A 53,921-nucleotide genomic window follows, 5' to 3' on the forward strand; every position below is an offset into this window, starting at 1 on the left:
CGGGGCCAAAGCCCAGGCGCTCCATCACGCCGGGCCTGAAGCCTTCAATCAGCGCATCCGCAGACTCCAGAAGCTTCCATGCGGCTTCGCGGCCAGCTTCGGATTTGAGGTCCAGCGCGATGGACTTTTTGCCTCGGTTCTGTGCCATGCGCGGGTAGTGCGAGGCCACAGCGTGATCGGCGCTGCGCTCAATCAGGATGACCTCGGCTCCCATGTCGGCCAGCATCATTCCCGCAAACGGGGCGGGGCCAATGCCTGCGAATTCAATGACGCGCATGCCTGTCAGGGGGCCTTGAGGTTTTTCGGGGTTCATTTCGTCTCCTTTTGAGGTGTGAGCATTTGATCTTGCTGTGCGCGCTGCTTTTGACCCCGTCCATTTGAAGTATGTCCAGCTGCGCCGGGGTCAGAACACTGTGAGCTTTACAACAAAGTGGAGACAAAAATCATGTTCAGGCTGGATGGAAAAGTGGCGCTGGTCAGCGGTGCCGGTCGCGGTATGGGCTTTGGGATTGCACAGGCGCTGGCCACACAGGGCGCACATGTGGTGGTCAACGATTTTCATCAGGACCGCGCAGAGAATGCCGCCGCGCAGCTGCGTGATGCAGGCTTCAAGGCTTCGGCTCAGGCCGCTGATCTGACGGATCGTGCCGCCATCTTTGCCATGGTCGAGCGCATCAAGGCCGAGGTCGGCGTGGTCGATATCTTTGTGCACAACGCCGGCATTCCGGCGCAGGGATGGGGCTACACACCGTTTCTGCAGTCGCCCGAGTCGGAGTGGAATGCCTGGTTATCACTCAATCTGCACGGGCTGATGCATGCCTGCCAGGCCCTGCTGCCGGCCATGCAAGACCAGGGCTGGGGCCGCATTGTGGCCATCAACTCCGACGCGGCCCGCACGGCGACTGGCATGGGCCTGTGCGCCTACGGTGCAGCCAAGGCGGCGGCCATTGGCTTTATCCGCAATCTGTCGGGTGAAGTCGGCCCACATGGCGTGACGGCTAATGCGCTGTCGCTGGGCACTATGAACAACTGGGAAGGCTCCGAAAAAATTGCGAAAAAGGGGACTTCCGTGGGCCGCGCCGGGTCGCCCCAGGATGTGGGCGGGGCGGTGACCTATCTGGCATCTATCGAGGCGGAGTGGGTCAACGGCCAGGTGTTGCCCGTGAACGGTGGCGGTCTGGTGGCCTGAGCATCAAAGCTGCTCCATCAACAGCCTTGCAGGTCTTGAGGCCTGCAAGGCTTTTTTGTTTCTGCAGATGGTGAAAACAGTCACGCAGGCGACAAATTCAGGGCTGATATTGCGGTGAGCAGCTGCTTCGCGTGCAGATCAGGCGGGTTTTTGGGCTCGATGGCCGCTAGCCATGCATCCGAGCCGGTTTTGGGTCGTTTTTCTCATAGTCTGCCCCTAGTCTGAATCAAGTAGGTTTGGCGGGAATGCGTATGGCAATCTGAATAAGGATTCGACAACAACTTGGTGATGTGAGGTAGTCAATGGAGGCTTTGATCTTTGACCATGTCCGTACCCCCCGGGGCAAGGGCAAACCGGATGGTGCGCTGCATGAGGTGACGCCGGTCTGGCTGGCGGCCCAGCCGCTGCTGGCACTGCGCGAGCGCAACCAGCTCGACACCAGCGTGGTGGACGACGTGGTCATGGGCTGCGTGGTGCCCGTGGGCGAGCAGGGCGGCAACGTGGGCCGCATGGCCGTGCTGCAGGCCGACTATGCGCAAAGCGTGGCGGGCGTTCAGCTCAATCGCTACTGTGGCTCGGGTCTGGAGGCGGTGAGCTTTGCGGCCGCCAAGGTGATGGCGGGGCAGGCCGATATGACGATTGGTGCAGGTGTGGAGATGATGTCCCGCGTGCCAATGGGCTCGGACGGCGGTGCCTGGGCGCAAGACCCGCAACTGGCCAACAAGACTTATTTCGTCATGCAGGGCATCTCTGCCGATCTGCTGGCATCGCTGCGCGGCCACAGCCGCCGCGATCTGGATGCGTATTCGGCCGAAAGCCACCGCCGTGCGGCCAAGGCCTGGGCAGAAGGGCGCTTTGACAAGTCTGTCGTGCCGGTCAAGGACTTCCTGGGCATGACGCTGTTGGAGAAGGACGAAACCATTCGCCCCGAAACAACGGTGGAGTCGCTGGGCACACTCAAGCCCGCATTCACCGAAATGGGCCAGAAATACGGCTATGACAGCGTGGCGCTGCAGCGCTATCCGCAGGTCGAGCAGATTCAGCACCACCATCACGCGGGCAACAGCTCGGGCATTGTCGATGGCGCGGCGGCGGTACTGATCGGCACGGCTGAGGCCGGTGCCAAGCAGGGCATGAAGCCCCGCGCCCGCATTCGCGGCTTTGCCAGCATTGGATCCGAACCCACGTTGATGCTGGACGGCCCCAGCTACGCCGCCCGCAAAGCGCTGGAGCGTGCACGCATGCAGCCCTCAGACATTGATCTGTGGGAGCTTAACGAGGCCTTTGCCACCGTGGTGCTGACCATGATGGAAGAGCTGAACATTCCCCATGACCGCATGAATGTCAACGGCGGCGCGATCGCCATGGGCCATCCGCTGGGGGCCACAGGCGCCATGATTTTGGGGACGGTGCTCGACGAGCTGGAGCGCACAGGCAAGCGCACGGCGCTGATCAGCCTGTGCGTGGCTGCGGGCATGGGCTCGGCCATGATCATCGAACGCGTGTGAGAGAGGGAAGAGTCATCATGACAACAGACATCATTCGCTATGCGGTGGACGCCGACGGCATCGCCACGCTGACGCTGGATTACCCCGGCAAGACCATGAATGTGATCGATCAGGCTTTTATGGACAGCCTGGACGCCTGCATTGAACGCATGAAGGCCGACGCCACGGTGCGCGGCGGCATCATCACCTCGGGCAAGGACAGTTTTGTGGCCGGTGCCGACCTGATGGGCATGGAGGCCAATATCGATGCCATGGCTGATATGCCCATCGAGCAGCTGTTTGAATCCTGCGCCTCACTGTCCAAGCTTCTGCGCAAGCTCGAAACTCTGGGCAAGCCGCTGGTAGCCGCCATCAATGGCATGGCGCTGGGCGGCGGCTATGAAATCTGTCTGGCCTGCCATCACCGCATTGCCGCAGATGCGCCGACTGTGATGGTGGGCCTGCCTGAAGCGCAAGTGGGTCTGCTGCCTGGTGCGGGTGGCACGCAGCGCCTGCCACGCATGATCGGTATTCTGGCGGCCCTGCCTTATCTGATGGAGGGCAAGCAGCTGCAGGCCGTCAAGGCCAAGGAAGCTGGTTTGGTCGATGATGTGGTTGCGCCTGAGCAATTGCTGGTTGCGGCGCGCCAGTGGCTGCTGGCGCATGACTCGGCCACTCAGCCTTGGGATGTCAAAGGCTTTCGCATTCCCGGCGGCGGCCCGCTGGATCCGCGTGTGGCCCCGGCCTTTGTGGTGGGCAACACCATGCTGCAGGCCAAGACCTTTCACAACATGCCAGCGCCGCTGTGCATTCAGAGCTGTATCTACGAAGGCTGCCAGCTGCCCATTGACAAAGGCCTGCGCATCGAGAGCAAGTACATGGCCACGCTGTCGCGCAGCCCTGTGGCGCGCGGCATGATTCGCACGCTGTTCGTCAACAAGACCAAGGCAGAAAAGGGCATGCACCGGCCCGCAGGTTTTGAGCCTTTTACATGCCGCAAGCTGGGCATGATTGGCGCGGGCATGATGGGTGCAGGCATTGCGCTGGTGGCGGCGCAACGCGGCATCAATGTGGTGCTGATAGACCGCGAGCAGGCAGCAGCCGCCAAGGGCAAGCAGTACGCTGAAAAGGCGCTGGCCAAGCTGGTAGATAAGGGCCGCCAGACCCGCGAGAAGGCCGATGCCATTCTGGCGCGCATCACGCCCAGCGCCGATTACGAACTGCTACGCGACGCCGACATGGTGGTCGAAGCCGTGTTTGAAGACCGAGCCATCAAGACCGAAGTCACGAAGAAACTGGACGCCGTTCTGTCGCCGACTTGCGTGCTGGCCAGCAACACCTCGGCCCTGCCTATCAGCCTGCTGGCGCAGGCCAGCGAGCGTCCTGATCGCTTTATCGGTCTGCATTTTTTCTCGCCCGCGGACAAGATGCCGCTGGTGGAAGTCATTCGCGGCAAGCAGACATCAGATGCCACGCTGGCACAGGCGCTGGACTTTATTGCCCAGCTCAAGAAGACGCCCATCGTCGTCAACGACAAGCGCGGTTTCTTCACCAGCCGCTTCATCGGCGCGTTTGTAGACGACGCCATTGGCATGGTGGCCGAAGGCATTGCGCCTGCGCTGATCGAGAACTGCGCCAAGCATGCGGGCATGCCCGTGGGGCCGCTGGGCATTACCGATGAGCTGTCCATAGACCTTGCCAAGCACGCAGGTGAGTCGCAGGCCAAAGAGTTCCCTGAGGACTACAAGCAGGGCCGCTCGGTGCCCGTGATCAACAAGCTGTTTGATCTGGGGCGTCTGGGCCGCAAGGTGGGCAAAGGCTTTTATGACTACGACGAAAGCGGTAGTAAGCGCATCTGGCCTGGTCTGGCCGAGCATTACCCGCTGAAAAGCCTGCAGCCTAGCGCACATGACCTCAAGCAGCGCATTCTGTATGTGCAGGCCGTAGAGGGCGCTCGTGCCATGGAAGAGGGTGTGCTGCTGGCACCGGCCGATGGTGATATCGGCTCGATTCTGGGTGTGGGTTTTCCGGCCTATACCGGCGGCCCTTTCTGCTTCATTGACGGCGTGGGCCTGCCCCAGTTCGTCGCGGAAGCCGATCGACTGGCCGAGCTGTTTGGCGAGCAACTGCGCCCGCCACAACTGCTGCGTGATATGGCCACCAAGGGTCAGACCTTCTACGGCAAGACCGCAAGAGCCTGATGCAGGCTGAAGGGGCGAGCAGCGCTCGCCCCTGGTTCAGATATTCATCCGATAAATAAATCAATGGAGACAAGCCATGGATGAAATTTTTGATTACATCGTCATCGGTGCGGGCTCGGCGGGCGGCACCTTGGCGGCAAGGCTCAGCGAGAGCGGTCAGCACAAGGTTTTGCTGCTGGAAGGCGGCGCCAGTCACAAGGATTTGCTGGTCAGCATGCCTTCGGGCTGGGGGCAGATGATCAACAACCCCCGCTATTCCTGGGGGCACGAGACAGAGCCCGAGCTGCACGCGGCCAGCCGCCGCATCAGCCTTCCGCGCGGCAAGCGTCTGGGCGGATCGTCCTCCATCAACGGCATGATTTATATCCGTGGCGACCGGGTCGATTACGACAGCTGGGCCGAGCAGGGGGCAACGGGCTGGAGCTATGAGGAGCTGCTGCCGTACTTTGTGCGTACCCAAGACCAGCAAAGTGATGAGGAAGCATTTACCAAGCCCTGGCATGGCCGGGGTGGGCCGCTGACGGCCAGTAATTTGAAGAACCCGCACCCGGTATCGCTGGCCATGGTGAAGGCCGCTGTTCAGGCCGGCATGCCGGCATGCACAGACTTCAACAACGGTCACCCGGATGGTGCGGGGCTGTTTCAGGTCAACCTCAAAAATGGCCAGCGTTCATCGGTGGCAAAGAACGCCATTGAGCCCGCCATGCAGCGGCGCAATCTGGATGTACGCATGCAAGTGCTGGTCACGCGCATCGGTCTGGATGGGCAGCGTGCTACGACCGTGCACTGGAAGGACAAGGCGGGCGGCAGCCACAGTGCGCGTGCGAACCAGGAAATTTTGCTATGCGCCGGCGCGCTGCAGTCGCCGCAGTTGCTCATGCTCTCGGGCATTGGTCCGGCAGAGCATCTGCGCGAGATGGAGATTGAGGTCAAGGTCGATCTGCCCGGCGTGGGTGCGAACCTGCAGGACCATGCCATCGCGCCCATGTCCTGGCGCATGAAGGCGGGTACGCCCAGCCTCAACCAGTCGTTTCGCGGCATGGGTATTGGCGCTTCGCTCATCAAGTACTTGCTGACCAAGCAGGGGGCCATGGCCATGCCTGCATCTGAATTTGCAGCCTGGTTCAGCAGCGATCCCAGCCTGCCTTACAACGATATTCAGCTGCATGGCCTGCCCGTGACGGGCGATATCGAAGGCTATATGCAAAGCGGCAAGAACTACCGCACTGAAGCCTTTCCGGGCATGACGCTGGCGCCGTATCAGGTGCGCCCGTATTCGCGCGGTGTGCTCAAGCTCAAGAGCAGCAAGCCTGAAGAGCTGGCCAGTGTCCGCATGAACTTCTTGCACGACGAGCGCGACCGCAAGGCCTTGCTCTACGGCGTGCGTATGGCTAGCAAGATTGCCCAGCAACCCGCTCTGGCGGGGCTGATCGAGACGCCAACCCGCCCCACGCCGAACCTGCAAAGTGATGAAGAACTGCTGGACTGGATTGGTATGTATCTGGGCTCGGGTCATCACGCCAGCGGCAGCTGCCGCATGGGGCAGCCCGACGATCCCATGACTGTGGTGACGCCGGACCTCAAGGTCAAAGGCGTGCAGGGCCTGCGCGTGATTGATGCCTCGGTCATGCCGCATCTGGTGTCGGGCAACACCAATGCCGCATCGGTGGTGATTGGTGACAAGGGGGCAGATCTGGTGCTGGGCTTGCTGCCGCCAGCACCCAAGCAGTGGGATGTGTCGGGCCTGATGGCTGCGACAGTGCTGAGTTCGATGGGCGCGGCTGAAGTGGTGTGAGCCTTAGGGCAATCTGTGGAGACAAGAAAAAATGAACTTTGATTTCAGTGATGACCAGAATACTTTGCGTACCGAGATTCGCAAATTTCTGACCAAGGAATCACCACTGACGCAGGCACGCGCACTGCTCGAAGGTGAAGGCAGTTATGCCCAAGGCGTGTGGAGCGGCATGGCGCAGCTGGGTGTGACCAGCCTGATGCTGCCCGAAGACTGCGGCGGCATTGGTCTGGGAGCCATGGAGATGTGCGTGGTGGCCGAAGAAGTGGGCCGTCAGCTCAGCCCCGTGCCACTGGCCTCCACCATGTATCTGGCCGTGCAGGCCTTTCTGCTATCAACGCAAGAGCAGTCACCGCAACGTCAGAAATGGCTGCAGCCTGTTTCTGGTGGAAGCATTGGTTGTCTGGCCGCACCCACCGATGGTCAGAAGCCTCTGGCCGATCTGCCCGTGTTTGATGGCAAGACCTTGAAGGGCGAATGCCTGCTGGTGGCCGACGGCATGGCGGCGCAATGGGGCGTGGCACTGGCGCGTAATGCGGCTGGCGCTGATGTGCTGGTGGCCTTCCAATTCGATACCTCGGTGCAGCGCAAGGCGCTCAAGACACTCGACCCTTCCAAGCCCTATGCATCTCTGAGCTTTGGCGGCACGGCTGCCGAGTTGCTGGATAGCGCGGCCAGCGCCGCTCAGGTGCTGGCCCGTGTGCGCAATCGCGCCGCCGTGATGCTGGCGTTTGAGCAACTGGGCGCGGCCGATGCGGCGCTGGAGATGGCCGCCGCCTATGCCAAGGAGCGCAAGGCTTTTGGCCGTGCCATTGGCTCCTACCAGGGCATCAAACACAAGCTGGCCAACCTCTACACCAACAACCAGCTGGCGCGTGCCCACTGCTACTACGGCGCATGGGCGCTGACGGCAGACATGGCTCAGGCCGCTGGTGCGCCCGAGCTTGCGGGCGCCGCTGCGGCTGCGCGCGTGAGCACGACACAGGCACAGTCCGATGCGGCGCAGGAAAACCTGCACACCCACGGCGGCATGGGCTACACATGGGAGCTGGACTGCCATCTTTTCTACCGCCGTGCGCGCCAGCAGGCCGTGGAGCTGGGCAATATTCACGCTTGGCGTGAGCAGGTGGCTGCTGAGCTGCAAAAGCGCATGGATGAACCTGCGCAAGAGAAGGTGGCTCAAAGCATGGCAGAGGGTGACAGCCAGTCCATGGACTTTGAAGACACGCCCGAAGAAGCCGCCTTTCGCGCCGAATGCCGCGCCTGGCTGCAGCTCAATGCCGAACCCAAGGCCAGCGCAGATGACTACTTTGGCCGCGACATGACGGCTGAGCAGCGCATGGAGGCTGCGCGCATCTGGCAGGGCAAGAAGGCAGCAGGCGGCTTTGGTGCCATCACCTGGCCCAAGGTGTTGGGTGGCCGTGGCGGCACGCCCATGCAGGAGCTGATCTGGCGCCAGGAAGAGGGCAAGGTCAAGGTGCCTACTGGCATGTTCAACGTCAGTCTGGGCATGGTGCTGCCTTCGGTCATGGCCCATGCCAGCCCCGAAGTGCTGGGTAAGCATGTGGCGCCAGCGCTGGGCGGTAAAAACCTCTGGTGCCAGCTGCTGAGCGAGCCCGGTGCAGGCTCTGATCTGGGCATGGTGCGCACCCGCGCCGAACGCGCCACGGATGGTCGCGAAGGCTGGCTCATCAACGGGCAGAAGGTCTGGACTTCTCTGGCGCAGTTTGCCCAGTTCGGTCTGGTGCTGACGCGTACCAACCCGCAGGCGTCCAAGTTTGAAGGTATGAGCACCTTCTTCCTCGACATGAAGTCGCCCGGCATCACCGTGCGCCCCATCCGTCAGGCCGGCGGCGAGTCTGAATTCAACGAAGTCTTCTTTGAGAACGTGTTTGTGCCCGACAGCCAGTTGGTGGGAAAGCTGGGCGGTGGCTGGAAGGTCACACTGACCGGCTTGATGGCCGAGCGCCTTGCCATTGGCGGCGTAATGCCCGCCGAGCTGTGGCGCACCACGGCGGGTCTTCTGGCGGACTACGAATTTGAAGGCCAACCCGCGCTGCAGGATGGCCGTATGCGTGAACGCTGGGCCGATCTGTACCTGAAGGAGCAGGCGCTGTGGCTGCTGCAATGCCGTGCGCTGACGGCGCTGAGCAAGGGGCGCCAGCCCGGGCCAGAGATGAGCGGAGCCAAGAACGTGGCCGCTGCGGCGCTGCAGGCTTTCAGCTACTTCGCCATCGATTTGCTGGGTGAGCGCGGCGTGCTGGCTGCCAGCGAACTGGGCGAGCGCTTTGCCATGGTCGAGCGTCTGTGGTTCGGCTCTGCCGGCATGCGCATTGCGGGTGGTACTGACGAAGTGGTGCTCAACAGCATTGGCGAGCGCGTGCTGGGTCTGGCCCCCGAGACCCGCACGGACAAGGATGTGCCTTTTTGCGAACTGGTTGCCTAAAGACGGCTGCTTTGTAACGCGTACGAATTTTCATCGATGAACCGCAACGGAGATTGCGGGTTTTCAGGAGACAGGAAATGAGTGCATCTGCTGCGGCCATCGTGCCGCCAAACGTGGCGATCAAGGCTGCCCCAGTCAGCAATGTGACGGGCTGGCGTCGCCATTACCTGTTGTTTGTGCTGCTGCTCGTCTATGGCATGAGCATGATTGACCGCCAGATCATGGGTGTGCTGATTGAGCCCATCAAGAAAGAGATGGGCGTCTCGGACAGTGCCATGGGCCTGCTCACCGGTCTGGCCTTTGCGCTCTTCTACAGCATTCTGGCCGTGCCCTTTGGCCGCTTTGCCGACCGCACCAACCGTCGAAACTTGATTGCGTGGTGCTGCGGCGGTTGGAGCATTGCTACGGCTTTGTGCGGCATGGCGGTTGGCTTCTGGAGTCTGACCGCCGCACGTGTGGGCGTAGCCGTAGGTGAGGCCGGTAGCACGGCAGCATCAACCACCATGATTGCTGATGTGTACCCGCCAGAGCAACGCAGCCGCGCCATGAGCGTGTTCAGCCTGGGTCCGCATCTGGGCTCGCTGGTCGGGCTGGGTGTGGGGGCGTGGATTGCCCAGCACTATGGCTGGCGCGCCGCATTTTTGTGGCTGGCCGTGCCCGGTGTGCTGATTGCATTGGTGCTGCGCCTGACTTGCCGTGAGCCCCTGCGCGGTGCGCAAGAGGCATTGGAAAAGCGGGCTGCAGCACAGGCGGTGGCCGAGAAATTCTCGGATGTGATGAGCGCTTTGCGCCGCAACAAGGCCTTTGTGGGCCTGGGCCTTGCGGGCATGGTGATGGCGTTTTCAGGCTATGCGATTGGCATGTGGAACACCGCATTTCTGGTGCGCTCTCACGGCCTGCAGCTCAAGGATGCCGGGGCCATCATGGGTTTTATTGGCGGACCGGGTGCGATTTTTGGTGCCTTGCTCAGCGGCTGGATTACCGATGTGATGGCCAAGCGTGATGTGCGCTGGCAGATCGGCATTCCGATGCTGGCAACGCTGATCTCGATTCCGCTGGGGCTGGCGTTCTACCTAGACGACTCGCCCGAGAAGTGGGTGGTTGCGGGTCTGCAGATTCCGCATGCGATTGTCTGGTATGGCCTGTTTGCGGTGTTCTCCAGCTTTTGGGCGGCGCCTGCTTTTGCGGCGCTGGCCAATGTGATTGCATCGTCGAGTCTGGCCACGTCGCTGTCTATCTATAACCTGCTTCTGACAGCGGTGGGCGGTGGTCTGGGCCCGCTGACGGTTGGTCTGCTCAGCGATGCCTTTATCGCTCGCGCTGGCAATGAATCATTGCGCTGGGCACTTGCATCAATGCTGGCTTTTTATGTGCTTGGGGTGCTGGCCTATGCCTGGAGCATCAAACCTTATGCGCGGCAGATGGCTGCAAAAAAGATAGCTTGAAGCGCTTATTCATAAGGCGCTTGAGTATGGTTTAGCGCATGAGGGCGTGGCTTGCAACTGAGGAAAACTGCTGTAGGACAACACCCGGTTATCGGCGAATATCAGCGCCCGGAAACTTGGGTGTTTGCTCTCAGGGTCTGCCCTCAGTTCAAGTGGACGATGAATGCAGCGGTTGCGCACTTGACGATGACGCCGTCGTCGAGCATGCCGCAGCGCATCGGATTTGAATCAATTAGAAAGACGGAGACAAAGACATGAAACGGACTTTCAATCTGGCAGATATTTTCGAGCTGGTGGTGCAGGCCGTGCCGGAGCGCATCGCCTTTGGCTGTGGCGAGCAAAAGCTCACATTCAGCCAGCTCGACGAGCGCGCCAACAAGCTGGGCAATGCGCTGCGTGCGCGCGGTATTGGTCGTGGCGACAACGTCGGCATTCAGCTCTATAACTGCGCGGAATATCTGGAGGCATTTTTCGCCTGCAGCAAGATTGGTGCGATTCCCGTCAATGTGAATTACCGCTATGTGGCCGATGAGCTGCTGGGGTTGTTCAATAGCCTTGACCTGCGTGGTCTGGTCTATGGCGCAGACTTTGATGGCGCAGTATTGGAAGTCATCCCTCAAGTGCCAACGCTGCGCCTGGCGCTGCGTGTGGGAGAGGCGCGTGAAGGCTTGCCCCAGGTGGTGAAAAACTACGAGCAAGTGCTGGCCGAAGGCGGCTCTGTGCTGAGCGACCCGGACCGTAGCGATGACGATATTTTCATGCTCTGCACGGGCGGAACGACGGGCCTGCCCAAGGGAGTAATGTGGCCGCACAAAGCGCTGTTTATGGGCGCATTAGGCGGTGGTGGCTACTACTTCCGTCGCCCCCCGATTGAGGTGCCTGAAGAGCTGCTGCAACTGGTTCCCAATGGCCCGGCGCTGGCCTATCTTGCGGCGGCTCCGCTCATGCATGGCGCGGCCATGTGGGCCACGTTGATCAGCCTTTTCTCGGGTCACCCGGTCTATGTGAATGACCGCAAGAATTTTGACCCGGTGCATATGCTGGATCTGATCGAGCGTCACAGCATCAACGTGATGGCCGTTGTGGGCGATGCGATGGCGCTGCCCATCATCCAGGCGCTGGAGAGTCATCCAGGTCGCTGGCCGCTCAAGTCGCTGATGGTTTTTGGCAATGGTGGAGCAGTGTTCTCACGCCATCTGCAGGAACGGCTGCTGGTGCAGGTGCCGCATCTGATGCTCAACAACAGCATGGCCAGCTCTGAATCTGGCGTGGTGGGCGGCGGCGACAAGACGCCCGAGAGTGCCGGGCTGATGAGGATTGCGCCGCGCGCGGATTTGAGCGTGATCTCTGAAGACCTGCGCATTCTGAGCCAAGCCGGAGAGGAAGGCATTCTGGCGCGCAGCGGTCACACTCCTCTGGGCTATTACGGCGATCCCAAGAAGACTGCGGAGACCTTTGTGGTGATTGATGGCCGCAGCTGGGTGCTGACCGGTGACCGCGCCCGCATCGAGGCGACGGGCGAATACATGGTGCTGGGCCGCGGCTCTCAATGCATCAACACCGGCGGTGAAAAAGTCTATCCTGAGGAAGTGGAAGAGGCGGCGCGTCGCTACCCGTCTGTGCAGGACGTAGTGGTGATCGGTCTGCCCGACGAGCGCTGGGGCAGCAAGGTGGCAGCCGTGGTGCAGGTGCAGCAGGGTCAGACGTTTGACTTGCAGGAGTTCGAGAAGGTGTGCCGCACCAATCTGTCGGGCTACAAGGTGCCGCGTGCCGTGTTTGTCGCGTCCGAAGTCAAGCGCAGCCCCGCAGGCAAGGCCGACTATCGCTGGGCCAAAGCCTTCGCGCAAGACAACCCGCCACTGACGGCTGCTGCGCTGGCCTGATCACGGAGCGCGCAGCCAGAAGATTCATTGAGCAATACCCCTGTTCGTCGCGCCTGACGACGGGACTTTACAAGGAGGCTTCGGCCTCCTTTTTTTTATTCTCAGCGCGGTGCACTGCAAATGCTGCGCGCCGTCTTCTCGGACTTCAGCGCTACAAAGGCTTTGCCCTGTGCGTCATAGCTGTGTGCAATCACATGCTGCTTGCAGCGATCTGAATATCTTGCACAGGTCTGCAGCGCAATGCACAGATGAGGCCCTGCGCCCCAGACTTTGGCGGGCGGCTTGTCGTAGATGCCTTCGTACAGCGTTTGCGTTTGTGCGCCGTTGTCATTCCACTTGACCACGATTTCAGAATCAAAGTGATCAAAGCCTGCGCTGCTGTAGCCCACTTCATATTGAACCGTTCCCAGTTTGGAGATGGACGTGCGGCCCGAGGCTTTATTTTCCCAAGCTGCAGACTCTTGCGCGCTGCATGGAATGGCGCAAAAGCTCAGCAGCATAAGCCATGCGTGAAGCGGTTTACAAAGCTTGCGCAAGTACATGGGGTGAAGGTCTGGACGATGACGGCTCAACTATATAGGCGGCATCTGAATTTCATGAAAAACGGCCCGCTCGGGCCGTTGATCAACGTCTACGCAGTGTGTTCGCTGCGCCTCACCAGCTTGCCGGGCAATGCACTGGTTGCCACACCATCCTGGTAAGTAATCTGGCCGGACTTGATGGTGTAGCGATAGCCTTCGGCTCCCTGCAAAAAACGCTTGCCGCCTGCGGGCAGGTCTCTGACGATTTGAGGGGGCAGGATCTTCAGTGCTTGCAGGTCGATGAGGTTGATATCGGCCAGCTTGCCCGTCTGCAGCGTACCCCTGTCATGGAAGCCATAGAGTGCAGCGGGGCGCTGCGTCAACAGTTGCACCGCCGATTCGATGCTGAAGAGGCCGCGCTCGCGCACCCATTCGGTCAGCAAAAAAGTGGTGGCGCTGCCGTCGCAGATGGTTCCGACATGCGCGCCGCCATCTCCCAGCGCGGGTACGGTGTGCGCGTGGCTGAGCAGTTCATGCAATGCGCTGCAGTCATGATTGAGATAGTTGGCCATGGGCAGATAGACCAGAGCCTGGCCGTTGTTGCCGAGCATGAAGTCATAAAGCCATTCCAGTGGCGGGACGCCCGCTGCATCCGCTTGCGCCTGCACGCAATCCTCGGGCTGCGGCAGGTAGACCGGCGCATCGCCTTGCCAGGGGTACATGCCTGCGTAGTTGTGCCCAAAGTACGCCATGAACAGATGGGGCTGTCTATCCTGTTCGCCGAGGATGCGGCGGCGTGTGGCGGGATCGCCCAGCGCACGGATGCGCTCTGCAGGTGGGAGATGCGCCAGCGCCTCATAGCTGGGTTTGCAGGAAAACGGATTGAGGCTGCATTCAAAGCCCATGAGCACACCCACGGGGCGGTTGAGCACCTGGCCGGTGATGCGCTGGCCGTCTGCATTGGCCTGGGTTATGAGTTGCAGCAGTTCGCGGTGCAGCTGTGGCTTGTGAGGGTACTGAACCACCGTCAGAGTGCTTGCACGGCCAGAGTCTTGGCTGACGCGGCTCAGAATACTGAATTCTTGCTCCGTGTCATCAAAGTCAGAAATCATCTGAAACACGCTGTTCGGATAGTTTTTCAGACACAGGCCCAGCTGCAGCAGCTCGTGGCTCACCGCCTGGTACATGGGCGTGAAATCGCCGGATTTGGAGCGGTGGGCCATGGTGCGGGAAGTGGACAGCCCGACTGCCCCTGCAGCCAGCCCCTGCTGCACCAGTTGCTGCATGGTTTGCAGATCCTGCTCGCTGGCAGGTTCGCGCCGAACGGCGCGCTCACCCATGGCGTAGACCCGTAGCGGACCATGGGGCAGCAATGCGGCAATGTCGATGTCGTAGCGGCGCGCGCCGAGTGCGTTCAGGTACTCGGGAAAGCTCTCCCAGGTCCAGGGCAGGCCTTCGTGCAAAGCCGTATCGGGGATGTCCTCAACCCCTTCCATCAGCGCGATCAGTGTGTCGCGGTCTTCGGGGCGGCAAGGGGCAAAGCCCACGCCGCAGTTGCCCATTACAGCCGTAGTCACGCCTTGCTGTGATGTGGGCCAGAGCAGCTCGTCCCAGGTGGCCTGGCCATCAAAGTGGGTGTGCACATCAACAAAGCCGGGGGTGACCAGAAGTCCTGTGGCATCAATGGTTTGCGCGGCGCTGCCGAGCTGATGCCCGATGGCGGCAATGCGTCCGTCCAGCACGGCTATATCGGCGGCAAACGGTGGGGCACCCGTGCCGTCGACCACGCAGCCATTGCAAATCAACATATCAAAGTGCGGCACCTTGTTTCTCCTTTGGGAATGCTTGTGAAGGGCCGCTTTGGGCAGCCAACACACATTAGGAGTTCAGTGGCGCCGAGGGCCTACAGGGTATTGGAATCGTCCGTTGGGACGATGTGAGTACAGGGGCTCAACTTCACGATAGGGAAGCTGCCGGGTAGAGATTGCCTGCGCGCCGATCCTCGCGAAATACAACTCCAAGAGCAATGACAGAGACCCATTCTTCCAACCGTTCCCGGCTTTACGTTCTGGCGCTGCTGACAGCCCTGTCTGCCATGACCTTTATGGACCGACAAATTCTGGCGGTGCTGCTGCAGCCGATCAAACAGGAATTTGGTTTTTCTGATCTGCAGATTGGCCTGATTACAGGCCTTGGCTTTGCGCTGACCTTTGGGCTGCTGGGAATTCCGCTGGGGCGCTTGGCCGACCGACACGAGCGCCGTGGTCTGATTGCCTGGTGCCGTGGTATTGGCGGCTGTATTGCTGCGTTGGGGGCGCTGGCGACTGGGGCGGGGGGCTTGGCGGCTTCCCGTGCGGGCGCTGCGCTGGGTGATGCGGGGGGCGGTGCCGCTTCCATGTCTATCCTGGCCGATCTGTATGCGCCGTCTGAGCGCTCACGCGCCATGAGCGTTTTCGGCGTGGGGGCTGCCTTTGGGGCCTTGCTGGCGCTGCTGCTGGGGCCGCTGTTTGCGCAGTGGTGGGGCTGGCGGGTGACCCTGGTCATCATCGGTGCGTGCGTTGTGCTGCTCTCACTGGTGCTGCGCTTTACGGTGCATGAGCCTGTACGGGCACTGACACAGGTCGCTGCGAGCAATGCGGATGCCGCTGTAAAACCGACGCAATCTGCAGTGAAATTAATATGGAATGAGCCTGTAACGCGCTTCCTGATTGTGGGGGCTGCTTGCGCTTTGATAGCGGGTTTGTCGATTGGCTCATGGAATGTGGCGCTGCTGGCACGGCGTTTTGACTTGAGTCTCAAGCAGGCGGGCGGTATCTCGGCTGTGGCCGCACTTTTGTCGGTAGCGGGCAGTCTTTTCTCAGGCTGGCTGACGGACAGACTGGCCCGCAGCGATGTGCGCTGGCAGATCCGCATTCCTGTCATCGGCGTGGGCCTGGCTGCGCTTTTCGGACTGGCTTATCTGCTGGTGAGTGATGAGCTGTTTGCGCTCTCGCTGGCCTGCATGCTCATCTATTCTTTTTTTACGGCCTGGTGGGCGCCTGCGACCTATGCGGCGCTGAGTCTGGTGGTGCCTGTGCAGCGCCGTGCTACAGCCAGCGCCATGGTGCTGATGGCGGGTGCCTTGCTGGGCAATGGCGTGGGGCCGATTGCTGCGGGCTGGCTTAGCGATGTGCTCAATACGGTCTGGCAAGGGCAGGGCCTGCGCTATGCGCTGGTGGTGATGATGTGCACGCTGCTGCCGGGGGTGTGGGCGTTTATGCGTGCACTGGCTTACTACCCCAGGGCCTATCGTCAGGCACATCCGACCGTGGCTGTAGCTGCGTGAGATGGCTGAGGAAATGATGAAAGAAGAAAACCAGCCCACAGTGTGGAAGATGATCTATCTGGCTCGGCGCAACCCTGCACTGGCGGCTGCTGACTTCCCGCAGGCCTGGCGCGAGCACTCTGCGCTGGGGCGGCAGTGCAAGAACGTGGGCCAGCGCGTGAAGGCGGTGGCTCAGTGTTCACGCCAGTTGCAAGCGGATGCACCGGCGCTGAGTACGGACTATGACGGCGTTAATCTGATGGTGCTGGCAGACCGGGAGGCCGGTGCCGCTATCTGGGAGGATCCGGAAACGCTGGCCATCATGCGCCCCGACGAGCCGCGCGTTTTTGCTGACTATGTTCGTAACTTCTCGGTGTTGTGCCGCCAGCAGGTGCTGCATGAGCGCATGGCTGCTGATGCTCCGGCTGTTTTGCTGCCGCAAAAAGAGCAAATCATGCTGATCGGATTTTTGCAGCGCAGCGATGAGTGGCAGGGCGCTATAGCGAGTCCTGTGCTGTGTCCTCCGCAGTGGCGGCTTGGCGGGTTGAGTCAGGCCAGCCGCATTGTTTGCAACACGCTTGATGAGAAAGCGCTCGCCGGTTATGGCTATCGCTACATTGTGGAGTGGTGGTTTGACACTGTGGAGCAGGCGCTCAATGTGGCGCAAAGCCTTAATGTCTCGGCCACGGCTCAGGATGGTGAATTTGGCTGGGGTGAGCATGTGTTCATGCTGGCCGAAGTGACCCACGCCAGACCCTGAAACTACTCAAACATCCAGTCCAATAATCAAGACCAATAAAAAGGCCCATGCAATCTCTGCATGGGCCTTTTTTACCTTGGAATCACTCTTCTATCTGACTTCTTTCAGGCAGCTGTTTCTTCGGCTTCCTGAGTGTAGGCAACCATGCCACGGGGGATGTACTTGCCTTCGCACTGGTCCAGATACTCTGTAGCCTTGGTGCGGGGGTTGTAGAACTGCTTGTACCAGATGCGGGCCTTCAGGAAGGCTCCGTCGCTGGGGATGAACAGCGGGTTCAGGCAAGGCGCTTTTTGCGACCAGACTTCAAAGTCCTGTGCAAAGGCCAGGCGGCTGGCTTCCTGGAACTGCTTGGCTGCGACTTCGTCAGCCTTGGTGGGCAGGCCGCCGTGCGCGGTCTTGACCAGCAGGTTGTGCCAGACCTTGATCTTGCCGTCCTCAATGGGGGTGTGCATGATCATCATGAACGAGTTGAACATGCCGCTGACCTTGGAGACCAGAATGGCTGGGCCGTGGTACCAAGTGTCTGTGTGCAGCATGTCACTGGCGCCGCCTTCGCCCACCAGGGTACGGTGGCCGCCGCACTGGCGTTGAATGGCGTTGTGGCCCTTGAATTCGTTTTCAAAGCGCGCCACGGTGGAGCCGTGGATGGGGCTCAGGTGACCGTAGTCGGCAATGTTGTCCACGACTTCCATGGGGTGCTGGCTCAGCTCGCCCAGATAGTCCCACTGACCGTTGACATAGGTTTCGTCATTCCAGTCGCCAAATGTGGGCAGAGCGTAATCAGGCTCGCCACCTTCGGGATCAAACCAGACCCAGATCGCGCCGTACTGCTCGGCCACTGTCCAGCTCTTGACGGCTGCAGCCGCAGGAATGGCGCCATCGTGGTAAGGAATGTCGTTGCACTTGCCGTCTGCGCCAAAGCGCCAGCCGTGATAAGGGCAGCGAATGCCATCGCCTTCCACGTTGCTGCCACCGCCGTCGATCACCACGTAGCTTGTGGTGTTGGGCGCTGCCAGGTGGGTCTTCATGTGGGGGCAGTACGCGTCCAGCAGCACAACCTTGCCGCTTTCGCGACCGCGGTACATCGCGAAATCCTGGCCGAAGAAGCGCACCGCCACAGGCTTGTGGGTGTCGAGCGCCTTGGCCTCGGAAATCATGAACCAGCCACGTGGGTAGGTAAATTCACCGAGGCGGTAGTCCTTCGTGGTTGCCATTGCAGAAGTCTCCATATCTTGTTTTAGACACTGAATCTTCGCGCTGGGGGCCGCGCTGCGCATACTCTGTTTGGACGAGTGGATGTGCCGCTTTGATCTGGCGCAAACCACCAAGGGTTTGCACTATGTTGAGTGTGAGTGCCTGCTTTTTATTGTTCTGGCTGTTGGCGTATCGCTGCGTCAAGCCTTCACTCTTGCGTTTGGGGTTGAGCGCTACCGTCCTGCTTCAGATGGCTTTGGAGCGATGCTCATCCACGTACGAACATGCTCTGCATCCTGATGGGGTGAGGGGACGGCAATGTTCTCGCCGCAGCCTTCCTGAGCGCACTGACTTGTTGTCAGTGCGCTGCAGCGGTGATTTACGCTGCGATTGCGGCCACGCGCTCTTTGTAGATTGGCTGCAGATCAATCATGGTGAAGGCTTTGGCCAGCGGCAGAGCTTCTTCTTCCGTACCCAGCCAGAACAGGGCTGCGGCAATTTCTTCCGGGGTCGCTGCGCCATAGCGCTGGGCCAGCACACCATCATCACCCAGGGTCGCTTTCACGGCTTCAGTCGTCACCACGCCGGGGTTGACGCTGAAGGCGCGTACGCCCTGCGTCTTGTATTCGGTGTTGATGCAACCTGCCAGGCGCGCAATGGCTGCCTTGGATGCGCCGTAGGCAAAGCCCCAGCCGCCCTTGTCTGCAGGCACGGGCGGGTTGAACTGACCGGCGGCCGAGCACACGTTGATAATGCGGCCGCCACCTTGCGCCACCATGGTTGGCAGCAGGCGCTGCGCCAGATGGAAGGGGGCAATCACATTACCCAGCATGGAGCGCTCAAGCGATGCGGTGCTGATGTCGGGAATCAGGTCGTTGATTTCACGGTTCTGATAGACGGCGTTGTTGATCAGCAGATCAATGCGGCCAAAGCGTGCCAGCACGGCATCGGCGGCCTTGTCCAGACTGTCGAGGTCCATCAGGTCCATGACGTGTGAGAACACCTCGCCGCCAGCGGCTTCAATCGCGTCAGCGGTGGATTGCAGGCTGCCCGAGAGCAGTTGGCCGTTAGGCAGGCGCAGCTGGTTATCAAGCTGTGCGCCTTCGGTCAGCGTGCGGGCGGTGATGGCGACGCGCCAGCCTTTGCTGGCAAAGAAGACGGCGGTGGCAGCGCCAATGCCACGGCTGGCACCGGTGATGAGGACGACGGGTTGAGTCATGAAGAAGTCTCCGTATTTTTGTTGTGATCAGGCGGACTGCATTTGCTGCAGGTGTTGCTTGTAGGGTTTGATGGCCAGCATAAAGAACAGCACCGTCAGCAGGAACATCAGTGTCACTCCGGACAGCGCCAGGCGCAGGCCTTCCGTGCCATGGGTCTTGGCAAAGTAGTCCGACAGCATGCCCGTGACCAGAGGCCCCACGCCCACGCCGAGCAAGGTGATGAAGAGGTTGAGCACAGCAGCGGCTACGCTGCGCTCGCCCGCGCCTACCAGCTGGCTGATGGCGCTGTATGACAGCGTGGCAAACCAGGCGCCGAAGAAGCCGAACATCAGAGCAAACGCCATGGCAACCGGTACTTTGATGTTGCCCAGCATCCAGAAGTCAGAGACGGGCCAGAAAAACACGCCCAGGCCAGCGGGCACGGCGATGAAGCTGCCAATGGCGGCTAGGCGCAGTTGCCAGCGGCTATCACGCTGGCAAAGCTTGTCGGACAGCCAGCCGCAGAACATGGCACCCAGCACGGCGCCAGAGCCACTGGCAATACCAAAGACCAGGCCCGCATGCGAGATGCTCATGCCGTGTATGCGAATGAAAAAGCTAGGTGCCCACACGCCATAGCCATAGCCCGCAATACCCGCCATGCCACAGGCCAGGCAGATATTGCGCATCGCCTTCATGCTCAGCAGGCGCAACACCTGCTTGAGCAAGGGCTCGCGTGCCGCATCGACCGCAGGCTTGGCCTTTGGCGCTTCATAAGCACCACGAACAGGCTCTTTGACAAAAAAGTACACCAGCACGGCCAGAATCACTCCGGGTATGCCAAAGGCCAGAAACACCGAGCGCCAGCCGTAGTACTGGGCCACCATGCCGCCAATGACCAGGCCCAGCAGCGTACCCAGGTTCGGGCCCATCATGAACAGGCTGATGGCGAACGAGCGCATCTTGGGCGGATAAGAGTCCGAAACAATGGAGATCGATGGTGCCATGCCCCCCGCTTCGCCCACAGCCACGCTCATGCGGGCGGCCAGCATGTGCCAGTACTGAGTGGCAAAGCCGCACGCGGCAGTGGCCAGGCTCCATACGCCACAGCACACCGCCACGATATTGCGACGGTTCTGCGTATCGGCCATGCGCCCTACGGGAATACCCAGTAGCGCATAAATCAGGCCAAAGGCCAGCCCCGTCAGCAGCCCCATCTGAGTGTCGGACGCTCCGAACTCCTGCTTGATGGGCTCCAGCAAAATAGAGAGCACCTGGCGGTCAATGAAAGAGAAAATATAGACCAGTGCAAGCAGGGCAAGACTCAGATGAGTGCGCCATGTGACGGTGGGGGGCGAGGTTTGAGGGGTGTGCATGCGCAGCATCGTGAGGGTGGCCTAGGGTTATGCCATCGTCTTTTTGGACGACGACCGGGAAATCCTCAGGTCTGAGCATGTGATCTTCCGCTCATGGCTTTTACGAGAAATATCAAGGAGACTAAATGACCCAGACAAATTCGTCCATTGGCATTCGCCAGTTGCTGGACATGCAGAACCAGGCCTTTATCGCAGAAGGCGCCGTCAGTGCCGAGGTGCGTGTGCAGCGCATTCAGCAAGTCATTGACCTGCTGGTAGAGTCCAAAGATGCGCTGTGCCAGGCTATGGGTGAAGATTTTGGCGGTCGCCCAGCCGTTTTTTCGCTGGCCAATGACATTTTGGGCTCGCTGTCCTCGCTCAAGCACGCACGTGATCATCTGACAGAGTGGCTGGGCGATTCCGTGCGTCCCAGCGTCAAACCTTTTGACATGTTTGGCGCCTCGGCCTGGGTCAAGTACCAGCCCAAGGGCGTGATTGGCATCATCGGCACCTGGAATGCACCGCTGTTTACGCTGCTGTCGCCGCTGGCCTGTGCTTTTGCAGCGGGCAACCGTGCCGTGCTCAAGCCTTCTGAAATTGCGCCGCGCACAGCGCAGGTGCTGGCCGAGGCCGTGGCAAAGCGCTTTGATCCCCAGGTGCTGGCCGTCGTGCAGGGCGGCCCTGAAGTCGCGGCTGCATTCTCCGAGCAGCCCTGGAACCATCTGGTCTTCACGGGCTCGACCAGCGTTGGCAAGCTCATCATGGTGGCTGCGGCCAAGAACCTGGTGCCTGTTACGCTGGAGCTGGGTGGCAAGTCGCCCGTGCTGGTGGGTGACTCTGCCGATATCGCCAATGTGGCTGAGCGCATTGCCGTGGGCAAGTCGCTGAACTCGGGTCAGCTTTGCGTAGCACCCGATGTGGTGTGGGTGCATGAGTCGCGCTTGCAGTCGCTGATGGATGGCATCGTGGCTCAGTACCAGTCGCTATACCCCTCGGTCACGGCGAATGCGGACATGACACCAGTGATCAACGAACGTCACCACGCGCGCGTCAGCGCCTATGTGCAAGATGCCAAGGCCCGTGGCGTGCAGGTGGTGGAAACAGGTGCTGCGCAAGCCGGTGTGGATCGTCGTCTGCCGCTGTCTCTGGTCATCAACCCGCCGCAGGATGCTGAAATTTCTCAGCACGAAATTTTTGGCCCCGCCGTGGTGCTGCGCAGCTTCCAGAACATTCGCGAAGCGGTTGCGGTCATCAATCAAGGTGATCGTCCGCTGGCGCTGTACTACTTTGGCAGCGATGAGGTCGAGCAGAACTGGATTCTGGACAACACCCTGTCGGGCGGCGTTTCCATCAACGATGTGGTCATGCACCCCGCGCTGGAAGATGCGCCGTTTGGTGGTGTCGGCGCTTCGGGCATGGGTCACTACCATGGCCGTGAAGGCTTCCTGGAGTTCAGCCACGCACGCTCGGTCTACAAGGCCGGCAGTCACGACCCGCGCCGCGAGTGGGGCATGCTGCCGCCTTATAACGAGCAGTTTGCGCAGATGCTGAATCAGGCAGTCACCCCTTAAGGCGCATCGCGCTTTCCCCCTCTGTGCTTCGCGGGAGGGGGACGACAGCTTTGCTGCCTCGCACTTGCACTGTGTTTGTTTGGACGCCTTGCCTTGGCAGGGCGTTCTGCATTTTTGCTTTGTGATGGGCTGTGCTCATCGTTCTGACTGAACGGCCTGCGCTTGACCATGGGGCTTGTCCCATGGTCCGTTTGGCAGATGTTTTAAAGGCGTTTCATCCAGAGTATGGGTGGGTCAGAATGCTATTAAAGGACGAGTAATGAACGAGATTTTTCGCCAGTTTTCGCTGGAAGGCCAAGTAGCCGTGGTGACCGGTGCTGGCAAGGGTATTGGCCGTGCTTGTGCCATCACGCTGGCCAAGGCTGGTGCAGATGTGGCGCTGTTTGCGCGCACTGAGGCAGACCTGCAGACGGTCAAGGCTGACATCGAGGCACTGGGCCGACGCGCCATCATCGTGCCCGGTGATGTGAACAAGGAAGAAGATCTCGACAACCTGATCGCCCGCACTGTGGCCGAACTGGGCAAGATCAATGTGCTCATCAATAACGTGGGCGGTGGCGGCCCTAACGACCCGCGCAAGGTCACGGGCAAGGCCGTGGGCGAGATGCTGGCCTTCAACGTGGTGCCTGCCTACACGCTGATCCAGAAGGCTGCTGCTGCGATGGAAGCCTCAGGCGGTGGCGCCGTGGTCAATATTTCTTCGACGGCTGCGCGTTACTCGCAGAAGTACTTCAGTGCCTACGCTGCGGCCAAGGCTGCGCTCAACCAGATGACGCGCTGTCTGGCGCAGGACTTCGGCCCCAAGGTGCGTATCAACGCCATTGAGCCCGGCACCATCATGACGGATGCGCTGGCCCCCTTCCTCACCCCTGAGCGCAAGGAGCGCATGGAGCGCACCACGCCCTTGACACGTCTGGGCCAGCCTGAGGACATTGCTGCTGCAGCGTTGTTCCTGGTCAGCCCCGCATCTAGCTGGGTGACCGGCAAGGTGCTGGGTGTGGACGGCGGCGTGGAAGCGCCTAACTTCTAAGACTGACCATCACCAGAAGCAAAGGGACCGCGAGGTCCCTTTTTTAGTAAGTTTGAATCAAATACCGCTGCAGCCTAATCACTGCATACGGTATTAGCTATCAAATTAGATAGTGCGGCCGGCCTGGTGGCCCGAGTGCATGGCGCCCTCGATATAGCCCAGATCGTTGCAGTCACCAATGCGGCGCACGGGTGTCTGTGTGATGGACTGCAGCTGATCGGCCACGGTGGAGTCGGCCTCGGCGCCCATGGCCAGAACGACGGAGTCAGCAGGCGTGCGGTATTCCTCGCCTTTTTTGTCGGTCCAGATAACTTCCTTGCGGTCGATCTGGGTGACGTTGGCTTGCATCAGCAGCTTGCCGTGGTTTTTCACGGCGTCATACACGCGCCAGCGGCGCACGATGGGCAGCTCAGAACCGGGGTGTGTGCCAGGGTCCAGAACCGTGACTTCGCGGCCGCGCTCAATCAGGAATTCGGCCAGCTCCAGTCCCACCAGACCCGCGCCAATAATGGTTACGCGCTTGCCCAAGGGCATCCACAGTTTGGACAGGTTCTGAATCGCTGCCGTGCTGTCCGTCACCTTGAGCATGCCGCCGGCCTTGAACAGTGCGCGCTCGGCCAGGTTCAGCTTGGCCTTGGCAATCTCGTCGGCGCGGTCGCCCGTCATCAGGCGGCGCAGCTCGTCACCGCTCCACACATGGTCTTGATTTGCGCCGGGAATCGGGGGCGCAGCGCGCTTGGCGCCAGTGCCCACCAGAATTTCGTCGGGCTTGAGGTCAGCCAGCAACTTTGCATCTACCGTGGTGTTCAGGCGCACGTCGATCTGCGGGTGCTTCATCTGCTTGACGAGATAGTCCAGCAGGCGGCCGTTTTCCGGGTAGGCTAGTGCGGCAAAGAACAACGTGCCGCCCAGGCGGTCGCTGCGCTCAGCCAGCGTCACGCGGTGGCCGCGCAGAGCAGCCACGCGCGCCGCTTCCATGCCGGAAGGGCCACCACCGACGATGAGCACATGCTTGGGCTTTTCGGCAAAGGTGATGGTCTTGGTGGTCTCGTGCCCGGTTTGGGCATTGACCGCGCACTTGATGCCTTTGTTGATGAAGATTTCGCTGACGCAGGCATAGCAGTAGATGCAGGGGCGCACATCCTGCGCGGCGTTGGCCTGCAGCTTGTTGGCCATTTCAGGCTCGGCCAGCAGCTTGCGGCCCATGGCCACAAAGTCAATCTCGCCCTTGCTCAAGGCGTCAGCGGCATCGTCCAGTTCCCAGCGGCCTGCCGAGATAATGGGAAGGCTCACCGCCTTCTTGAACTGCTTGGCGAAGTCGCGATAGGCGTTCTGCTTTTGCGGAATGGGGGCATCGGTGAAGGCCGTGCCAGTGGTCAGGCGAGCATAGGCCGAGACGCTGATGGCGTTCATGCCCAGCTCTTCGCAGATCTTGGCGGTCTTGAGCGCTTCTTCCATGACGATGCCACCGGGCGTGTGCATCTCTTCAGAGTCCAGGCGCACCCAGACCGGAAAGTCCGGTCCCACGCGCTTGCGCACTTCGGTCAGTACCTCGCGCAGCAGGCGGCTGCGGTTTTCATAGCTGCCGCCGTATTCATCGGTGCGGCTGTTGAAGAAGGGCGAGAGGAAGTTCGCAATCATGTAGTTGTGTGCGCAATGCACTTCAACCGCATCAAAGTTGGCCTGCTTGGCGCGCACGGCGGCGGCTCCAAACCATTCGATCATCTGTGCAATGTCGGCCTTGTCCATCACGCGGTAGCGGTCAGGGTAGGGGCCGATACCGACGAAGGTCGAGAACTCCTTGGGTGTGATGGTCCGCATGGCCTCGGGCGTGGGGCCATCCGGAGGCATGGACGATACCCACATCTCGCGGCCATGGGTGCGGTCATTGGCGGCGACTTTGCCGCTGTGGTTGATCTGAATGGCGACCTTGCCGCCGTGCGCATGCACGCGGAGCGTGACTTCGGCCAGACCTGGAATGAACGAGTCCTCCGAGATGCCCAGCTGGTGTGGCTCGCTGGTGCCTGAAGGCCAGGAGATGGCGGCCGTGCCCATGATGATGAGGCCGGTGCCGCCCTTGGCGCGCTCTTCGTAGTAGGCCTGGGCGCGTTCGCCGCAGATGCCATCGGTGCCGCCATAGTTCTCGCCCATGGGCGCCATGGCGATGCGGTTCTTCAGCTCCATGGAGCCGATGCGTCCGGACTGAAGCAGGGATGCGTGGGGGTTGCTCATTTTCTTTGCTGTCTCCTATAGTTTTCTGCCAAGTTCTGCGCCTTCGTTGATGGCTCGTGTCGCATCAATTTGGTGAGCATCTCGCGCTCCGCCAATCACGGTATGCGCAATATTGTGTGCTTCAAGCCGGGCCGACCAGGGGTTGTGTGACTCTTGTCCGGCGCAGACCACGATGTTGTCCACGCTCAGGCAGCGCTGCTCGCCGCCAATGCGCAGGTGCAGGCCGTTGTCGTCGATGTGGATGTACTTCACATCGTTGAACAGGCGGGCACTTTTGTTCTTGAGTTTGGTGCGGCGAATCCAGCCCGTGGTGGTGGGCAGGGTTTTACCCATGGGCAGCTTGCTGCGCTGAAGCAGCCAGAGCTGACGTGGGGATTCAATGGTTTCGATGGGCTTGATGCCGCCGCGCAGCTCGCGTTTCTGGTCAATGCCCCATTCGCGCTCAAAGGCAGCCACGCTGCCGTCCTCAGCCTTGCTGTGGCTCAGTAGTTCGGCCACATCAAAGCCCAGAGGGCCTGCGCCCACAATGGCGACGCGCTCACCCAGAAAGCGCGGGTTGCGCAGCGCCTCCATATAGTCCACCACCTTGGCATTGTTCTCGCCGGCAATGCCGCTGCGCCGTGGCACCACGCCGCTGGCAACCACCACATGATCAAAGTCGGCCAGCGCAGCCACATTGGGCGTGGTGTTCAGGCGCAGCTCAATGCCAAGGCGCTGAATTTCGCTTTCAAAATAGCGCAGCGTTTCGCCCAGTTCTTGCTTGCCGGGAATCTTCTGCGCCAGAAACAGTTGCCCGCCAATGCGGATGCTGGGCTCAAACAAGGTCACGCGGTGGCCGCGCTCTGCGGCCTCACGGGCGCAGGCCAGGCCTGCGGGGCCTGCGCCCAGAACGGCAACCTTGATCGATTTTTCAGCCTTCTTGATCGGCCACTCCCACTCGCGGCAGGCGCGGGGGTTGACCAGACAGCTGATTGGCTGGCGCGTGAAGATGCGGTCCAGACAAGCCTGATTGCAGGCAATGCAGGTGTTGATGGCGCTGCTCTGTCCCGCCTGCGATTTGCGCACAAAAGCCGGGTCGGCTAGAAACGGGCGTGCCATGGCCACCATGTCGGCGTGACCTTGAGCGATGAGATCGTCCGCCACTTCGGGGGTGTTGATGCGGTTGCTGGCTACCACGGGCACGCTCACCGTCTGCTTGAGCTGCTGCGCAGCCCAGCTGAAGGCAGCGCGGGGCACCACCATGGCGACGGTGGGTATGCGGGCCTCGTGCCAGCCCACGCTGGTGTTGAAAAGGTCTACGCCTGCCGCTTCAAGCTGGCGGGCCAGGTCAAGTACTTCCAGCCAGTGGCTGCCATGTTCGACCAGATCCATTAGCGACAGGCGAAAGCTGATGACAAAATTCTCAGGCAAGGCTGCGCGAATGCCCTGCACGATGCGCAGTGGAAAGCGGCTGCGACCTTGGGCGTCGCCGCCCCAGCCATCCTCACGGAAGTTGGTGACAGGGGCCAGAAACTGGTTGATCAGATAGCCCTCGCCACCCATGATTTCCACGCCGTCGTAGCCCGCATCTTTGGCCAGCAGCGCGCAGCGCACATGGTCGGCAATGATTTGCTCGATCTGCTCATGGCTCAGCTCCAGCGAGCTGCGGTTGCTGAGCTTGGAGATCACGCTGCTGGGTGATACGCCGCCGCTGCCGTGGTCGTAGCGTCCCACATGCAGCAGCTGCATGAGGATGTGGCAGCCCTCGGCATGCACGGCCTGTGTGATGACGCGGTGCCGCTCGGCCTGCTCGGGTGTACAGAGGGTGGAGAACTCGGCGTTTTCTGGCATGCCCAGCGCATGAGTGTTGACGCCAAAACCACCTGTCACAATCAGCTGCAGCCCCTCGCGGGCCCGTTCGGCATAGAAGACGGCCAGCTTCTCGAATCCTTGAGGCTGATCCTCCAGGCCGGTATGCATGGAGCCCATCAGAATGCGATTCTTCAGAGCGAGGTGGCCCACACGAATGGGCTGGAACAAAGAGGGGTACATGAGGTGCTCAGCAGACTATGGCGATGCCAATGCAGAAACACCACAGTAATTTTTCCAAAGGCTAATCACATCGTCCGTTTGCATGTGGTGCATACCACAGGCTTGGGCTTTGATGTGGCACCAACAACCAAACAGAGAAGGAAGAGACATGTCCACTATCGTGATGAGCGGCTGTGCAACCGGCATTGGCGCAGCCACTCGCAAGGCCCTGGAAGAGGCGGGTCACCAGATCATCGGTATTGATATCCGTGATGCAGAAGTGATTGCCGACCTTTCCACCACTGAAGGCCGCAAGCAGGCGATTGCCGATGTGCTGGCAAAGTGCAGCGATGGTATGGACGGTCTCGTGCTGTGCGCCGGTCTGGGCCCGCAGACCAAGGTGCTTGGCAACGTCGTATCGGTCAACTACTTTGGCTCGGTCGAGTTGATGGACGCTTTTCTGCCTGAGCTGAAAAATGGCAAGCAGCCTGCAGCCGTCGTTATCTCATCAGTGGCAGCGGCCCACTTGCCGTTTGACAAGAACCCGCTGGCTGCACCGCTGGAGGCGGGTGAAGAGGCCAAGGCTCGCGCCATTGTGGAGGGTGCTGGCGAGCAGGGCGGCAACCTGGCCTATGCAGGCAGCAAGAACGCGCTGACGGTGGCTGTGCGCAAGCGCGCTACCGCATGGGGCCAGGCTGGCGTGCGCCTGAACACCATCGCCCCCGGTGCCACAGAGACCCCGCTGCTGCAAGCCGGTCTGGAAGATCCGCGCTTTGGCGAATCCATTGCCAAGTTCGTGCCCCCTATGGGTCGCCGCGCCGAGCCTTCGGAAATGGCCTCTGTCATCGCCTTTCTGATGGGCCCTGCCGCCAGCTATGTGCATGGCGCGCAGATTGTGATTGACGGCGGTATTGATGCGGTGATGCGCCCGATGCAGTTCTGACTCCCTGAGGCGCTTCGCGCCTTCCTCGCTGCCACTTTTTCTGGGTGGTGTCAGTTTTGAACATCGTGGAAATTGCATGAACACTGTTGAACATATGACCGCCGTGGTGCATCGCTACGTGGATGCATTGAATGCCAGCGATCTGGACGGCATCGTGGCTTTGTATGCCGATGACGCTACCGTTGAAGACCCTGTCGGCTCTGAACCCCAGCGCGGCATTGCGGCGATTCGGGCGTTTTATGCCAACTCGCTCAAGCTGCCGCTGCAGGTGGTTTTGCAAGGCGAAGTGCGTGCGACGGTGAATGAAGCTGCATTTGCCTTTACCGTTAGTTTTGAATACCAGGGCCGCAAGACCACGGTTGCGCCTATCGACTTTTTCCGCTTCAACGAAGCAGGCAAGGTCGTGAGCATGCGCGCACTGTTTGGTGAGAAAAACATTCACGCAACGGCTTGATGCGGCAAAGAGCAGAGGGAAGTCTGCTCTTGATTTCAAAGCTGCTTGCGCTTGATTAGATTGGATTTCAGAATGTTTTTAATCTGGAATCTATGAATATAAGGCGCAAGCAGCTTTTGTTTTGATAGCGTATTCTTGCCGGGCTTGATTTCATCAATGTCGCTGATTAGGAGCTGGGCAACAGCCGTGCGGTGCTGCATGGCGGCAATCATCCAGCGCGGAATGTGCCAGGCTTCTATCCGGCATCAAGGCACTCACTCCCCTTTGAACACCGCCTGTCGTTTTTCAATAAACGCGTTCATGCCTTCCTTCTGGTCCTGCGTGGCAAACAGAATCTGGTTGGCCTTTCGCTCCAGCATCAGGGCGGTGTCCAGCGATGCATCCATGCCTGCAATGACGACTTCCTTGATCTGCTCTACGGCTAGCGGGGGCATGTTGGCAATCAATTTCGCCATTTTTAATGACTCAGGGATTACCTGATCGTCTGCGCAGACTAGGCTGACCAGACCCATGGCGTAAGCCTCGTCGGCGGTCACAGGTTTGCCGGTCAGCAGGATGCGCATGGCCTGGAATTTGCCCACGGCGCGCACCAGCCGCTGGGTGCCGCCAATGCCCGGCATGATGCCGATGCGAATTTCTGGCTGGGCAAAGCTGGCGCCCTGGCCGGCAATGATGATGTCGCAGTGCATGGCCAGCTCGGCGCCGCCGCCAAAGGCATAGCCGCAGACAGCGGCAATGATGGGCTTGGGGCAGTTTTCAATGGGCGCCCAGACGCGCTCGGTGTGGCGCTTCATGATTTCTATAGGGCCGCAGGAGTCCATGCTCTTGATATCGCCGCCCGCGGCAAACACTTTTTCGCCGCCGGTGAGCACGATGCAGCGCACGCTGTCGTCATGGCTCAGCGCCTGAAATGTCTGCGACAGCGCGGCCTGCAGCGACAGGCTCAGGGCATTGGTGGCCTGCGGGCGGTTGAGCTTGACGATAACGACGCCGTTCTCCGCGCGCTGCACCAGCAGCTCCTGCTCGGCGCTTTCCAAATTTTCAATAGCAGACGGCGATGTAGTCATAAGACATTCCAAGGGTTTGATCTGAGGGGATGGTCGTTTTACGGGGAGTGAGTTACATCGTCCTTTTGGACGTATCTGTGGTGAGTGCTGAAACCTAAATTGGCAGCCATGGATACGAATAACGACTTTCAACATCAAGTGGTTCTGGTGACCGGCGGCACCAAGGGCATCGGCAAGGGCATTGCGCAGGCATTTCTGGCAGCGGGAGCCACGGTGGTGGTTTGCGGTCGCCAGCAGCCCGAGGAGTTGCCTGCCGCTTCCGGGCGCACTGCGGATTTCATCGCTTGCGATGTCCGCGAAGCTCAGGCTGTCAAGGACCTGATTGACGCGGTGAAAACCCGCCATGGCCGCCTGGACGTTCTCGTCAACAACGCTGGCGGTGCGCCAGCGGTAGATGCCGCTACGGTCTCGCCCCGCTTTCATGAAGGCGTGCTGCGCCTCAACCTTTTCTCCACGCTGCATGCATCGCAGGCGGCCAATGCCGTCATGCAGGAGCAGGATAGCGGCGGTGTGATTGTCTGCATCGGCAGCATCAGCGCACTGCGCCCCTCGCCCGGTACGGCGGCCTATGGCGCGGCCAAGGCGGCTGTGCTGAGTCTCGTCAGCTCGCTGGCGGTGGAGTGGGCCCCCAAGGTGCGCGTGGTGGCCGTGAGCCCCGGTCTGGTGCGTACCGAGCAATCGCATCTGCACTTTGGTGACGACGAAGGTATTGCCAGCGTCGCACAAACGATTCCCGCAGGCCGTCTGGCCGAGCCAGAGGATATTGCCAACGCCTGCCTGTATGTGGCGTCCAAGCGCGCGTCATACATGAGCGGTACCAATTTGCTGCTGCATGGCGGCGGTGAGCGCCCGGCATTTCTGGGGGCCTCGAACTCAGATTCCGCACAGAAAAATCACTGAATTTCAAAGGAGACAATCTTGACCGATCAAGACTGGATGACAGAAGTCCGCACCTACGTGGGCAAGCAGTACGGGCGTATTTATGCCTGGGATAAGGTCAACAGCCCGATGATTCGCCAGTGGTGCGAGCTGATGGGCGTGACTGTCAAGTCCAACAGCGAAGGCAAGATCATTGCGCCGCCAGCCATGTTGCAGGTCTGGTGCATGGAAGGCCCGGTGCAGAACAACTATCCGCCCGGCTCCACCACCGAGAACCCCTATGAGGTTCTGAAGCAGATCGAGGCACACAACTTCCCATCCACCGTGGCGGTGAACTCCGAGCTGACGTTTGACCGCGATGTGGTCGAGGGCGAAGACCTGTACTACACCACGCGTCTGGAAGCGATCAGCGAAGAAAAGACCACGGGTCTGGGCACGGGCTACTTTGTCACGCTGATCATGGATTTCTTCTCGATCAAGGCCAAGAATGGCGAAGACGAGAAGGTCGGTCAGCTGATGTTCCGCGTCTTCAAGTTCCGCCCTGCCAATGTGCACACACCTGCACCGGCTGCTGAAGCGGCTGCACCCAAGATCAAGCGCCCCGCACCTGGCGTGAGCGATGACAACCGCTTCTTCTGGGAAGGCGCCAAGCAAGGCAAGCTGCTGATTCAGCGCTGCACAAGCTGTGGCGACCTGCACCACCCACCGGGCCCGGTCTGCCCCAAGTGCCATTCGTTTGACTGGGATACGGTGGAGGCCAGCGGCAAGGGTACGGTTTACTCCTTTGTGGTCATGCACTACCCCGAAGTGCCCCCGTTCGATCATCCAAACCCCATTGGTCTGATTGAGCTGGAAGAGGGCGTGCGCCTGATTGCACAGCTGGTCGGCATCAAGCCTAGCGATGTGCAGGTGGGCCAGAAGGTTCAGGTCGAGTTCAACACCTTTAATGATGGTGAACTGACGCTGCCTCAGTTCCGCCCTGTGGCCTGAGTTGAGGAGCCTGTCATGGACTTTCAACTGACTGAAGACCAGCGTGCATTTGCAGACATGGCGCAAAGCCTGTTTGCTGACTATTGCACCGACGACAAGCTGCGCGAGCACGATGCCTCGGGTCAGCCTTTCATGCAGGACCTGTGGCAGCAATGCGTTGCCTCTGGCCTGAACACCATTCTGGTGCCCGAGGCCGCAGGTGGTCTGGGTCTGGGAACGACCGAGCTGCTGGCCGTGCTGGAGCAGCAGGGCCGCTTTCTGGCGCAGGTTCCTCTGTGGCAGCAGCAAGTGGCTGCTGCTGCGGTGGCCAAGTTTGGTGGTGATGACCCCCGTGTCACGGCAGCGGTGCAATCGGTTCTGGAAGGCGCGCTGATTGCGCTGTCGCTGGAAAACCTGGTCGCCAGCCGTGGCCCTTCGCTGCAGATCAAGGATGGCCAGCTGCACGGATCGCTCAACGCAGTCGCTCTGGCTGCACAGGCCGATCTGGCTCTGGTGGCCGCTGCGGCAGAGAACGGTACTACCAAAATGGTACTGGTCAGCCTGCAAGCCGCTGGCGTTCTGCGTGTCGATGGTATGCGCCAGGACTACTGTGCTGTGGCCGATATTCAGTTCAGCGCCACCCCTGTGATCGCCGTGCTGAGCAGCCGCGCAGTGGAGTGGGTGAGCGAGCAGGCGATTGCCTGCCTGGCCAGCCTGCAGCAAGGCGTGACGCAGGAGCAACTGCGCCGCACCGTGGAATACGTGACCGAGCGCAAGCAGTTCGATCGCCCCATCGGCACCTTCCAGCTGGTGCAAGGCCAGATGGCAGATGGCTACATCCTTTTGCAAGCCCAGCGCAGCGCCTTGAGCCAGCTGGTCTGGCGACTGGATGCCAACCTGCCTTGCGCACCTCAGGCGCATGCAGTGCGCGTTCAGTCCAATGAGCTGGGCTTGAAGATTGGCCGCGTGGCACAGCACGTGCACGGCGGCATGGGTGTGGATGTGACCTATCACATGCACCGCTACCTGCTCTGGTGCCGCGCGCTGGCTGTTGAGTTCGGCAGCGCCGATCAGCACCTGGAAGCCCTGGGCCAGTGGCTCGCAGACAACGACACGCTCGGCTGGAAGTACGACCTTACTGAAGACCGCTAAGGAGACAACATCATGGCAAATCAAACACCTCGCTTTGAATCGGTGAACGTCGGCGACGAACTCCAACCCCTGAGCGTGCCCGTGACTGTGCCGCTGATTGCAGGCGGCGCCATTGCAACGCGTGACTACTTTCCCGGTCACCACGACCGCGATGCTGCACGTGCGCTGGGCTCGCCCCACATCTTCATGAACATCCTGACCACCAATGGTCTGGTGCAGAGTTTTGTCGAAAGCTGGGCTGGCCCCGAGTCGCGTCTGATGGATCTGAAGATTCGTCTGGGTGCGCCTAACTACCCCGGTGACACGATGAAGTTCACGGCCTCCGTGACGGAGAAGAACGATGCCACGCGCAGCGTCCAAGTCACCTTGAAGGGCACCAACTCCATGGGCTCCCACGTCAGCGGCACTGTGCAAGTCGCCCTGCCTTAAGAACAACAAACGGAGACATTCCTGTGAACGATATGAATATTTCCGGTCGCGCCGCCATTGCGGGTCTGGGCGCTACAGAATTTTCCAAAAACTCCGGCCGTACTGAGCTGCGTCTGGCGATGGAAGCCACGCTGGCTGCTCTGGCGGATGCGGGCATCGACCCCAAGGAAGTGGACGGCTTCTCGTCCTATTCCGTGGACAAGGTTCCCGAGTATGAAATCGCCCGCCTGCTGGGTGCGCGCAATGTGAACTTCTTCTCGCAAGTGCCGCATGGCGGCGGCGCAGCTTGCGGCCCAGTGCTGCATGCCGCGATGGCAGTGGCGACGGGCGTTGCGAAGACGGTGGTGGTGTACCGCGCCATGAACGAGCGCAGCTGGTACCGCTTTGGCACCGGCAGCTACGGCTTCGGCAGCTCGCCCTTCTTCGATAACGTGAACTATGGCTGGTATATGCCCCATGGTTTCCACACGCCTGCAGCCTGGGTGGGCATGTTTGCCCGTCGCTACATGCACGCTTTTGGCGCCACGAGCGAAGACTTTGGTCGTGTTGCTGTTGCCGTGCGCGACTTTGCTGCCACCAATCCTGCTGCCTTCTTCTACGGCAAGCCTATTACGCTGGAAGAGCACCAGGCCAGCCGCTGGATTTGCGAGCCCCTGCATTTGCTGGACTGCTGCCAGGAGTCTGACGGTGCCGTGGCCATGGTCATTACCTCCAGCGATCGTGCACGCGACCTGAAGGCCAAGCCTGTGTTCATCAAGGCTGCCGCTCAAGGCATCTCTGATGGCCAGCAGTCCATGACTTCGTTCTACCGCGAAGACATCACCGGTCTGCCTGAAATGGGCCATGTGGCCAGCCAGCTGTGGAAGCAGAGTGGCCTGAGCCCTCAGGACGTGCAAAGCGCCGTGCTGTATGACCACTTCTCGCCGTTTGTGCTGCCCCAGCTCGAAGAGTTCGGTTTCGTCAAGCGTGGCGAGGCCAAAGACTTCATCCGCGCTGGCGAGCATGCGCGTGGCGGCTCTTTGCCCATCAATACCCACGGCGGTCAGCTGGGCGAGGCTTATATCCACGGCATGAACGGCATTGCCGAGGCAGTGCGTCAGATTCGCGGTACTTCGGTCAACCAGGTCAAGGACGTGCACAACATGGTGGTGACAGCCGGTACCGGCGTGCCCACCAGCGGCCTGATTCTGGGCGACCGCGCTTGATTGAAAGGGGCAAACCATGTTCATTGATTTGACCCCGGAGCAGCATGCGCTGCGCCTGAAGTGCCGTGACTACTTCCAGAACCTGATGACGCCCGAGATCAAGGCCCGCATGCGCGGTGCCGAGGGCGGCGACGAGTACCGCGCCCTGATCCGCAAGATGGGGCGCGACGGCTGGCTGGCCATTGGCTGGCCCAAGGAGTATGGCGGTCAGGGCCTGTCGGCTACCGAGCAGCTGATCTTCTTTGAAGAAGCCAACATCGCAGGCGCACCTCTGCCCTTCGTGACCATCAGCACCGTTGGCCCTGCGCTGATGGAGCATGGTACTGAAGCGCAGAAAAAAGAGTTTCTGCCCGGCATGGCCTCTGGCGACATCATTTTCGCCATTGGTTACTCCGAGCCCGGCGCAGGCTCTGATCTGGCGGTGCTCAAGACTCAAGCCCAGCTGCAAGGCGATCTGCAAAGCGGCCATTTCGTGGTCAACGGCCAAAAGCTGTGGACCTCGGGCATTGAGTCGGCTGACTATGTGTGGCTGGCTGCACGTACTGATCAGGATCTGCCGCGCCACAAAGGCATCTCCATCATGGTAGTGGATGCCAAGGCCAAGGGCTTTTCGCACACGCTGATTCAGACCGTTGGCAACTTCACGGCTGCTACGTATTTCGACAATGTTGAAGTGCCTGCAAGCCGCCTGATTGGCTCGCTCAACGGTGGCTGGAGGCTGATTACCGCTCAGCTCAATCACGAGCGTCTGGGTCTAGGTGCATGGTCTGACAAAGTGTTCGGCCCCTTCACCAAGGTACTGGAATGGGCCAAGGCCAAGGATGAAAACGGCCGCCGCGCGGTCGATCAGGCCTGGGTGCGCCGAAGCCTGGCGGAGTGCTACACCCGCATCGAAGCCATGCGCCTGACCAACTTCCGTATTGCGGCAAGTCTGGAAGCCGGAGCCATGGACGTGAGTCTGGCATCTGCCACCAAGGTCTATGGCTCTGAAGGCGTGGTGGAAGTGCTGCACCGCCTGATGGACATCGTGGGCAGCAGCTCTCTGGTGCGTGGTGGTTCTGCCGCTGCCTACCTGATGGGCGAGCTGGAGTATGAGCTGCGTGCAGCACCTATCAACACCTTTGGTGGTGGCACGAACGAGATTCAGCGCGAGCTGATTGCTCAGTTCGGCCTGGGTATGCCGCGCCCTCAGCGCTGAGCGAACCTCTCACACATAACAAAGACAAGGAGACAGGTGATGAGTGAAACCACTCTGGTGTCGCGCGAGCAGACCCAGCTCAAGCTGGATCGTCGCGCCCCCATCGCGGCCAAGTACATGGCTGCCACGCCTTACACGATGGCAGACCGCCTGGATGACTGCGTGCGCGACTTTGGTGAGCGCACCTTTCTGACAGAAGGCGATGTGCGCTACACCTACGCACAGTTCAATCAGCGCGCGAACCAGGTGGCACGTGCGCTGCATGAGCAGGGCGTGAAAAAGGGCGATGTGGTGGCCATGGCCATTGAAAATCGCGCTGCATTTTTCTTCGCCTGGTTTGGTATTGCCAAACTGGGTGCGGTCGTGGCCTTCATCAACACCCATGTGGCTGGCAAGCCTCTGGTGCATGCGCTGGAAGTCACCAGTGCCAGCCATGTGATCGTGGGTGAAGAATGTGCCGAGCGCTTTGCGCAGACCGATGGCCTGAACACCACGCTGACCTACTGGCACTGGCCTGATGAAAGCCGCCTGGCTGCCGCTGGTGTGCTTGAGCAGTTTGGCGCAGACCTGCAGGCGCTGGCCATGACTGAGGATGGCGCCCCCGTGCCGCTTGCGTGGCGCGAAGGCGTGCTGGCGGGTGATACGGCGCAGTACATCTTCACCTCGGGCACTACAGGTCTGCCCAAGGCAGCAGTCATCAGCCACGCGCGCTGGCTGATGGCGGGTGACTCCATGCAGGTGCTGTGGGAGATCACCAAGGACGATTGCTTTTACTGCTTCTTGCCGCTGTACCACGGCGCAGCCTCCATGTCGCTGACGGCTACGGCCATGGCGGCAGGTGCACGCATTGTGGTGCGCCGCAAGTTCAGCCGCAGCGAGTTCTGGAGCGATATCCGCGCCTATGACATCACCTTCTGCCAGTACGTTGGCGAGATCTGCCGCTTTCTGCTCAGCGTTCCTGCTGCAGATAACGACAAGGATCACACTCTGCGCAAGATGGCCGGCACGGGTCTGACGCCAGAAATCTGGCAGCAGTGGACGGGGCGCTTTGGCGCCGACTTCCAGATCTTTGAAGGCTGGGGCGGCACTGAATCCAACACCAATACCATCAATCTGGATAACCGCATTGGCTCCTGTGGTCGCGTTCCTTACTGGGAAAAGACCAATCTGCGCCTGGTGCGTTTCGATCAGGAAAAGGGTGACTACATTCGTGACGAAAATGGCTTTCTGCAACTGGCGGGTGTGGACGAGCCAGGCGAAGCTATCGGCATGGTGATTCAGTACCCGGGCGTGGTAGCAGGCCGCTTTGAGGGCTATACCAACGTCGAGGCTTCAGAGAAAAAGCTGCTGCGTAATGTCTTCCAGGAAGGCGATGTGTGGTGGACTTCTGGCGACTTGCTGCGCTGCGATGAAGACGGCTACTGCTGGTTTGTGGACCGCATTGGCGACACCTTCCGCTGGAAGAGCGAGAACGTCTCGACCATGGAAGTCAGCGATGCGCTGGGCGACTTTAACGGCCTTGACGCTATCACCGTTTATGGCGTGCAGGTACCCGGCCACGGCGGCCGTGCTGGCATGGCGGCTTTGGTGATGCAGGAAGATGCACAGTTTGAGCCCAAGGCCTTCTGGGATATGGCCATTGCCCGTCTGCCGCGCTACGCTGCACCGCAGTTTGTGCGCCTGATGGATACGCCTGACATGACTGGCAACTACAAGCTGCGCAAGGTCGATCTGCAAAAGCAGGGCTATGACGCAGCCCAGACCAGCGACCCGCTGTTTGTGCGCAATGACAAGCTGCAGACCTATGTGCCGCTGACCGCAACTGCAGTTGAGGAGGCTCTGCGTGGATAACGCTGTCGCGCAAGAACGCGCCCGGGCCAAGCCCGCAGACGTACTGCGCTACCCCTTCGAGCCGCCAAAGCCCGATGGCAGCCATGTGGAGATCGTCCCCGGTCTGCTGTGGCTGCGCATGCCCATGCCCATGTCGCTGGACCACATCAATGTCTACCTGCTACGAGATGGCGAAGGTTGGGCGATGGTTGATACGGGGCTGGGTATTCCCAGCACCTTTGAGCTGTGGGAAAAGATCTTCACGGAAAAGCTGGCCGGCCAGCCGCTGACCCGCGTGATCTGCACCCACTGCCACTACGACCATGCGGGTGCTGCCCACTGGTTGCAGGAGCGCTTTGGCGTGCCGCTGCTGATGACTTATGGCGAGTTCATGATGCTGCGCTCGCTGATGGGGCCGCCGCCTGATCCGCTGCCACAGTCGCACCGAGACTTCTATGCGCGCTCCGGGGTCACGGATGAAGAGCTGGATCACATGGTCGGCGCCATGCGCAAAGACCCGTTTATGCCCAAGCCGCCGAGCAACTATCAGCGCATTCGCCCTGGCGAGGTGCTGCAGGTAGGTGACCGACGATGGCGCATTGTGCTGGGTGAAGGTCACTCGCCAGAGCATGCCTGTCTGTACTGCGAAGAAGACGGCATCTTGCTGGCGGGCGATCAGGTGCTGCCGCGCATCACATCGAACGTGATGGTCAGCCCCATCGAGCCCGAGGGCAACCCGCTCAAGGACTGGATGGCATCGCTGCAGCGCCTGCACAGCTTGCCTGCAGATACGCTGGTTCTGCCTTCGCATCAAGGCGTGTTCTACGGTTTGCACGAGCGGCTGGATCAGATCCGGGAGCACCACGAGCAGCAGTTTGATTTTCTCAAGTCGCATCTGCAGCAAGTGGGACGTGCGTCGGCGGCAGAGCTGGTTCCGGTGCTCTTTCCCAAGCTGCGCGGCCCCGTTGATCGCCTGATGGCACTAGGGGAAACCATGGCCCATTTGAACCTTCTTTACCTGGCTGGAGAGCTTTCGCGCCAGTCCCGAGAAGGCAAGATTGCGTATTTTTCGTTGACGTAAGGAATTGCCATGACGGAACTAGAAACATTCAAACAAGAAGTCGCTGGCTGGCTGGAAGAAAACTGCCCGGTCAGCATGCGCCGCCCCATCGTTTCGGAAGAAATGGTGTGGGGTAGCTCCCAGCTGGAATTCATCAACGAAGACCAGAAGCTGTGGTTTGAGCGCATGCGCGACCGTGGCTGGTTCGCACCCGCCTGGCCCAAGGAATATGGCGGCGGCGGTCTCAACCCGAAAGAAGCGCGGATCCTCGAAACCGAGATGGCGCGACTGGGTTGCCGCCAGCCCCAGTACAACCTGGGCGTGTGGATGCTGGGCCCGGTGCTGGTTGAAGAGGGTACGCACGAGCAAAAGCTGGAGCATCTGGTTCCCATGATGCGTGGCCAGCAGCGCTGGTGCCAGGGCTTCTCTGAGCCCAATGCCGGCTCTGATCTGGCCAGCCTCAAGACATCGGCCAAGCGCGTGACGGATGAGCAGGGTGAAGCCTATATCGTCAACGGCGGCAAGATCTGGACGTCTGACGGCGACAAGGGTGACTGGATGTATGCGCTGGTGCGTACCGACAGCAGCTCCAAGAAGCAGCAAGGCATCAGCTTTGTACTGATCGACATGAAGAGCCCTGGCGTGACGGTCAAGCCTATTGAGCTGATCAGTGGCAAGTCCAGCTTCTGTCAGGTCTTTTTTGACGATGTGCGCGTACCCGTGCGCCAGCTGATTGGCAAGGAAGGCGAGGGCTGGTCTCTGGCCAAGAAGCTGTTGCAGCACGAGCGCGCCGCCATGTCCAAGTTCACCGAAGGTGGTGCGCCTTCACACGATGCCCTGAAAACAGCCCTGCCTTACATGGTGGATGAGCAGGGGCAGGTCAATGATCCTGTGCTGCGCGACAAGCTGGCCAGCGTGCTGATGGATGCTCAGGCTTTTGGCTTGACACACCGCCGCGTGACGGAGAAAGCGCTGGCGCGTCAGGATATCTCCGGCCCCTCCAGCATCATGAAGCTGGTGCAGACCGAGCAGGAAGTGGCCAAGTACGAGCTGCTGGAGCAGGCGCTGGGCTTGCGCGGGCTGGGCTGGGAAGGCGATGACTTCAGCGCCGATGAACTGGATGTGTGCCGCGCCTGGCTGCGCTCCAAGAGCTACACGATCGCGGGCGGAAGCTCCGAGGTGCAGCTGAACATTATTGCGAAGCGGGTGCTGGAACTTCCTTGACCCCCTGGAGCAGCTTTGCTGCTTCTCCAAAGGGAGACGACAGCATTGCTGCGGGGCGGCCCTTGCTTGCTGCCTCTGGTTTGGGCCAAGGTGTGCTGATAAGAAATTGAGATTGGAGACACGATATGACCATGCTTTTGTCGCAAGAGCAGGAACTGCTCAAAGACAGTGCCATTGCCTTTCTGGCTGAAGAAGCTCCCGTGGCCCAGCAGCGCCGCCTGCGGGACGAGAAGGTAGAGCAGGGCTTTGATACCCAGCTTTGGCAGCAAATGGTGGAGATGGGCTGGCCCGTGGCCGTGTTGCCTGAGGAGCACGATGGACTTGCCGCAGGCTATCTGGGCATGGGCGCCGTGTTTGAGGCCATTGGCCGCAACCTGTCGGCCCAGCCTTTGCTGAGTCAGGCCGTCATTGCACCTGAGTTGCTGATTCGCGCAGGTTCTGCCGCGCAGCAGGCGCAGTGGCTGCCTTTGCTGGCGGCTGGCGAGGCGCGCATTGCACTGGCCACCGATGAGCAATCGGGTCTGCACCTGCCAGCCAAGCTGAGCACTATTGCCACCAAGAGCAGCACTGGCTGGAGCCTGAGCGGCGAAAAATATTTCGTGATTGATGGCGTGGGTGCCAACGCCTTTGTGGTTCTGGCTGCTTCGGGTGAAGGTGCTCCCGGCCTGTGGCTGGTGCCAGCGGATGCGCAAGGTGTCTCGGTGCAGCGTCAGTCGCTGATCGACAGCCGCAATATGGCGCGCGTGCAGTTTGACCAGGTGGCACTGACGGCAGAAATGGCGCTGGTCGCCATGCCTGCCGCCAAGGTGCTCGATGAAGTGCTGGACCGCGCTCGAGCCTGTCTGGCTTCTGAAGCGCTGGGCCTGATGCGTGAAGTGTTTGAGCGCACGGTGGCTTACCTCAAAGAACGCGTGCAGTTTGATGTGGTGATTGGCTCCTTTCAGGCGCTGCAGCACCGCGTATCGCGCCTGTATGTGGAACTGGAGTTGCTGGAAAGCTGCGTGCTTGGAGCCCATGAAGCCATTGATTCTGGCAAAGAGGCTCAGGTGGCAGAGCTCGTGAGCATCGCCAAGGCCAAGGCATCCGATCTGTGCGAGAAACTGTGCAACGAAGCCATTCAGCTGCATGGCGGTATCGGCGTGACCGATGAACTCGATATCGGCCTGTTCTTCAAGCGGGCACGTGTTTTGCAGCGCTTGCTGGGCGATGGTGGTTTCCACCGTGCCCGCTTTGCTCAGCTGAAAGGATTTTGAGATGACGACAGAGACCAGTGCCGCCCCCTCCATTGGCGACAAGATCAAGGGCGTTCGCGCTCAGCTGACTTCACCTGGCGCACCGTTTGAAGTGCAGCAGCTCACGCTGGCTGATGGCCGCAATGTGGCGGCCTATCGCAATGCTTTTCAGAACCTGCCTCAGTTCATCAACGCCGGGCGAGCACATGGCGCGGCTGAATTTCTGGTGTACGGCGATGACCGCTGGACGTTTGACCGATTCTTTGCCGCGGCCGATGCGCTGGCCAGCCGTCTGCAAAAGCTCCATGGCCTGAAGGCCGGTGAGCGTGTGGCCATTGCCATGCGTAACCGCCCCGAATGGGCTGTGGCATTTGCGGCGGTGGCTTTGCTGGGTGCCGTGCCCGTGCCGCTCAACAGCTTTGGCTTGAGCAGCGAGCTGATGGCCAATCTTGAAGACACCACGCCAGTCATGCTGTTTTGCGATGCAGATCGCTATGCGCGCGTCAAGGAAGCTATCGCTGGTCAGGCCATCAAGACGGTGGTGGTGGATGGCGAGGGTGGTGATGTCAGCTGGGCTGAGCTGACGGCGGGTGGCCACGACGGTTTTGCCGCGCCGCAGCTGGACTCTGATGTGCCCGCGCTGGTCCTGTTCACCTCGGGTGCAACCAGCCGAGCCAAGGGTGTTGAGTCAACGCACCGCGCTGTATGCCAGGGCTTGTTCAATATTGACTTCATCGGCGCCTTGGCCGCGATCACATCGCCCGATGCGATTGCCGCCATCATGGCGCGCCAGTTGCAGCCGACTACGCTGTCTGCGGTTCCGCTGTTCCATGTCAGTGGCCTGCATGCGCAGTTTCTGGTTAGCCTGCGCCACGGCCGCCGCCTGATCTTTGTTCACCGCTGGGAGCCTGAAAAGGCTGCCGAGCTGATCCGCAAGGAAAAGGTCACGCAGTTCAATGGCGCACCCAGCATGGTGCAGCAGCTCATCAGCTTGCCGGGCTTTGAGCAGCCCGAGAACTCGGGCAACCTCTCTGGCGTTGGCTTTGGCGGCGCAGGCCTGCATCCCCGTCTGATTGATGATGTGCTGGGCAAGTTCAGCGGGCGTATGTCGGGCATCGGCTTTGGTTTGACGGAATCCAACGGAGTCTGCGCAGGCAGCTCTGGCCGCATGTTTGAGGCGCATCCTCGCAGCTCTGGTGTGCTGTCTCCCATTATTGAGGTTCGCATTGCCGATCTGGATGGAACGGCCTTGCCTGTCGGCGCTGCCGGAGAAATCTGGTTGCGCGGCGTGACCCTGATGGAGCGCTACTGCGGCGATACCGAGGCCACGGAAAACGCCATGCGGGGCGGCTGGTTCCACACCGGTGATATCGGTGTTCTGGATGATTCGGGATTCTTGACCATCGTTGACCGTATCAAGGATGTTATCAACCGCAGTGGCGAAAAAATAGCGGCGGCTGAGGTCGAGTCCTGTTTGCTTCAGCACGAAGCACTGGAGGAGGCCGCAGTGTTTTCCATGCCGCATGAGGTGACTGGCGAGCAGGTGGTTGCCGTGGTGGTGGGAAAGCCCTGGAGTCAGGTGACGCCCGAGGCCTTGCGCGACTTTGTGGCGCAGCGCCTGGCGGGCTACAAGGTGCCGACACAGATTGTGGTGCGTGATCAGCCTTTGCCACGTAATCCTGCCGGAAAGATGCTCAAGGCCGCCATCCGTAAGGAGTGCGCTCACCTGATGAGCTAATGCACTGTTCTGGGGTGTCCTAGGACTTTCCCCTGAGTCTTCAAAAAGCCTGCTGCCGCCAAGTGCGCCAGCAGGCTTTTTCATTGGGAAAAGTTACTTTCATGCCCTATGTGGACTAGGCCTCTAGGGTCTGTCAGTAGTCTTCTCAGACGATGGGTTTAAGACTCTGCTCAAGCAGTATGCAACTGCCTGCAAACGGCAAAACCAAGGGGTACGGCGAGGCATGAATGTCGTTTGTAGCACCCGTCAAAAAAAACTCTAGAACCTAGGAGACAGAGATGAAGTTTGTGACAGCAAAGACTCCGCTCGCAGTGGCAGTGGGTTTGTTGGTGGCAACGTCGGTATGGGCGAAGGTACCGGCTAGCGAAGCAGAACAGCTGGGCAAAGAGCTGACTTGTGTTGGTGCGATCAAAGCCGGCAACAAGGAAGGCACTATCCCTGAGTTCACTGGCAAATGGCTGGGCGCTCCAGCGGGCGTGGCGCACGTCCAGGCGAGCGGCAAGCATCCTGTCGACATCTATGCGGACGAGAAGCCAATTCTCGTGATTACCGCCGAGAACATGGATAAGTACGCTGACAAGCTCAGCGATGGTCAAAAAGCCATGTTCAAGAAGTATCCCAAGACCATGCAGCTCCCTGTCTACAAGGGGCACCGTGACTTCCGCTACACCGATGAGACTTGCGTCATTCTGAAGAAGAATGCGCTTGAATCTGAAGTCGCGGCAGATGGCTTGAGCATCAAGGGTCACTTTGGTGCCATCAACTTCCCGATTCCCAAGACGGGCCAGGAAGTGATCTGGAACAACCTGCTGCCCACACGTGCCTACACGGAAACGATTATTCGTGACATGGCCAATGTGCTGTCCGACGGCAGCATGAGCTTCGGCCGCATGGGCAACCGCAATCTGGACATGGTGAATATGCCGGAGAAGCTGGGCACGCCAGTGGAAGGCCCAATGGCCTACAGCACCACCCGAGGCATGCTGCCCGAGCGTGAAAAAGGTGGCGTTACCAACTCCGTAGAACCCACCAATTTTGGCAAGGACAAGCGTCTGGCCTGGAGCTATGACCCCGGTACACGTCGTGTGCGTCAGGTGCCCGAGTATGGCTTTGATCAGCCCATGACTGGCACCGGCGGCAAGATGACGATTGACTCTGATCGTCTGTTCAATGGCTCGCCTGAGCGCTACAACTGGAAGTTGCTGGGCAAGAAAGAGATGTATATCCCCGCCAACAACTTCAAGATTCACCAGGCGACTGTGAAGTACGCAGACCTGCTCAAGCCTGGTCACGCCAACCCAGAGTTCATGCGCTATGAGCTGCGTCGCGTATGGGCTGTGGAAGGCACGCTGAAGGAAGGCTTCCGCCACCTCTATGGCAAGCGCGTTCTGTTTGTGGATGAGGACACCGGTCAGGCCGTGGCTTCCGATATGTATGACGCACGCGGTCAGCTCTGGCAGCAGGCCCTCATCAACTACTACTACTCGTTCGATATCAAGGCTTGGCACGCAGGTACGTCCTTCTATCACGACCTGAATTCGGGCGGATACATGGGCTACAACTTGTTCCAGGAGCGCCCTCTGGGTCCCATCCTGAACAAGGGTGACCTGACTCCTGCCATGTTCACGCCAGAAGCCGCCCGCAACGCTGGCAACTAAGTTTTATCAACGAGCAATTCACTATGAAAAACAATATAAAGAAACTCACCCCCATTGCCGTGGCTGCGCTGCTGTCTCTGGGTATGGGTGCTGTTCACGCGGGGGAGACCATTGAGCTGGGCGATGGCGTCAAGTTCGACTGGCGTCTGAACATGAGCTATGGCCTGGGTGTGCGTTTGGAGAACCCCGTGGCTGCTTCGCCTGCAACAAACTCGCTGCGCACTGACGGTAACTTGAACTTCAAAAAGGGCTCGCTGACGGCAAACCGTCTGGGCGCTGTCTGGGAAAGCAAGTTGTCCAAGGGCGACAGCGGCTTTGTGCTGAATGCCAGCACTTTCTATGACGATGTCTATCACGGCAGCAACGATAACAAGGGACCTATCAGCACGCCCGGCCCGGTCAATGAGTTCAACTCTGCGGCCAAGCGCTACGGTGGTGGCTATTCGCGTCTGCTGGATACCTATGCCTACACCAGCTTTAACATGGGCGAGTCTCGTGCCACAGTGCGTGTCGGTAAGCAGGTCGTGAACTGGGGTGAATCCAATCTGTTTGCCAATATCGCATCGGCTCAAGGCCCCAGCGATGCGGCCAAGGCAGCATCGCCTGGTGCTGAAGTCAAGGAGATTTTGCTGCCCGAAGATCAGATTTCCGCTTCTCTGGAAGTGAACCCCAAGCTGTCGCTGCTGGCACATTACCAGTTCGGATTCCATGAAACCCTGCTGCCTGCACCTGGCATGTACACCAGCACCAGCAATGCCTTGGGTCCGGGCGCATCCTGCCTAGGCTACTACAAGGAGGGGACCTGCGCAGGTTACAAACGTGGCAACGATATTCGCCCCAGCAGCACTGGGCAGTGGGGTATTGGTGGTCGCTTCCGCGTCACTGATGAAACCGAAGTCGGTCTCTACTACCTGAACTACAACGATCGCACGCCTTCGCTGGTGTTGAACATGAATGGCCGTATTCCTACGGGCTATCAGGTGCGTTATTTCGATGACATCCATATGTTGGGTGCAACAGCCAGCTCTACCTTCGGCAAGTTCTCTGGCTATACCGAAGTCAGCTATCGCAAGGGTACGCCTGTGCTCAATGGCTCTGGGACGCCTGTGCGTGGTGATGTGGTGCAGGGTAACGTGGGCGGTATCTTCAATATCGGCCGTACAGCGATTGCAGACGACATGTCCTTGCTGGCTGAAGTCTCGGGTTCACGTGTGATGAGTGTGGCCGATGGCAGCAGCGTCGACAACCTGAACTTCAAGACTCGCAATTCGCTGGTGGCTGGTGCAACTTTGACGCTGAGCTACCCCGGTATTTTTGAAGGCTGGGATCTGAGCATTCCTATCAGCTACCAGTCGCAACTGCGCGGTCGCGCTCTGGTCGGCACCTTCGGTGGTGGCCAAAGCGACAGCCGTCTGAGCCTGGGTACAACGTTTGTGCGTAAGAGCAATCTCGCGATCAGCGTCGCCTACATCAACTACCTGGGTAATCCATCTGCGGATCCTCTGCGTGCACGTCCTCTGGCAGACCGCGACCAGCTGTCCGTCACAGCCAAGTACTCGTTCTAAACACTGGGACGAGCCAACCTCACAAAAGCCCGGCTCTCCGGGCTTTTGTGTTTGAACGGGGATGTAAACAAATGCACATTCTGACAAAGACAATTGCCATGCCTCTGGGGGCTGTTGCTCTGAGCCTCTTGAGTTCGGCGGCTTGGGCTCAGCACATGTTCGATGCTTTGCCTCCGTTGCCGAGAGTCGCTCCTTTGATGCCACCCACGGAACTGCGCAGTGAGACACAGGGTGAAATTCGTTTCAAATCCAGCAGCCCTTATGACCTTGATGTGTTGCTCAATCAGCCTGCCAAGGCAGAGGCGACCATGGGCATGGGCAAGCTATTTTTGCCCAAGGGCGCCAGCGAGAAGAAACAGGTACCAGCCATGGTGGTCCTGCCCGGTAGTGCTGGAGCCATTCCTGGACGTGAGAACGAAACTGCGCAGATGCTGGCGGACAACGGCATTGCTGCGTTGCTGGTTGATAACTTCAAGCCGCGTGGTATCAGTGAAGAGATGCCTTATGCACTCAAGGTCATGGGGACCTCCGAGTTCGATGCCGTGGCCGATGCTTATGCGGCGCTGAAGGCATTGAACAAACACCCGGCCATTGATGGCTGGCGTATTGGGGTGATGGGCTTTTCTAAAGGCGGGATCGCGGCGCGCATGAGCATGGATGCCCGTATTCGCGACAAGCTGGCACCTTTTATTCAGCCTTTTGCCATGCATGTGGACTTTTACGGTCCTTGCTATGCGCTGCTGCAGTCACAAAAAACCACTGGCTCGCCGCTGCTCAGCTTTAGAGCGGGAGAAGATGCATCGAACGACCTTGTTGCCTGTGCCCAGCAGGAAGCCATTTTGCGTAAGGCCGGCTCGGATGTCAGTACGGTGGTTTATGCCAAGGCCGGTCATGACTGGGAAAGTGACAAACCGCGCGAGATGACGAACCGCCCCTACCTGGCGGGTTGCACGATTGAGTTCAATGACAAGTACTTTCCGGTCTTGAACGGTCAGCAACTGATTCCTGCAGGCGCTCAGCCCGATCGCCAGACCCGCTACCAGATTCGCGTGCAAAGCGGTAAGGCGCTGGGCGACTGCGTCAAGGTTGGTTATATCGCTGGTCGTGATGAGTCCGCTCGTAGCCTGGCGAGCAAGCAGCTGCTGCAGTTTCTCAAGGCGCGGTTTGAGATGTAGCGTTTTCTGAACTCTGCAAAAGCCAGCTTTTAAGCTGGCTTTTTTTGATGTGAAATAAGCCTCAGGCGCTTATTTAATAAGCGCAGGCAGCTGCGTTTTTAATAGTAAAAATTGGAAGATTAGCAGGCATGAAAAAAGCCGCACAGCGAGCTGTGCGGCCTGATCGTTGATGGAAATCTTCAGGGCTTGGGTGCAGGCTGGAGCACTGAGCGATCACCGATCTCCAGCAGCATGGTCATGCTGCGCTTTTGAATGCGCCAGCCTTGCGGCAGTTGCAGCCATTCGTCTTCATAAAAGCCAATGGCGTCGTAGCGCAGATGAGCGCGATCGCCCAGCCCTTGATGCACTGCACGCACCTGAATTTTGCTGCGCGGGTGGGCCGGGTTGCTGGCATCCACTTCCAGATTACCCAGCAGGTGCTGGGTGGGGCCGCAGCCGTCGAGGTGCGTGCTGATCATGTGACGTACCCTGGCCACACCTTCACAGATGTAGCTGCCACCATAAATCGTGGTGCAGTCAGGTGTGAAAACCTGCTGCAGCAAGTCCCAGTTGCGTGTGTCGCATGCCGTGGCATAGCGAGTCAGGGTCTGGGTCAGAGCATGCTCGAGAAGAACCTGCTCCAGAGTACTTGCTGCAGTGTTCATTACACTTTCCCGTTCACGGACGACTGGGGCTCAGGCTTAAGCATGCCGCCTGCATGGCTGATGCCGCCGGTGCTGCTGGTGCTGGCTGCGGCCTTGGTGCCTTGCTGCTTTTGCATGCGCTTGGCGCGGGCCTTGGCTTCTGCTGGACCCACATTCAGCCAGGCGGCCATGGCAGGCAGCAGGAAGATGGCGCCCAGCATGTTCACCAGGAACATGAAGGCCAGCAAGATGCCCATGTCCGCCTGGAACTTCAGAGCCGAGAATGCCCAGGTGCCCACGCCGATCGACATGGTCAGCGCTGTGAAGATGGCCGCATTACCGCGCTGGCGCATGGCCTCATAGAAGGCCTCGCGCAGCGAGATATCGCGCTCGCGCAGCTCGTGCTGCATGCTCTCGAACAGGTAGATGCCGTAGTCCACGCCCACACCCACACCCAGTGCCACCACGGGTAGCGTAGGCACCTTCAGGCCAATGCCCAGCATGGCCATCAAGGCGTTGCAGAGAATGGACACGATGGCCAGAGGCACGACGATGCACAGCACGGCGCGCCAGCTGCGGAAGGTCAGCCAGCACAACAGCGTGATGGCGCCAAAGATGGAGCCCAGCATCTGCACTTCAGCGTGCTCAACGGCTTCATTGGTCGCAACGGCCACACCGGCGTTGCCGCCAGCCAGCAGGAACTTGACGTTAGGCGTCTTGTCTGCCGCGATGAATTCACGCACTTCGTTGACCACATGGGTCAGTGTCGCGCCTTCGTGGTTCTTCAGGAAGACTTGCAGGTTGATGACCTTGCAGCCTTCGGTGTTCAGACCCAGGTCAGGCGACAGTGCCTTGGCGCCGGAGCGCAAAGACGCTTCTGTGCGCTGCAGAGCAGCCCAGCGGGGATTGCCTTCGTTGTTGCTGGACGCTGCAATCTTGGCCAGGCCAGAGACCGTAGAGACCGATTGAACACCATCCACGCGGCGCATGCGGGCGTCAAAACGCTCGACGGCATTCATCACCTGCCAGTTCAGGCAGCCTTCGTCGAGGTTGGATGTTTCCACGAAGACGGACAGCACATCCATACCAATGGAGTAGTTGCTGATGATGTTGTCGTTGTCGCGGTTGTAGCGCGATTCGGCGCGCAGCTCGGGGGCGCCAGTGCCAACGTCACCCGTCAGCAGATGGCGAGACTCGTAAGTACCCACAGCCAGCAGTACCAGCGACACCGCCAGCGTCAGCAGAGCGGGGCGCGATTCGGCCAGGCCAGACAGCTTCCACCAGATGGGGTTGCGGCCGTTGGATGTCGACGAGGGCGATTGCATCGCCTTCTTTTCCAGACGCAGATTGGCCAGCACCGCAGGCAGGAACACTTTGTTGGTGATGATCATCAGTAGCACGCCCATGCAGGCGGTCAGGCCCAGTTCGTGCACGATGGGGATGTCGATCAGCATGATGACCATGAAGCCCAGGGCGTTGGTCAGCAGCGCCAGTGCACCGGGAATAGCCAGCTTGCGAATCGCGTTCTCAGCGGCGAGCTTGGAGCTCAGGCCAGCGCGTACATCATGCTTCCATGCGCCTGTCATCTGCACCGCGTGCGACACGCCGATGGAGAAGATCAGGAAGGGCACCAGAATCGACATGGGGTCGATGCCGTAACCAATCAGCGGCAAGATACCCAGCAGCCAGATCACGGGCAGCAAGGCCACAGCCAGACCCACCACGGTGAGGTTGGTGGACTTGGTATACATGCGCAGCATGATGGTGGTGATCACGAACGCGATGGCGAAGAACGTCATCACCGTGCTCAGGCCGTCCATCACATCACCCAACACCTTGGAGAACCCAATGATGTGAATGGAGATGTCCTTGCTTTCAAACTTGCTGCGAATCTCTTCCAGTCGCTGGGCGACCTTGTGGTAGTCCAGCTTTTCGCCGGTCTTGGGGTCCACTTCCAGCAAGTCGGCGCGCACCATGGCGGACTTCAGGTCGTTGCTGACCAGCGAGCCAATCTGGCCGGACTTGGCCACGTTGGAGCGTACCTTGGCAAGACCTTCCTCGTTGGCTTCAAAGCGCGAAGGAATCAGCACCTCGCCCACATAGCCCACTTCGGTGATCTCGATGTACTTCACGTTCGGGGTGTACAGCGAATACACCTGACCGCGGTTCACGCCGGGGGTGAAGAACACCTCGTCCGTCACGCCGCGCAGCGCATCCAGAAATTCCTTGTTGTAGATATCGCCCTGCGCGCCCTTCCACTCCACGCTCACCAGAATGCGGTTGGCGCCAGAGAAGGTGCTGGCATGCTTGAGGAAAGCCGTCATGTAGTCATGACGCATGGGGATCAGCTTGTTGAAGCCGGGATCCAGATGGGTGCGCGTGGCAGAAATGGCCAGCAGTACCGTGGCAATCAGCGTCAGAACGACGATGGATTTGCTCCACGAAATCAGCCAGCGTGCAGTCGCTGCAATCATCCGGTCCAGCCGGCTGGTGGGTTCACTCAAAGTCATTGTTTCGCTCCTTGGTCAGCGGGTGCGGCTGCCTTGGCCTGAGATGGGGGAAAGGGCTGCAGTCCCGCATCGCTGGAGATCCAGCCGCTGTCAGGGCCGGTCAACACGATGTCGGTCAGGGTTGCGCGGCCCTTGGCGCGCTGCAGCGTGAAAGTCTTGCCGCCGTCCTTGCTCATGCCCAGCATGCTGCCCTGGCCGACGAGAACAATGGTTCCGTCTTTTTCCTGGGCGTGGCCGAAGAAGGAGATGGGTGCATGAATCGTGGACTTGGTCCACTGCTCGCCCGGTGCGGTCTGTACAAATGCGTTGCCGCGCATGCCGTAGATCAACCAGCCACCTTCGCGGGTAGGCATGGCGTTGTAGAAGGAGCCGTTGTAGAACTCGGGCTCGATCTGCCATGTCTCGCCAGAGTCCGTCGACTTGATGACCAGGCCGCGCTCGCCAACGATCAGCCAGTTCTTGCCATCTTCAGTGCTGGCAATGCGGTTCATGTGCTTGTCTTCGACTTCGGCAGGCAGTGTCAGTGGGACCCAGGTCTGACCGTTGTCCTTGGAGGCGATGGCGCGGCCAAAGGCGCCGACGCTGATCCAGTCACCCGAAGGCAGGCGTGCAATCGACATCAGCGGCTCGCCGTTTTCCTTGGAGAAAGCGACTTCTTCCCAAGTGCTGCCAGCATCCTTGGTGCGAAGCATCCAGCCCTCGTGGCCTACGGCAAAACCAGTTTTCTTGTCGGGTGCGAAAGCAATGCTGACGAGCAGGGCCTGACGGTCCTGGCTGAGCTTGGCAGAGGTCCAGGTCACGCCTTTGTCGTCAGAGTAGAGGATGCCACCCAGAGCACCGGCGGCCAGCAACCTGTCGCCCACCTGAGTGACGGTGTTGAAGTGGCTGCGCTCAACGCCAATCGTTGTGGGGGCCAGTGGGGGTGGGGTGCGAGGTGCAAAGGCGAGCGCAGAGGCAAAGGCCACCAATGCTGCTGCGCCGATACCGACGGCTGTTTTCACGTTGTCTCCTTATTGATTCGTTACACGCATGTGCATGTATTGCAAACACAAGGGCAGGTTCTTGATTTGAGGCTTTGGCAACATCGTCCGAATGGACGTTTGCTCTGAGAATTAGGGGTATGTACTGGGCCGGTTTTTTAGTCTCTACAGACGATGGATTCAGTCCGCTTCATTTAGACAATGAATGAACACTTTCTTGTTAAGGGAGACATATGGGTTTGCAAGGAAAAGCGGCGCTGGTAGGCGTTGCACAGTACAAGCCAGAGAAGTACGCGACAGCGCCACGCATGTTCCACCTGGAGCAAGTGGCTGACCTGACGCTGCAGGCTCTGGAAGACGCGGGCATGGAGTTGTCCGAGGTCGATGGTCTGATCACCAGCGGCCCCCACTTCCATGAAGCTGGCTCTTTTGTGCCGGCCATGGCAGGTGAATATCTGGGCGTGCGTCTGAACTTTGCCGAGGTCGTTGACCTGGGCGGAGCCAGCTCCGTAGCCATGGCATGGCGTGCAGCCGCAGCGATTGAGCTGGGCCTGTGCAACACCGTGGTCTGCGTGCTGCCATCGCGCATGACGCCGCTGTCAGAGCATGACGACCACTTCAAGGAGGTCATGAAGTCCAGCCGTTTTGGCGGCCACAGCACCCGCTTTGGTGCGCCTGAAGCCGAGATGGACCTGCCCTACGGTCACATGGCTCAGAACACCGGCTACGCCATGATTGCCCAGCGCTATGGCGCGGTGTATGGCTACGATGCAGCGGCGCTTGCGCGCATCAGTGTGGACCAGCGCTTCAACGCCTGCCACAACCCCAATGCCATGTTCTACGGCCAGCCCATCACGGTGGATGACGTGCTGAACTCGCGCATGGTGGCAGAGCCCCTGCGCGTGCTGGAAATCGTGCTGCCCGCCGCAGGTGGCGGCGCCATGATCGTCACCCGCGCGGATCGCGCCAAGACCACCAAGCACCGCCCCGTCAGCATCGTTGGCTGCGGCGAGCATGTCAGCAGCAAGTCGCCCACGTACATGGCCGACATGCTCAAGACCCCCATCGGCCCGGCATCTGCCAAGGCATTCGAGATGGCGGGCATGCGCCCTTCCGACATGCACATGGCGCAGATCTATGACTGCTACACCATCACCGTGATGCTGTCGCTGGAAGACGCGGGCTTTTGCGAGAAGGGCAAGGGCATGGACTTCCTGCGCAACAACGACTTCACCTTCAAGGGCAACTTCCCCATGAACACCCACGGCGGCCAGCTGAGCTTCGGCCAGTCCGGCACAGCGGGCGGCATGTCGCAAGTGATTGAAGCGGTGCACCAGATTCAGGGCCGTGCAGGCGACAGACAGCTGGGTCGCAACGATCTGGCGTATGTGTCCGGCACCGGTGGCGTGATGAGCGAGCAGGGCGCCTTGATCCTGCGGGGAGCATAAGAACATGGCCTGGAACAAACCTCTGCCGCATCCCACGGAAATTTCGGCTCCGTACTGGGAAGGCCTCAAGGCCCATGAAGTCCGCATTCAGCAATGCGATCGCGGACATTCATTGTTTTTCCCTCGCACCCATTGCCCCACCTGCGGTTCGCGCTCCTTGAAGTGGAGCAAGGTCTCGGGCGAAGGCACGCTGTACAGCTTCACCATTGCGCGCATTCCCACCATGCCGGAGTTCACGGACGAGATGCCTCAGGCACTGGCCGTGGTTGAGCTGAAAGAAGGCGTTCGCATCAACACCACCATGGTGGGTGTCGACCCTGAAGCGCTGAAGGTTGGCATGGAAGTGCGCCCCGTGTTTGACGACCGCCCCGGCGAAATCACACTGCTGCGCTTTACCGACAAGGCGGGCAGCCATCCTTCGGTCATCAAGGTTGAAGAAGAGGCCGCACCGGCCGCTGCTGCCGTGCAGGAAAACGTTGCACCCAAGCGCAAGATTTCCGTCAAGGACATCGACGCCATGAAGTCGCTGGTCTCAGAGGAATACAGCCCCTGGTCCAACGAGTTCACCGTGAGCCAGGAAGTCATCAACGACTTCGCCAAGCTCTCGGGCGATGACTACTGGATTCACACCGACCCCGTGCAAGCGCGTGAAAAGAGCCCGTTTGGCACCACCATCGCCCATGGCGCTCTGGTTCAGGTGCTGGCCAGCCAGCTGAAGATCCCTCTGGACTACGAGGTGGTTGATTTCAACAACATGGTCAACTACGGCTCGGATCGTCTGCGCTTCCCATCGCCTGTTCCCTCTGGCTGCAAGATCCGCGCCCGTGCGCGTATCAAGGCGGTTGAGCAGGTCAAGAGCGGTGTGCAGACCACCATGGAAATCAACGTCCATGTGGTGGGTCAGGACCGCCCTGCGGTCATCAATGATCTGGTGATTCTGTACATGTAATCTGCGCGAGCAGA

42 protein-coding genes are annotated in these 53,921 nt (G+C 60.0%); 29 read left to right on the plus strand and 13 right to left on the minus strand.

The window, feature by feature from the left end:
* On the minus strand, positions 1–277 hold a 277-nt coding region (locus RSF91_RS16005; protein WP_332569393.1), incomplete at its 3' end, for a CoA transferase.
* A 168-nt stretch (positions 278–445) separates the two neighbouring features.
* Between RSF91_RS16005 and RSF91_RS16010 the strand changes: the two genes are divergently transcribed.
* From RSF91_RS16010 to RSF91_RS16040, 7 genes are all read left to right on the plus strand, one after another.
* Complete coding sequence (locus tag RSF91_RS16010; protein WP_332569353.1) at positions 446–1,189, plus strand: SDR family NAD(P)-dependent oxidoreductase; 744 nt, start codon at positions 446–448, stop codon at positions 1,187–1,189.
* 302 nt (positions 1,190–1,491) lie between these two features.
* On the plus strand, positions 1,492–2,697 hold the full coding sequence (locus tag RSF91_RS16015) for an acetyl-CoA C-acetyltransferase (protein ID WP_332569354.1): 1,206 nt from the start codon (positions 1,492–1,494) through the stop codon (positions 2,695–2,697).
* 17 nt (positions 2,698–2,714) lie between these two features.
* Positions 2,715–4,877, plus strand: a complete 2,163-nt coding sequence (locus RSF91_RS16020; protein ID WP_332569355.1) for a 3-hydroxyacyl-CoA dehydrogenase NAD-binding domain-containing protein — start codon at positions 2,715–2,717, stop codon at positions 4,875–4,877.
* 76 nt (positions 4,878–4,953) lie between these two features.
* Positions 4,954–6,672: a GMC family oxidoreductase gene (locus RSF91_RS16025; protein WP_332569356.1), complete on the plus strand. Its 1,719-nt coding sequence runs from the start codon at positions 4,954–4,956 to the stop codon at positions 6,670–6,672.
* A gap of 31 nt (positions 6,673–6,703) precedes the next feature.
* Positions 6,704–9,115: an acyl-CoA dehydrogenase gene (locus RSF91_RS16030; protein ID WP_332569357.1), complete on the plus strand. Its 2,412-nt coding sequence runs from the start codon at positions 6,704–6,706 to the stop codon at positions 9,113–9,115.
* Positions 9,116–9,192: 77 nt separating this feature from the next.
* Entirely contained in the window at positions 9,193–10,560 is a 1,368-nt protein-coding gene (locus tag RSF91_RS16035; protein WP_332569358.1) for a spinster family MFS transporter, read from the plus strand.
* A gap of 254 nt (positions 10,561–10,814) precedes the next feature.
* On the plus strand, positions 10,815–12,443 hold the full coding sequence (locus RSF91_RS16040) for an AMP-binding protein (protein WP_332569359.1): 1,629 nt from the start codon (positions 10,815–10,817) through the stop codon (positions 12,441–12,443).
* A 101-nt stretch (positions 12,444–12,544) separates the two neighbouring features.
* Here the strand turns inward: RSF91_RS16040 and RSF91_RS16045 are convergent, their stop codons facing one another.
* Positions 12,545–12,943, minus strand: a complete 399-nt coding sequence (locus RSF91_RS16045; protein ID WP_332569360.1) for a hypothetical protein — start codon at positions 12,941–12,943, stop codon at positions 12,545–12,547.
* A gap of 131 nt (positions 12,944–13,074) precedes the next feature.
* On the minus strand, positions 13,075–14,787 hold the full coding sequence (locus RSF91_RS16050; RefSeq protein WP_332569361.1) for an N-acyl-D-amino-acid deacylase family protein: 1,713 nt from the start codon (positions 14,785–14,787) through the stop codon (positions 13,075–13,077).
* Positions 14,788–14,990: 203 nt separating this feature from the next.
* On the opposite strand from RSF91_RS16050, the gene RSF91_RS16055 reads away from it, so the two are divergent.
* Together RSF91_RS16055 and RSF91_RS16060 are read left to right on the plus strand one after the other, a co-directional pair.
* Positions 14,991–16,289, plus strand: coding sequence for an MFS transporter (locus RSF91_RS16055; protein WP_332569362.1), 1,299 nt, complete (start codon positions 14,991–14,993; stop codon positions 16,287–16,289).
* 13 nt (positions 16,290–16,302) lie between these two features.
* Entirely contained in the window at positions 16,303–17,028 is a 726-nt protein-coding gene (locus RSF91_RS16060; protein ID WP_332569363.1) for an EthD domain-containing protein, read from the plus strand.
* 104 nt (positions 17,029–17,132) lie between these two features.
* Here RSF91_RS16060 and RSF91_RS16065 read toward each other — a convergent pair whose 3' ends face one another.
* The 3 genes from RSF91_RS16065 to RSF91_RS16075 all read right to left on the minus strand — a co-directional run bounded on the left by RSF91_RS16065 (position 17,133) and on the right by RSF91_RS16075 (position 20,797).
* Positions 17,133–18,242, minus strand: coding sequence for a Rieske 2Fe-2S domain-containing protein (locus tag RSF91_RS16065; RefSeq protein WP_332569364.1), 1,110 nt, complete (start codon positions 18,240–18,242; stop codon positions 17,133–17,135).
* A gap of 359 nt (positions 18,243–18,601) precedes the next feature.
* Complete coding sequence (locus RSF91_RS16070; protein ID WP_332569365.1) at positions 18,602–19,441, minus strand: SDR family NAD(P)-dependent oxidoreductase; 840 nt, start codon at positions 19,439–19,441, stop codon at positions 18,602–18,604.
* A gap of 27 nt (positions 19,442–19,468) precedes the next feature.
* Positions 19,469–20,797 carry a spinster family MFS transporter gene (locus RSF91_RS16075; protein ID WP_332569366.1) on the minus strand — a complete coding sequence of 443 codons (1,329 nt, stop codon included), beginning with the start codon at positions 20,795–20,797 and terminating at the stop codon, positions 19,469–19,471.
* Positions 20,798–20,922: 125 nt separating this feature from the next.
* Here RSF91_RS16075 and RSF91_RS16080 point away from each other — a divergent pair, with 125 nt between their 5' ends.
* On the plus strand, positions 20,923–22,347 hold the full coding sequence (locus RSF91_RS16080; protein WP_332569367.1) for a coniferyl aldehyde dehydrogenase: 1,425 nt from the start codon (positions 20,923–20,925) through the stop codon (positions 22,345–22,347).
* Between the two features lie 259 nt (positions 22,348–22,606).
* Complete coding sequence (locus RSF91_RS16085; protein WP_332569368.1) at positions 22,607–23,377, plus strand: glucose 1-dehydrogenase; 771 nt, start codon at positions 22,607–22,609, stop codon at positions 23,375–23,377.
* Between the two features lie 105 nt (positions 23,378–23,482).
* Here the strand turns inward: RSF91_RS16085 and RSF91_RS16090 are convergent, their stop codons facing one another.
* Both RSF91_RS16090 and RSF91_RS16095 read right to left on the minus strand, forming a co-directional pair.
* Positions 23,483–25,609 carry an NAD(P)/FAD-dependent oxidoreductase gene (locus RSF91_RS16090; protein WP_332569369.1) on the minus strand — a complete coding sequence of 709 codons (2,127 nt, stop codon included), beginning with the start codon at positions 25,607–25,609 and terminating at the stop codon, positions 23,483–23,485.
* A gap of 15 nt (positions 25,610–25,624) precedes the next feature.
* Entirely contained in the window at positions 25,625–27,640 is a 2,016-nt protein-coding gene (locus RSF91_RS16095) for an FAD-dependent oxidoreductase (protein ID WP_332569370.1), read from the minus strand.
* Positions 27,641–27,788: 148 nt separating this feature from the next.
* Between RSF91_RS16095 and RSF91_RS16100 the strand changes: the two genes are divergently transcribed.
* On the plus strand, positions 27,789–28,562 hold the full coding sequence (locus RSF91_RS16100) for a 3-alpha-hydroxysteroid 3-dehydrogenase (RefSeq protein WP_332569371.1): 774 nt from the start codon (positions 27,789–27,791) through the stop codon (positions 28,560–28,562).
* Positions 28,563–28,638: 76 nt separating this feature from the next.
* Complete coding sequence (locus RSF91_RS16105; RefSeq protein ID WP_332569372.1) at positions 28,639–29,016, plus strand: steroid Delta-isomerase; 378 nt, start codon at positions 28,639–28,641, stop codon at positions 29,014–29,016.
* 35 nt (positions 29,017–29,051) lie between these two features.
* On the opposite strand, the gene RSF91_RS16110 is transcribed toward RSF91_RS16105, so the two are convergent.
* Both RSF91_RS16110 and RSF91_RS16115 read right to left on the minus strand, forming a co-directional pair.
* Positions 29,052–29,216 (minus strand): hypothetical protein, encoded by a 165-nt coding sequence (locus RSF91_RS16110; RefSeq protein ID WP_332569373.1) that lies wholly within the window; start codon positions 29,214–29,216, stop codon positions 29,052–29,054.
* Between the two features lie 54 nt (positions 29,217–29,270).
* The gene (locus tag RSF91_RS16115; protein WP_332569374.1) at positions 29,271–30,083 is read right to left on the minus strand and encodes an enoyl-CoA hydratase; all 813 of its coding nucleotides are present in this window, start codon (positions 30,081–30,083) and stop codon (positions 29,271–29,273) included.
* A 108-nt stretch (positions 30,084–30,191) separates the two neighbouring features.
* On the opposite strand from RSF91_RS16115, the gene RSF91_RS16120 reads away from it, so the two are divergent.
* The 14 genes from RSF91_RS16120 (at position 30,192) to RSF91_RS16185 (ending at position 47,397) form a co-directional block, all read left to right on the plus strand.
* Complete coding sequence (locus RSF91_RS16120) at positions 30,192–30,983, plus strand: SDR family oxidoreductase (protein WP_332569375.1); 792 nt, start codon at positions 30,192–30,194, stop codon at positions 30,981–30,983.
* A gap of 18 nt (positions 30,984–31,001) precedes the next feature.
* On the plus strand, positions 31,002–31,952 hold the full coding sequence (locus RSF91_RS16125) for a Zn-ribbon domain-containing OB-fold protein (RefSeq protein ID WP_332569376.1): 951 nt from the start codon (positions 31,002–31,004) through the stop codon (positions 31,950–31,952).
* Positions 31,953–31,967: 15 nt separating this feature from the next.
* Positions 31,968–33,083, plus strand: a complete 1,116-nt coding sequence (locus tag RSF91_RS16130; RefSeq protein WP_332569377.1) for an acyl-CoA dehydrogenase family protein — start codon at positions 31,968–31,970, stop codon at positions 33,081–33,083.
* A 12-nt stretch (positions 33,084–33,095) separates the two neighbouring features.
* Positions 33,096–33,512: a MaoC family dehydratase gene (locus RSF91_RS16135; RefSeq protein ID WP_332569378.1), complete on the plus strand. Its 417-nt coding sequence runs from the start codon at positions 33,096–33,098 to the stop codon at positions 33,510–33,512.
* Between the two features lie 32 nt (positions 33,513–33,544).
* Complete coding sequence (locus RSF91_RS16140) at positions 33,545–34,717, plus strand: lipid-transfer protein (protein ID WP_332569394.1); 1,173 nt, start codon at positions 33,545–33,547, stop codon at positions 34,715–34,717.
* Positions 34,718–34,733: 16 nt separating this feature from the next.
* Positions 34,734–35,915: an acyl-CoA dehydrogenase family protein gene (locus tag RSF91_RS16145; protein WP_332569379.1), complete on the plus strand. Its 1,182-nt coding sequence runs from the start codon at positions 34,734–34,736 to the stop codon at positions 35,913–35,915.
* 39 nt (positions 35,916–35,954) lie between these two features.
* Complete coding sequence (locus RSF91_RS16150) at positions 35,955–37,766, plus strand: long-chain-acyl-CoA synthetase (RefSeq protein WP_332569380.1); 1,812 nt, start codon at positions 35,955–35,957, stop codon at positions 37,764–37,766.
* Positions 37,759–38,826 (plus strand): MBL fold metallo-hydrolase, encoded by a 1,068-nt coding sequence (locus RSF91_RS16155; RefSeq protein ID WP_332569381.1) that lies wholly within the window; start codon positions 37,759–37,761, stop codon positions 38,824–38,826. The genes RSF91_RS16150 and RSF91_RS16155 overlap by 8 nt, the downstream gene beginning before the upstream one ends.
* Positions 38,827–38,835: 9 nt before the next feature.
* Positions 38,836–40,029, plus strand: coding sequence for an acyl-CoA dehydrogenase family protein (locus RSF91_RS16160; protein WP_332569382.1), 1,194 nt, complete (start codon positions 38,836–38,838; stop codon positions 40,027–40,029).
* A 125-nt stretch (positions 40,030–40,154) separates the two neighbouring features.
* A complete protein-coding gene (locus RSF91_RS16165) occupies positions 40,155–41,282 on the plus strand; it encodes an acyl-CoA dehydrogenase family protein (RefSeq protein WP_332569383.1) in 1,128 nt (375 codons plus the stop codon).
* A 1-nt stretch (position 41,283) separates the two neighbouring features.
* The gene (locus tag RSF91_RS16170; RefSeq protein WP_332569384.1) at positions 41,284–42,999 is read left to right on the plus strand and encodes a class I adenylate-forming enzyme family protein; all 1,716 of its coding nucleotides are present in this window, start codon (positions 41,284–41,286) and stop codon (positions 42,997–42,999) included.
* Positions 43,000–43,277: 278 nt separating this feature from the next.
* Complete coding sequence (locus RSF91_RS16175; RefSeq protein ID WP_332569385.1) at positions 43,278–44,657, plus strand: DUF1329 domain-containing protein; 1,380 nt, start codon at positions 43,278–43,280, stop codon at positions 44,655–44,657.
* 23 nt (positions 44,658–44,680) lie between these two features.
* The gene (locus tag RSF91_RS16180; protein ID WP_332569386.1) at positions 44,681–46,222 is read left to right on the plus strand and encodes a DUF1302 domain-containing protein; all 1,542 of its coding nucleotides are present in this window, start codon (positions 44,681–44,683) and stop codon (positions 46,220–46,222) included.
* 197 nt (positions 46,223–46,419) lie between these two features.
* Positions 46,420–47,397, plus strand: a complete 978-nt coding sequence (locus RSF91_RS16185) for a dienelactone hydrolase family protein (protein ID WP_332569387.1) — start codon at positions 46,420–46,422, stop codon at positions 47,395–47,397.
* 179 nt (positions 47,398–47,576) lie between these two features.
* Here RSF91_RS16185 and RSF91_RS16190 read toward each other — a convergent pair whose 3' ends face one another.
* Genes RSF91_RS16190 through RSF91_RS16200 form a run of 3 tightly spaced genes read right to left on the minus strand, consistent with a single transcriptional unit; the run spans position 47,577 to position 51,531 of the window.
* The gene (locus RSF91_RS16190) at positions 47,577–48,041 is read right to left on the minus strand and encodes a nuclear transport factor 2 family protein (protein WP_332569388.1); all 465 of its coding nucleotides are present in this window, start codon (positions 48,039–48,041) and stop codon (positions 47,577–47,579) included.
* Entirely contained in the window at positions 48,041–50,530 is a 2,490-nt protein-coding gene (locus tag RSF91_RS16195) for an efflux RND transporter permease subunit (RefSeq protein ID WP_332569389.1), read from the minus strand. Before RSF91_RS16195 ends, RSF91_RS16190 begins: the two co-directional genes overlap by 1 nt.
* A complete protein-coding gene (locus RSF91_RS16200) occupies positions 50,527–51,531 on the minus strand; it encodes a WD40/YVTN/BNR-like repeat-containing protein (RefSeq protein ID WP_332569390.1) in 1,005 nt (334 codons plus the stop codon). Before RSF91_RS16200 ends, RSF91_RS16195 begins: the two co-directional genes overlap by 4 nt.
* 212 nt (positions 51,532–51,743) lie before the next feature.
* Here RSF91_RS16200 and RSF91_RS16205 point away from each other — a divergent pair, with 212 nt between their 5' ends.
* Both RSF91_RS16205 and RSF91_RS16210 read left to right on the plus strand, forming a co-directional pair.
* Entirely contained in the window at positions 51,744–52,958 is a 1,215-nt protein-coding gene (locus RSF91_RS16205; protein ID WP_332569391.1) for a thiolase family protein, read from the plus strand.
* A 4-nt stretch (positions 52,959–52,962) separates the two neighbouring features.
* Positions 52,963–53,907: a bifunctional OB-fold nucleic acid binding domain-containing protein/MaoC family dehydratase gene (locus tag RSF91_RS16210; RefSeq protein WP_332569392.1), complete on the plus strand. Its 945-nt coding sequence runs from the start codon at positions 52,963–52,965 to the stop codon at positions 53,905–53,907.
* The last annotated feature ends 14 nt before the right edge of the window (positions 53,908–53,921 follow it).

The organism is Comamonas sp., from assembly GCF_036643215.1.
In the GTDB taxonomy this organism is placed as follows: Bacteria; Pseudomonadota; Gammaproteobacteria; order Burkholderiales; family Burkholderiaceae_C; genus Comamonas.

Coding starts and splice junctions, on each gene's coding strand:
- RSF91_RS16010 (WP_332569353.1), top strand. CDS start 446: ATGTTCAGGCTGGATGGAAAAGTGGCGCTGGTCAGCGGTGCCGGTCGC.
- RSF91_RS16015 (WP_332569354.1), top strand. CDS start 1,492: ATGGAGGCTTTGATCTTTGACCATGTCCGTACCCCCCGGGGCAAGGGC.
- RSF91_RS16020 (WP_332569355.1), top strand. CDS start 2,715: ATGACAACAGACATCATTCGCTATGCGGTGGACGCCGACGGCATCGCC.
- RSF91_RS16025 (WP_332569356.1), top strand. CDS start 4,954: ATGGATGAAATTTTTGATTACATCGTCATCGGTGCGGGCTCGGCGGGC.
- RSF91_RS16030 (WP_332569357.1), top strand. CDS start 6,704: ATGAACTTTGATTTCAGTGATGACCAGAATACTTTGCGTACCGAGATT.
- RSF91_RS16035 (WP_332569358.1), top strand. CDS start 9,193: ATGAGTGCATCTGCTGCGGCCATCGTGCCGCCAAACGTGGCGATCAAG.
- RSF91_RS16040 (WP_332569359.1), top strand. CDS start 10,815: ATGAAACGGACTTTCAATCTGGCAGATATTTTCGAGCTGGTGGTGCAG.
- RSF91_RS16045 (WP_332569360.1), bottom strand. CDS start 12,943: ATGCTGCTGAGCTTTTGCGCCATTCCATGCAGCGCGCAAGAGTCTGCA.
- RSF91_RS16055 (WP_332569362.1), top strand. CDS start 14,991: ATGACAGAGACCCATTCTTCCAACCGTTCCCGGCTTTACGTTCTGGCG.
- RSF91_RS16060 (WP_332569363.1), top strand. CDS start 16,303: ATGATGAAAGAAGAAAACCAGCCCACAGTGTGGAAGATGATCTATCTG.
- RSF91_RS16065 (WP_332569364.1), bottom strand. CDS start 18,242: ATGGCAACCACGAAGGACTACCGCCTCGGTGAATTTACCTACCCACGT.
- RSF91_RS16070 (WP_332569365.1), bottom strand. CDS start 19,441: ATGACTCAACCCGTCGTCCTCATCACCGGTGCCAGCCGTGGCATTGGC.
- RSF91_RS16075 (WP_332569366.1), bottom strand. CDS start 20,797: ATGCACACCCCTCAAACCTCGCCCCCCACCGTCACATGGCGCACTCAT.
- RSF91_RS16080 (WP_332569367.1), top strand. CDS start 20,923: ATGACCCAGACAAATTCGTCCATTGGCATTCGCCAGTTGCTGGACATG.
- RSF91_RS16085 (WP_332569368.1), top strand. CDS start 22,607: ATGAACGAGATTTTTCGCCAGTTTTCGCTGGAAGGCCAAGTAGCCGTG.
- RSF91_RS16090 (WP_332569369.1), bottom strand. CDS start 25,609: ATGAGCAACCCCCACGCATCCCTGCTTCAGTCCGGACGCATCGGCTCC.
- RSF91_RS16095 (WP_332569370.1), bottom strand. CDS start 27,640: ATGTACCCCTCTTTGTTCCAGCCCATTCGTGTGGGCCACCTCGCTCTG.
- RSF91_RS16100 (WP_332569371.1), top strand. CDS start 27,789: ATGTCCACTATCGTGATGAGCGGCTGTGCAACCGGCATTGGCGCAGCC.
- RSF91_RS16105 (WP_332569372.1), top strand. CDS start 28,639: ATGAACACTGTTGAACATATGACCGCCGTGGTGCATCGCTACGTGGAT.
- RSF91_RS16110 (WP_332569373.1), bottom strand. CDS start 29,216: ATGCAGCACCGCACGGCTGTTGCCCAGCTCCTAATCAGCGACATTGAT.
- RSF91_RS16115 (WP_332569374.1), bottom strand. CDS start 30,083: ATGACTACATCGCCGTCTGCTATTGAAAATTTGGAAAGCGCCGAGCAG.
- RSF91_RS16120 (WP_332569375.1), top strand. CDS start 30,192: ATGGATACGAATAACGACTTTCAACATCAAGTGGTTCTGGTGACCGGC.
- RSF91_RS16130 (WP_332569377.1), top strand. CDS start 31,968: ATGGACTTTCAACTGACTGAAGACCAGCGTGCATTTGCAGACATGGCG.
- RSF91_RS16135 (WP_332569378.1), top strand. CDS start 33,096: ATGGCAAATCAAACACCTCGCTTTGAATCGGTGAACGTCGGCGACGAA.
- RSF91_RS16140 (WP_332569394.1), top strand. CDS start 33,545: ATGAATATTTCCGGTCGCGCCGCCATTGCGGGTCTGGGCGCTACAGAA.
- RSF91_RS16145 (WP_332569379.1), top strand. CDS start 34,734: ATGTTCATTGATTTGACCCCGGAGCAGCATGCGCTGCGCCTGAAGTGC.
- RSF91_RS16150 (WP_332569380.1), top strand. CDS start 35,955: ATGAGTGAAACCACTCTGGTGTCGCGCGAGCAGACCCAGCTCAAGCTG.
- RSF91_RS16160 (WP_332569382.1), top strand. CDS start 38,836: ATGACGGAACTAGAAACATTCAAACAAGAAGTCGCTGGCTGGCTGGAA.
- RSF91_RS16165 (WP_332569383.1), top strand. CDS start 40,155: ATGACCATGCTTTTGTCGCAAGAGCAGGAACTGCTCAAAGACAGTGCC.
- RSF91_RS16170 (WP_332569384.1), top strand. CDS start 41,284: ATGACGACAGAGACCAGTGCCGCCCCCTCCATTGGCGACAAGATCAAG.
- RSF91_RS16175 (WP_332569385.1), top strand. CDS start 43,278: ATGAAGTTTGTGACAGCAAAGACTCCGCTCGCAGTGGCAGTGGGTTTG.
- RSF91_RS16180 (WP_332569386.1), top strand. CDS start 44,681: ATGAAAAACAATATAAAGAAACTCACCCCCATTGCCGTGGCTGCGCTG.
- RSF91_RS16185 (WP_332569387.1), top strand. CDS start 46,420: ATGCCACCCACGGAACTGCGCAGTGAGACACAGGGTGAAATTCGTTTC.
- RSF91_RS16190 (WP_332569388.1), bottom strand. CDS start 48,041: ATGAACACTGCAGCAAGTACTCTGGAGCAGGTTCTTCTCGAGCATGCT.
- RSF91_RS16195 (WP_332569389.1), bottom strand. CDS start 50,530: ATGACTTTGAGTGAACCCACCAGCCGGCTGGACCGGATGATTGCAGCG.
- RSF91_RS16205 (WP_332569391.1), top strand. CDS start 51,744: ATGGGTTTGCAAGGAAAAGCGGCGCTGGTAGGCGTTGCACAGTACAAG.
- RSF91_RS16210 (WP_332569392.1), top strand. CDS start 52,963: ATGGCCTGGAACAAACCTCTGCCGCATCCCACGGAAATTTCGGCTCCG.